This window comes from Staphylococcus sp. HMSC072E01, assembly GCF_001814125.1.
In the GTDB taxonomy this organism is placed as follows: domain Bacteria; phylum Bacillota; class Bacilli; order Staphylococcales; family Staphylococcaceae; genus Staphylococcus; species Staphylococcus hominis.
Genome location: NZ_KV814987.1, coordinates 47,122 through 104,792, shown reverse-complemented (window position 1 = coordinate 104,792; position 57,671 = coordinate 47,122). Strand labels below are relative to the sequence as shown.

The following is a 57,671-nucleotide window of genomic DNA, read 5'->3' as shown; positions in this document are numbered from 1 at the left end:
CCTAGTTTAATGAATCATACTCAGATAGTAGACTATTTAAATTCAGGAAAAATTGATATAGCTATTGTTGAGAATACACCTGAACTACAAGCAAACTCAACTTTTTCAATTACATCTTTATATGAAGAAACATATCACTTATATGTACCTAAAGACGATGCTATTGCCTTAACATTTAATCCACCCTTAACACAGCTTAAACAATTTGAAAAAAATCCTTTATATACACTTCACGTTTTGCCTGATTCTATTAAAAAACGATTAGAATCTGTAATTAAAGTACCTATATACACACTAGGTACAACGTCTCTTGGTCAGTATCTATTAAAACAACGTCGTGGCCATCTACTCTTACCTGATTATATATCGTTGGATCATTCATCTGAACAAGTAGAGGATATCTCTTTAGCACATACAGAATTAAAACGTTCATTTTGTGTGGTATTTAAAAAAGACAATAAAAAAGTAGATATCTTTAATCTATTTCATCTCATTCAAACATTGCTAAGTAAAGTTTCAACATATCACTAGGTCTTGTAACGAACACTAACCCATAACATATGAATTGAATATCATTTTGAACACGCGTATAATCATTTTATTGCGATAAAGGGTAAATTATATAATTAAAAAGAGGATTATATTTAATGAATATAAAGAGACTTCACATACCTAAAATTAAAAACACTCATCGTCTAATTATTATTGTTACTTTAATAATGATTGGATTATTTATTTTTACATTTTTTAATGCTTCATTTTATCAAATACCTATTGGTAAAATCACGAATGTCGAAACAAGTCATGGTCAAAAAGTCACAGACGAGCATCATAATACTGACACAACATATAATCAACGATTAACTATACGCATTCTAAACGGTAAATATAAAAACGATATCACAACTGTTAATAATCATTTTGTAACATCTCAAGCAGATTCAGAGCAATTTTTTAAAAATGAAAAAGTATTGTTACATATACAAAAAAGTCCATCTGATGCTACTATTCTAGAAAAAAAACGCGATGGCCTTACTGTGGCAATTGTAGGCGTATTTATCGTGACACTTTTAATTGTAGGCAAAAATGTAGGGTTACAATCAATTCTATCTCTACTATTTAACACCGCGTTTATTATTGTTTCAATAGTCATTCATAATACTTTTTCAGGTACAAATTTATTTTTATTAATGAGTATAGCCATTATTTTATCAACTATTATTACATTAGTATTAGTAACTGGCTGGCAAAAACGAACTTGGGTTACGATAATTGCTACTTTATCTGGAACATTTTTATGTGTAGGGATGACTGAATTATTAATTCAATTTACAGGTGGTAATGGAATCAAATATGAAACAATGAGTTTTTTAACGCTACCTCCAAAAGATGTCTTTATGTCTTCTGTTCTTATAGGAACATTAGGAGCGGTAATGGATGTAGCAATTACAATTTCTAGTGGAATGTACGAAATTCTCCAGCGTACGCCTAACATTTCAATGTCTCGTTGGGCTTTAGCTGGACGTCATATTGGCCAAGATATTATGGGCACCATGACCAATATTTTATTATTTTCATATTTATCAGGTAGTCTAGCCATGGTATTAATTTACTTAAAAAATGCGAATACATTTACTTACACTATATCTATGAACTGGTCTCTAGAAATCACCCGTGCACTGACTGGTGGTATCGGTATTGTATTGACCATTCCTATAACAATAGGACTTATGTTCACTATATTTAAGTGGAAAGGAGTAAGCCGATGACTACAATTTTTTTACTCGCACTATTACTTTTTATTTTAATGATTTTGCTTGGCGGTAAAAAAGGACTCATCTCCTATCTCACTTTATTTTTAAATTTTATTATTCTTATGATTAGTATTGTTTTCATTCTGTTTGGCATGCCAATCTATCTTGTAGCCTTTATCTTTTGTCTTGTAATTGCTGCTTGTAACCTCTTTATTTTAAATAGTTACAATATTAAAACACAAGCCGCATTTATCGGAACTATAGTAACAACCGTCCTTCTTATCATAGGTGTCTATTTATCTGTAAAATTTGGACATCTACAAGGTTTTGCTACAGAACAACAAGATGAAACCTATATATTTTCAATGAATATTGATATTAATATGCTACAATTTTCTGTTTTTACTATTATGTTGGCTGTCATCGCTGCTGTAATAGATTTAACGATTACAATAAGTTCACCAATGTATGAGTTGAATGAAACAAACCCTGATCTTTCTCGTAAAAAATTATTTCAATCTGGTATGCGTGTTGGCAGAGAAATTCTTGCTACTTCCGCTAATACAATTTATTTAGCTTATTTTGGTGGACAATTAACATTATTCTTTTGGTTTTTTCAACTTCATTATTCATTTGGGCATATTTTAAATTCTAAAATTTTTGCTCAAGAGTTTATCTCCATCTTACTAGGTGGCATTGCAGTCGCGTTAAGTATTCCTATCACGGCTTGGGTTAGTGCTCGGTTAATTAAATATCATCAACTTAAACAAACAGATGACCACACTACTACTTCATCCTTAAACGAAGAAATAGAATAGTAAAGACCAAACAGTGGCATTTAATGATTGAAAGCATCAAATGTCACTGTTTTATTTATTCAATATTTATATTGAAAATGTTTCGATCCACTTAATGACAGCTGGTGCGATATATTGTGTATCAGATTTATTGAACCAGCGAATATCAGTAACTTCATTATCAATTTGAACGTCATTCCAATTAATACTTTGATTAACTTTAAATCCATTTAATTCGGTCAAAGTATTTGGTTGAGGATAGGCTTCACCAATCACTTTTCCAATATATGTAAAATCTTCTTGAGAAAAATGAAGTTGTAGTTCTTCTTCAATTTCCCTTTGAATAGCTTCTAAAAGCGTCTCACCTTCATCAATTTTCCCACCAGGAAAATAATATTTTTCTCTGTGACGAACTTGTACCAGTAAAATCTGGTCCTCTGTTTCTTCCACTAAACATACACATTTAATCATTCTATTCATCCTTATTAAAACATTCTCACTTCAAAAAAATAATTTAATTTAGTATGATATTAACATACATTAAAACAAAGTTTAGAACAAATTCTTAATGAGTAATATAACATTCAGATTTGTTTTTATTTTTATGGAGGTCTTGTATGATGGCAAAACAATCAAAACTTTCACGCTTATCTAGTTTAGTAAGTACAGCAGGATTTATTGTGGATGGATATAATGGAATTAAATATAGTGCCAAAAATAAAAATCTAGTTTATCTATCACTAGCACTTAGCACAGCGGGTACTGTGTTCGATTTTATAGTTTCTATGAGATCCCCACGTAAATTCCGTAAATTCACATCATTTATCTCATTTATTGTTAATGTGACACGCTTAGCTTCAAGCTTTAGAAAAGTTAAAGAAGATTATCACTTCGAATAAAAAAACGAGCCTAAGACATAATGAATTGTCTTAGGCATTTTTAATATATTGACAGTCGATGACTGAAGTAAAAATACGCTAGTATCAAGCTTTTTTCAATTTTAGTTCCAGATTCCTAACATAAAGACTTTCAATAAGAAAGTCTATGTCCAACGCAAATTGGGTATGCGTTGCCAAGATAGGACGACGGATTCAAAATGAATGCTGTCCGACTTCCTTTGTTTTTTTACTAGTGAATAAATTTATATTGTCTAACTTGATAAGCTGGAATTGTACGATATGTTAAAACCCCTGGACCTGCACTAAAGTTCATTTCAGATACTAAAAGACTTCCATTACTATTGACGCGTTCTACAAATGCAACATGTCCATAGTAGCCAGCATCTGATTGGGCAATTGATCCTACAGTAGGATGATAATCAATTCTATAGCCATCTCTTGCAGCTGCATTGTCCCAGTTATTTGCATTCCACCAATATGTACTAATACCTTTACCGATTTGAGCACGACGATTAAAGACATGCCATGTACATTGACCCCAATCATATAAATTTCTATGATTAAAAATCGGTGTGTGATAATAATAATTTGATGATGAACTTGTACGATTTGTATTACTACTTGATGATGCTGTGCCGCTTACACGTAATTTTTGACCCGGGTAAATAAAGAAATTATTTAATCCATTTAAACGCATAATATTTTGATATGTCGTATTATATTTCCAAGCGATGCTCGATAATGAATCACCGTAACGAACAGTATAGTAGCTTGAAGAACTAGATGAATTTGAGCTATTTTGGGTGTGGCTACTTGAACGTGCTGTTCCTGAAACTGTTAATGTTTGACCTGGAAAAATTAAAAAGCTATGAAGTCCATTTAAATCCATAATATGGCGGTACGTTGTACCATATCGACTAGCAATTGATGATAAACTGTCTCCACTTTTTACTGTATATGTACTGCTTGAGTTATTACTATAAGAATGAGATGAACTAGAGCCTGAAACTGTTAATACTTGATTTGGAAAAATAAGATTTGATGTCAAACCATTTAATGATTTTAATTTAGCTATTGTAATACCATAGCGATTTGAAATAGACCATAATGATTCCCCACTTTTTACTGTGTGAGTTGTTGCTGCTTCTGCTTGATGTGCAAATATTGTACTAAATGCCCCAGTTCCAATAATTGCTGTTGCAAGAACTTTTTTATTCATAAATAAGCGCCTCCTTAATCTTATGCTTATCTTTGACATGTCCCCATGACAATTGTTGTATTAACGCTTAGTTTTATTACGTTAATTCTAGTGCTTTAACTTTAATTTTTTCTACTCAAGTAGTCTACTTATATAAATTAATATATTTCATTATAATATTCCATTTCAATTTGATTACATAATGATGAAATTTTAGTACGATACTTATAAAATTAAAACTTTATAAAAATCGATTTCTTTAGTCTAATTATTGCATAACGTAAGTAAGAATTTTTTTAAATGTGATTATATTTAATCAAAAATTTATTATACTATTGAAAATGATATAAAAAAAGAGCGGGACAGCATTCATTTTTGAATTAGTTGTCCCACTCCAAGAGTCGAAAAAAGCTTGATCTATGTGTATTTTTAATTCATTAATCTACGACATATGCTAAATGACTAAACAACGATTGATATTCTACAATGTTTAACTTACTATTTTAAGCTATCTTCAATGTCTTTAATTTCTTTTTGAGATAAATCGACTGCTTTTTCACCATCTTTAGTGTCTTTTTTCAATGCTTCTTGTGCTTCTTTACTATGATATAGATCTACAATTTTTTTGTATGTTTTATTATCTTTATCTTTTGAGTTAACGGCAATTAAATTAATGTATGGTTTAACTGCATCTGAAGTAGAACTTTCTAAATAAATTGGATCTTTCTTAGCATCTAAGCCTGCTTTCGTTGCTACACCATTATTGATAACTGAAATATCAACATCATCTAATGCACGTGCAGTTTGTTGAGCATCTACTTCTTTAATTTTTAAATGTTTAGGGTTATCTTTAATATCTTTTGTTGTACCACTTAAACCAAAGTTATCTTTTAATTTAATAAGTCCTGCTGATTCTAATAATTTTAAAGCACGCGCTTGGTTAGAAACATCATTGGGAATCATCACTTGCGCGCCATCTTTAACATCTTTAATATCTTTTACTTTTTTAGAATAGATGCCTAAAGGTGCTAATACGGTTGTACTAATTGCTTCAATTTTTGCATCTTTATGTGCTTTTTTATATTCATTTAAGAAAGCAAAGTGTTGGAATGCATTCATATCGATATCTCCATCACTTAATGCTTTATTAGGTACGTTATAATCTGAAAAGTGCTTAATTTCTAAATCAATATCATCTTTTTTTGCTAATTCTTTCACTTTTTCCCAAGCAGCAGTATCATTTGATGCTACGCCAACTGTTACTTTCTTACTATTTCCTCCGCCTGAACATGCCGCAAGGACAATAATAGATGCTAATAATAAACCGATTATTCTCTTCATTAAAAACTGCCTCCCAATATTAAAATAATTTATTTAAACAACTAATTTCTACGAATTATTCTAGAAATAAAGTTACCTAATGACTGAATAATTTGTACGATAATAACTAGAACTACAACTGTAATAATAATGACCAATGTATCAAAGCGTTGGTAACCATAAACAAGCGCTAAATCTCCAATACCACCGCCACCTACAGCACCGGCCATAGCTGTACTACCAATTAAACCGATAATCGCTGTAGTAATAGCTAGTACAAGTGAACCTAATGCTTCAGGCAATAAAAAATGACGAATAATTTGAAGTGGTGATGCTCCCATAGCTTTTGCTGCTTCAATAATGCCATCATCTACTTCTAAAAGTGAATTTTCTACTAAACGCGCAATATATGGTGCTACATATACTGTAAGTGGAACAATTGCAGCTGTTGTACCGATTGACGTACCTGCAACTAATTTAGTAAAAGGTACAATTGCAATTAATAAAATGATGAATGGAATAGATCTTAAAATATTAATAATTGGATTAAGAATTTGGTGAATAACGACATTAGGCCAGATTCCATGTTTTCGAGTGACTACAAGTAAAATACCTAATGGGATACCAATCAATGCACCAATAATTAATGATACTGTTACCATATAAAGTGTTTCATACAACGCTTGCATTAATTGAGATGAATCTATGCTTGAACCAAACATTTAACGCACCTCCTCATAATGAATATGTCGCTCATTAAAATATGATTCTACCGTGTCACGACTAAATTGTGCATCGTGTTCAAAGCGTAACCATAAATAACAAATCGTTTCATCTTGAATATCTGACATAGACGAGAATAGAATATTTACATTAAAACCATATTGGTTTATTAACTCGTTCATTAATGGATAATCAATTTGCTTTTTATCTAAGAAAAGTCTGTAATCTGTATAATGATTATCTGCTCTTTCAAATGAGGCACGTAATGCTTTAGAAGGCTCTGTACTAATAACTGTTGATACAAAATTTTGTGCTGTTTTCGTTTTCGGATGACTAAACACATCTTTTACTGTACCAATTTCTACAACTTCCCCGTGTTCCATTACAGCTACACGATTACAGATTTTTTGAATCACGCTCATTTCGTGAGTAATCATCATAATCGTAACCCCAAATGTTTCATTCACATTTTTAAGTAATTGAAGAATAGAACTTGTTGTCGCAGGGTCTAATGCACTTGTCGCTTCATCGCACAATAATATTTTAGGATTTGTTACAAGTGCTCTTGCAATTGCAACACGTTGTTTTTGTCCTCCGGAAAGCTCATCTGGAAATTGATTTTTCTTATCTGCAAGTCCCACAAACTCTAGCATTTCTTCAACTTTCTCTTTAATCTCAGAATTACTTTTGTGACTAAGTATCAATGGCATTGCTACATTTTTAAAAACTGTTTTAGAATTTAAAAGATTAAAATGTTGGAAAATCATTCCTATATCTTTTTTTACGTTGCGAAGTTCTTTTTCACTATATGTATTAATATCATGGCCATCTACAATAACATGGCCCTCTGTAGCTTGTTCTAATTGGTTAACTAAACGTACTAGTGTACTTTTACCAGCACCACTATAACCAATCACACCAAACACATCACGCGCATCAATTTTAAAAGAAACATCTTTTAAAGCGTGGATGGTTTCTCGTTTCTTTCGAAATACTTTATTTACACCCTGAAATTCAATCACTATGTTCACCCTTATCTAATCCTGATTAAATTCGTATGATATGAAGTATAGGCAAAAGTTAAGGATGCGTCAATATAGTTTTTTAAAAAATTGAAAATTTCAGATATTTTTAGTATTGAATTACTCTTTTAGTTCCAAATATCATAATAAAAATACAAGAGTACAATAAACATCGTTTCAATTTCTATTGCACTCTTGCATTAATACTTTCACTATATTCTATTTATTTAGCGTATCTATCGCTTGTTTTAAATCTTGTACTAAATCTTCAGTGTCTTCAATACCGATCGATAATCGAACTAAACCATCTGTAATTCCTTCTTTAGCACGAACATCTGCTGGAATAGATGCATGTGTCATCAAAGCAGGTACAGAAATCAAGCTTTCCACTGCACCTAAGCTTTCAGCAAGCGTGAAATATTGCGTTTCACGAATTAATTGTTTAGCTGCTTCTGTATCTTTGACTTCAAATGCAACAACGCCAGTATGACCACTTGCTTGAGCGATATGAATATCATGATTAAGGTGACTTTCAATACTAGGATGGAACACTTGTTGTACTGATGGATGCTCTTGTAACATCTTCACAATACCTTCTACGTTACGATTAATTTGTTCCATACGTAACCCTAGTGTTTTAATTCCTCGAATTAATAAATAACTATCTTGTGGTCCTAGTACACCACCTGTAGAGTTAGAAATAAATGCTAAGCGTTCACCTAATTCATCATTAGATGTAGCGACTAAACCTGCAACAACATCACTGTGTCCACCAATATATTTTGTTGCTGAATGTAATACAATATCGATTCCAAAATCTAACGGATTTTGATAGTACGGTGTCATAAATGTGTTATCGACTACAGAAATGAGATGATTTTCTGTCGCAATTTCAGCTGCACGTCGAATATCTGTCACACGTAATAAAGGATTAGACGGCGTTTCGATATATAACATTTTTGTTTCTGGTTTAATATAATCTTTTACGTTTTCAATATTTGTAGTATCAACGAAATCAACATCAATACCAAATCGTGTAAAGACTTTTGTTAAAGCACGATAAGTTCCACCATACACATCAGAATTTAAAATTAAATGATCACCTTTATCTAATAACATTATAACAGCACTAATCGCAGCCATACCTGAACCAAATGCAAATCCATGTTTACCATTTTCTAAATTCGCAATGACGCTTTCAATAGAAGTACGTGTTGGGTTTGCAGTACGTGAATATTCATAACCCTGTCTTAAATCACCAATATCATCTTGCAAATAAGTACTTGTTTGATAAATTGGTGTCGTTACTGCTCCAGTAAAATCATCCGTCGTATGTCCACCATGAATCATTTGTGTTTTTTTCTTCATTATTATTCTCCTTTGTATTCAAATATTTTTTTTGACATATAACGATCACTGCCATCTGGAAAAATTGTTACAATAATACCTTTATCAATACGATTTTTAATATCTAAAGCACCTTGTAATGCTGCACCAGATGAGCTACCAACAAGTAGTCCTTCTTGTTTAGCTAATCGTTTTACATTTTTAAATCCTTGATTATCACTGACTGTAATAATATCATCAACGATAGATTTTTCTAAAAATACTGGCCATTTTTCAGAGCCAATACCTTCAATATCATGAGTATGTGCTTTACCACCATTCAATACTGAGCCTTCAGGTTCAACAATAATATTTTTAACATTAAATTGTTGTAAATGTTTAGCTACACCAGTAAATGTTCCTCCAGATCCAGCACCAGCTACAAAATAATCAATGTGTGGTAATGCCTCTGTAATTTCTTTTCCAAGCGTATGCGTATAGGCTTCTGGATTATGTTCAGTTTCAAACTGGTTCATATATACTGCATCATATTTGTCAGCATAATGACGGGCTTCTTTTTGTGCACCCATCATTCCCTTGTTTTTAGGTGTTCGTTTTATTTCAGCACCCAATACTCGCATAATTGAAATTTTTTCTTCTGAAAATCCTTCTGGGGCAAAAATCACACATTTTAAATGATAACGATTAGCGGCCATTGCTAATCCAATTCCTGTATTACCAGCTGTAGCTTCAACGATGGTATCTCCTTTTACAACACGTTTTTCTTTTAGCGCAGTTTCTACAAGATATTTCCCTAGTCGATCTTTAATACTTCCACCAGGATTAAATTGTTCTAACTTCGCATAAATTTGTACATGTTCATCGCTAAAACTTTCTAATAATACTAGTGGCGTTTGTCCTATTAAATCATAAGTAATCATATCTTTCGTTCAATACACTCAAGTAATGTCTGAACATACCTACTTTCTATCATCATATTCATTTCCAATATTTAATTTTAATTCTTACTCAACCGCTATGAATTATACGCTAACTTATATCTTATTGCAAAAAGCTAGATTCTTTATGTAAAATGTAATTAGTTATTGCTTTTAAATACTCATGTTATGATAAAAGTGAACCACTGGAAATGAATTAAATTTTACGATGAATCAACGTACAAAGGAGACTCGATGATGACATCTAAAGCAGACTTATCTTTATCCGTCTTTACTAAGGATGACTATAAAAATTTAAATTATAAAAATAGTACTTTTAGAAACTCAATGTACGATGAAATTGAAGTAAATAAAAGTCACTTTAAACATTGTGATTTTAGTGAAGGTATTTTTAAGAATGTAAGCTCTATTTCAAATTCAAAAATTATCAATTGTAATTTTGATAAAAGTATCTTTGAAAATGTAAATTTTTTCAAGACGCTTATTAGTAAATCAAATTTAACCGTTACTTCATTTGATGAAAATCATTTTAATACATTAACGATTGAACATTCCATTTTTAAAAATAGCAATATACGTAATGTAAAATTTGATAACGTCACGTTTAAAAAAGTGATTTTTGAAAACGTCACTATGGATTTGTGTCATTTTGAAAATGTAAAAATAAAAGATTGTATATTTAAACATGTCACTATTAATAATTCTTCAATTCCTGAAAAATTATTAAAAGAATTACATAAACAAGATGTTACGTTTGAAAATATGTAATTCAATTATCATTATGCTAAACAGAGTCTAGAACAACAATTTGTATCCTAGACTCTGTTTATTCTTGTTAATATTAAAATAATTGAACAATAAAAACTAATATAATAATAACTGGCATAATATATTTAATTAAAATATACCATGGAACAAAAAGTTTAAATTTATCTTTTCCAAAGCTCTCTTTTAATGCTTGTTTATCTAGTAATTGACCTACAACTAATGTCGTTCCTAATACTCCTAATGGCATCAAGATATTCGATACGATAAAATCCATATTATCAAAAATTGTACCCGCTCCAAACTTAATTCCACTTAAACTGCTAAATGATAGTGTTGCTGGGATACTAATAACAAATACTAATATACTTGCAATAACTGATATAGCTTTTCGTTTAGTATTATCATTTTTAGTGAAATTTGAGACATTTAATTCCAATAAAGAAATAGAAGACGTTAATGCTGCAAATAAAAATAGAATTAAGAAAATTAAATAAAATACAATACCAAACCCCATTTGATTAAATACTAACGGTAACACTTTAAATAAGAGTCCTGGTCCTTCTTGAGGTGCATAACCAAATGTTTTTAAGGCTGGAAATATTGCAAGTCCTGCTAATACAGAAACTAAAATATTCATAATAACAATTGACATGGCGGAAGATTTAATCGTCATTTCTTTAGGCGCATAACTCGCATACGTAATCATCCCTGTCGTTCCTAATGATAGTGTAAAGAACGATTGACCTAACGCAAATAAGACACCTTTAACTGAAATATCTTCTATTCTCGGTTGTAATATATAGCGAACGCCCTCTAATGCTCCGTCTAATGTCAATGATTTAGCAACAACAATAATTAAAAAAACAAATAATAAGGGCATCATCATTTTAGAAGCTTTCTCTAAACCTTTTTCTACACCTAGCATAACGATGACCATGGTTAAAAGAATAAAAATGCCCTGTCCCAACACAGTTAACCACGGGTTACTAATTATTTTTTCAAATTTAATTTGAGTTAATGACGTATGTTCAACAGATAATAATTGTAAAAATACATTTCCAATATATATAACAATCCAGCCACCGATAACACTATAAAAGCCGAATAAAATAAAAACAGCTAAATTTCCATTCCACCCAATAATATTTAACCATTTTTTTCCTGTTAATTTACTATAGATTCGAGTCGTATAAGTGCGCCCCATTATTCCTACCGTAAACTCCATAATCAGTAACGGTAATCCTACAAAAATAGTAAAGATTAAAAATAAAAATAAAAATACGCCGCCACCATAAATGCCAGCCATATATGGAAACTTCCACATTGCGCCTAATCCTATAGCAGAACCAGCACTTGCTAGAATAAATCCAGTTGAGGTTTTCCATTGTGATTGATTACTCATTTTCTATCTCCCTTTAACGCGTTAAAGCATGTGTGCGATTAAGTTCTACTCTAACACGTCTGACCAAATAGTGCAATATACATATAAATGAGTATTAAAAAAGATAAGAATAGAGGTAAATGACATATCTCAACTATTCTTATCGTTTAAACTTACTGCTATATTTATTTTTCAAAATCATATATTATGGATTGACCTTCATTTACTTCTTGAATATTTAAACTTTCGATATGATCAACGTTAATGTAATGAACTTGTGAGTCATCTTTTAAAAATAAATAGACCAATTCATCAAACTCATCAATAATACGCTGTACGCATGTGTCATAGTCTGGACCATCTTGGAACGTTTTAAATTCTTTATAAGTAGTTCCAGAAACTGTTGTATATATAAGTAAGAATGTACGTTTCATCTTATTACTCCTTTATTTAGATTTAAAAAAAGTTACGACTTGAGTGATAACGTCTTCATGTCCATCTCCATAAGTCATTAAATGACGACTTAACGGATGACATGTTAAATCTTTGTTATTACTATCAATATGATTAAAAATATAATGTGCACTATTTTGATAAAAGGTATCATCATTACCGCCATACAAAATACGAGCGGGAACTTGTATACGTTCTAATTCATTAGAAATTATCTCAATAAATGCTTTAAATTCTGCGATATGTGGTTGATAATCTTGAATTGTCCCAAGTTGTTGTTTTGAAGTAGTTTCATCAAATTTCAATAATTGATTCATGCGCTGACCATAACGTTTCATACGCCACGCAATACTTTTTTCTTCTTTTTCACTTGGTGCAGACATCACTGCTATTTTAGAAACATCAAATAACTCTGCTAACTTTAATGTAAATAGTCCTCCTAGTGAGATACCCGTTACAAAAATAGTGTCAAACCCTTCATTTTTTAAAAATTGATACCCTTCTAATACATCATTCCACCAATCCTGAATCGTAAATTGAGTAAATTGGTCTAAAGGTAAGCCATGTCCTTGATAATTTGGTGCAAAGCATGTGAAGTTTTCTTCATTAAGCGCCTTAGCTAATGGTTTTACATCACGAACAGTTCCTGTAAATGAGTGAAGTAATAAGATTGCTTCTTTTCTTGAACCTTCTAAATAAATTGGATGTGGTGATTTGATTTTCATAGTATTCTCCTCTTCTTAAAATACTTATGTTATGAAACTTAAGCTTTACTTCTTTTTTAATTTAATATTAAAGAGTGGTAACGTCATTGAAAATAAAGCAATCCAAATCATTCCTAACGAAAAACCACCAATGACATCAGTTAGATAGTGGGCATGGAAATATAACCGACAACTTAATACACCTATCCAAAATATAACGACAACTATAGCAATACTATATCGTATCGCTTTATTTTTAATAAGTGGAATAACAACTAAGAGTATAGCTAAAGCAAATAATGTACTGGCATTTGAATGACCACTTGGAAATGAATATCCATGGTCTACTAAAAGATGGTTATACGGACGAGGACGAGCTATTATTTGTTTAATTAAGAAATTAATATAAGTTCCTGTGTAAATCGTAACTAATAACCACAATGAAAGTTTATAATTTTTAAAAATTAAGATAAGTGATAAAAATAACGTTATGTAGAGAATGGATTTTACTTCTCCAAAATTAGCACAAAACGTCATCATTTTATGCCAAATTGGACCGTCATAGTGTCTTCTAGGTTTACCAAAATAGTTGGTCAACGCATGTAATGAATTTAAATCTAATTTTTGCACTAGTGTGGTATGATAAATGACATTCATTGCCGTTATTATAAAAATAATTAATCCAACAACAAACATAGAAATAGTTTTGGTTGGCGATACTTCTAATTTATCTTTCATACTTGTTTTTCCTTTACTACATTTGATCCTAATATTTTATAAAAAGCTTTCAAATGATGTATCTGTTCTTCATATTTATTAAAGTTTGAAGAGGATAACCACTTATTCAACCTTTCTTTATTATCAATAAGTTGTTTCACATACGTCATAAAGCTTTCTTTATCATAAAAAGGTTCGTCATAAAGATACGTCCAGTTAGCCTCTGAAGATGTATCACACCGTTCATTATATCAATCATTAATATGTTGACTACTTAACTCATTGATTGTATTACCCTTTTATACCTCTAGGATCAGGATAGTCGGGCAAATGATAATGAGTAAGAGATTTTCCAATTAGCTGATTGAATTGATCGCATCTCTACCCCTCTTTTAATGTTAGTTAGATTTTACAATAAATGATGAAAATTTGCTTGTAAAAAAAAGATTAGGAAGTATTTTATATAAAGTTTCCTAATCTCTTCTCGTATTTATAACATTTTATTTTAAAGTGATTTTTCAAGGTTCTTATCTAACTTAAAAACAATAATACGTTCACCAGTAATTGTACTTAAATCACTATGAAAGCTTTTAACTTCAGTACCTGTGATTTTGAAAACAAGTTCCATTAAATCATCTTGTCCTGATTCCACCAATTCTGACCGTGTACGTTTAATGTTAAGTAATCCTTCTTGTGTTTCACATACGCGATACTCCGCAGGCGTCAAAATACCTTGTAAGTTGACGATAATCATATCTCGTAAAATATCTGTCTTTACTGACAACGAACCACGTCCAAGAAAATCTTTTTCCCATTGCGTAATTGCTTTACTAATTTCTGCTTCATACATGCCTTTCGATTTCGTCATTGTTATAACAAATCTCCTAATGTTTAATTAACACTAGTGTATCATTTTTTAAATTAAAATCGAATATCTTACCAATCTTTAAAACTACCGTTTTCATCAATACTTGCAAGACGTACCCATTGATGATCGACTTTTTGTTTAAACTTAATATTATCATTAAGTAAACGTTGTATATAACGATCTGGTGCTTGAATCACGACTAATAATCGAATTGGAGCGTGATAAATTTTATTGTCTCCTGCCATCACAGACTGCCATGGCAATCCAGCTAATAAATCACTTGAGTTCCCTTGCATAACGCCAACACCAGAAGTGACAGATTGTGTTGTTTTATTACCACTACCATAAAAATGCGGTGCCACTGTAGAGGCATAATACTGTAGGTTAATCCACTGTGCAACGAGTGCTGGACCAGAAATAATTGTATTTAGTAATTGACCATCAGGATCTTTCGCATAATCATAATTATGTAAAAATGCACGTCCTTCTAAATTACTACCTTCTGTAATACTTCGTTGCCCAATAATAAATTCTGCATTACGTGCTAAACCCCATTCTGGACGGATTTCGCTCCAATCATTTGCAAAGCGATGTGCTTCCGCAATTGGGTGTTTCAATTCCCTATCGCTTAAACGAGGTAATTGAGCAAGACGTTCTAAATTTGCATGATAACTTACACGTGGCATGGCTTCTTCTAAAATATCAAATGCTTTCTTTGCTTCTGATGTTAATGAGGGAACGTAAATCCATTGTAATTCATCAATTGATGTTTTATGTTCTGCAGCAACAAATACTGTCTCATCCGGAATTAGAATGCCTTCAGCGGCTAACCCTTGACGTACTAAAGGTAAATTGCACATCATGGCAAGTAATTTCGCATTAAATCCACTTGAAGCTCCTCCACAAGCACCACATTCTAATGATGCATGGTAGGGATTATTGTTTGTTTCGCTTCCATGCCCTCCAAGTACTACTAATGGTGCAAAATTTGTAGTTAAATCCATTAATTGTAACGCTTGTTTCGTAAAAGCAATTTGTTCTTCTTCAGTAAATCCAACAGGTAAATCACTATGTACATGATGATCTCTATCAATCGTTAGCTTAGCATTCGGTTTTTTTAACCAATTTTTAGTAAATTTACGAATAAATGCACCTGTTTTCTTTGGCATTAATGTACTTGCAAGTGTATTTAAACTTAAAAATGGCCCACTTAATTCTGGTAATAATAAACTAGGTAGCACATTATTCTTCATTAATTTAAACGTATAAAACATGGATGTAATAGAATGTTGCTGTTGATTATACGTATTTAATGCATGTCGCTCTGCATATTCTTTAATAGTATATGCAGGAGGTACCATCACTGGTAAAGAATCATGACTAAACTGTTCATCTAATGCTTTTTTTCGTATAGGTAAACCAAAGAAACCTGCAATTCCTATAGTTTCAAATGGCCCTTGATTTTCTAAATGACGACGAAATGGTTCAGAACGTACATCGATACAAAATGCAAGTTGCACTTTTGTAGGTTGTTTGTCACGCTTGACCGATTTATCGTAAATCTTCTCAACGAGTTTGCGTTCGTGAGTTTCTTCCCAAGCCTCTAACCATAATTTCTTGAAGTATAATGGATTAAAATCATGAGCAAATTTCAAGTGTTCAATTTGATCCTCAATGGACATCTCAGCCCATTCATCAATAGTCATTTCACCATAATATAACCATTTACTCACAAGTTCTTTTATTCTTTTTTCAACATTTAAGACTGCCGGACGGCTCATTTTTTCAGTATCTAATAGAATACATTCCATTGTAAGGCGTATTGCAAGGTATTGAGTTAATAAGTCTTTTTCATGTTCATGTTTTTCAGCACGATAATACATCATGCCTGCCCAACCTGGTAACGATAAAAGATGTCCAGTTAAATAAAATTCATATTCATCTTCAGCAATATCTAGATGATTGAGTGCCATGATTAATGCGTCTTCATAGTTGTGTGGTAACATCTTAATCATTTTACGTTGCGTTTTAGTCAACATTGGATCATATTTCGCTAAATGTAACCAGGCTACATAGAACCCTTCTTCGCGTTTAGGCATTGTCCAACTGGATTGGAAAGTATCTAAATATAATTTTGACCATTTAATAATATGAGTATTTAACTCATCCATTAAAGATTCGCCTTTAGCATTAAATGCATTTGCACTTTTTGACCGTGCATAAGCAAATGACTCATTTTCGAATACTTTTTTGAGTTTTGAGACTTCTAATTTCAGATAGGCTTCTTTTGTAATTAAATCTCTCGGAATATCTTTAATATTCATAGCATTTTTGCAGTACGTATCAACGTGAGTCTTAGGAATATCCGTCTTATAAGATTGAATAGCTTGTTGTACTTCTTCTTCAACGATATGTTTATCAATCTCACCATTTTCAAGCGCCGTCATTACAGAAGCATGGCTTGGATATAAATCAATATCACGCACATGTTTAAACCATTGCGCAACTTGATCAAAGGTTTGATACTCAAGTTCTTCCCATGGATTACGTGCTGCAAAGATTGAAATTGGTGAAAGTGGCGTAATCACACGACGTGCAGATTGAACAACGTCTTCTATATTAATTGTCATGTAAATGTTCACCTCTTATAAATATTTCTTTAAATAGTTTGGATGGCTTTCTACAGATTTAAATTTAGCTTCTCCAATTTTAATTAACCATAAGTAAACTTTAGCAAAGGCTGTAGATGTACGATGGCGAGCGACCCAAATACTAAAAATACTACCTAACACTAAAATCGCAATACTAATGATAATACTAATTAACGGTGGATGGGCAGGAGCCATATATACATGATGAAGTATATTAACAAATACTTGATGAGTCACAATATAAACCATTGCAACAACTACAATCATTGTAATACCTATAAAGCGTCCCATTACTCCTTTATTTAATGCCACAAGTTGATTCCATGATACAGAGATAGACCATGCTAAGATAAATGCACTAATCAAAATATATGGACTATGGTCACTTGTCATAAAAAACACAATTGCAATAATCAATGCAAGAGCCCTTCCAAGTATTATCCATCCATATGATTTCTTAATATTAGGTGGAGTTGGTATATTAAATCGTCTGACAACTGAGCCTGATTGTAAGAATAACGTGGCTTTAAATATACCATGCAATATTAAATGGATAATCGCAGCTGAATAAACACCCATCGCACATTGAACGAGCATAAAACCCATTTGACTCATCGTTGATCCAACAAGTTGTCGTTTATAATCAACATGTACTAAACTAATGCCCGAACCAATCAATACTGACATACTAGAAATAATTAATAATATTGTAAGAGCAATAGAATTATCAAATATCGGTGAAAAACGCGTTAAAATAATGCCCCCCGCATTAACTATACCGGCATGCATAATAGCTGATACAGGTGTAGGCGCAACAACTGATTCAATTAACCAACTCTGAAATGGATATTGCGCAGCTGGAATAATAACAGCAACAACAAGCAATAAGTCAATAACTAATTTTAGACCATGATTTAAAGCATAGTCATAATTTTGAGAAGGATCTATTGTCCATTCTCCTGTTCCTATGTATAGCAAAATAACCGCAATTAATAGCGCTAACCATCCAATAATAAAGGAACGTGCAGAAACTTTTGCTGCCTCTGCTGGCACTTTCCAAGTTTTATTCAATTTAATTAGTTGTGTTAAACAACATAACGTTAATCCCCAACATAAAGTCATTAAACGTAAGTCATTGCTTAACCAACCTAGTGAAGCAAAAACAGTTATAAATGTATATAAAGGAAAATACTTACGATAATTGTGATCTCCTAATAAATAACGCGTTGAAAACTTTTGAATAATAAAACCTAACGCTAAAACAAACGCACCTACTAACCAAGCAAATTTATCTAATGCAAATATGTCAATAACTTCTCTTTCGTTTATAGTTACTAACCCTACAATACCTACAATAACTGGTAATAGAAGTAAAGCTAAGTGAAATCTTATGTATTTAACTGGAACTGAGGGAATTAATACAATCAATCCACTTAACGCTGCTATAATAAGCGTTATAAAAAATAATATAAGTAAACTACTCATACTTAACATTATCATTCCTCCACTTTTAAACTGTAACCTATATATAACTATTGCTTATAATATAATAAAACACCTACAATAGTTTAGTTTTATCCCATTAAAAAAGGACGACTATCTATTGTAGGCTTCTTTTATGCTCATTCAATATATTTATTAATGCTCTTTAAGCAACCTATAATTTAGATTTAAGTACATCAGTTTTATCCTTCAATTAAACAATAAAGTGCATGATACTTTTTGTCTCATTGCTTGATATAAACCTATGTATAATTTGATGCATATTAAATACAATATATGAAAATATCAACTAAAAGTCAAATTTCTAATATAAAAGATAACAGTCATATCATTTCAACTTTCCTTTTTATATCAATTTTGTTTAAATAATACCCCCAAAAATATTATAAACTCAATCTTTAATTACTAATATATAAAAAGAGTTTGAGACGATAAAGTATGTCCCAAACCCTCATGGATAAAATGAATTTACTTCATTACTTATAAAATAACATACTTTGTTCAATATTCATGTAACAATTCTGTGAAAACGCTTAATTTTTTTGTAAAGTTTTTTTATATTTTATTTGCTTTTTTTGAATAATGAAGGATGACTATCATATTTTTGTGATTGCCTTAGCTATTTTTTCGTTTTTTACTAAGTCGTTATGGACACATATATTAGATTTACAATCATTCTATGGGTTCTTAAATACATTTGGCGAACCAAAAATGAATTTCAAAGATAATTGGTTCAATGATTTTATGACATTTCTAGCATCATACGGCGATATTGCGACCTTTATTACCCTTACCCTTATCATCGCAACTATCGTTTTAATTAAGCGACGCTTCTTATTAGCAATAGGGTTACCGACAACAGTAGCTTCAGCAGGTATCATAGGTATTGCGTTAAAAGACATCATTCATCGTTCAAGACCTTATGATCACTTAACAATTGATGCAGGATTTTCATTCCCAAGCGGACATGCTTTAACAAGTACGATTGTTATTTTTGCTCTTATTTTTGTACTTATCCCTAAATTAGGAAATATGTGGATAAAGTACATAATAAATACGGTGTTAATTGTAGTATGGTTAGGTATTTTATTTTCAAGATGATACTTCCATGCTCACTATCTCACTGACGTAGTTGGCGGTATCTTTTTTAGTCTTTCATGGTTATTTATGTCATTGATGGTGTATCAATATATTCTTCAAAAAGTACACCATAGAACGTCATTACAACAAAGACGACAATCATTTCAATCAAAAAGAAATTAGCATAAACGTCCAAATTATTGAATTTAATATAAAAAAAAACGAGCATTTCTCACGAAAATGCTCGTTTTTTAATGGGTTACTCCCATTCTATAGTGCTTGGTGGCTTAGAAGTAATGTCATAGACGACACGGTTTACATGGTCTACTTCATTAACTATGCGACTAGAAATTTTTTGTAACACTTCCCAATCGATACGTGCAAAATCACTTGTCATACCATCAATTGATGTTACAGCACGAATACCTACTGTATGATCATACGTACGATAATCACCCATAACACCTACAGATTGAATACCTGGTAGTACTGTGAAGTATTGCCAAATCTCTCTTTCAAGACCTTCTTCTCGAATCACTTCACGTAAAATCGCATCAGATTCACGAACGATTTCTAATTTATCTTCAGTAATTTCACCTAACACACGAATACCTAAACCAGGACCTGGGAATGGTTGTCTCCATACTAAATGTTCAGGGATACCTAATTCAATACCTAAGGCACGAACTTCATCTTTAAATAATGTATTAATAGGTTCAATCAATTCAAATTCCATGTCTTCAGGTAATCCGCCTACATTATGGTGAGATTTAATTGTTTGCGCTGTCTTTGTACCTGATTCAATCACATCTGTGTAAAGTGTACCTTGTGCTAAGAAATCAACATCTGTTAATTTAGCCGCTTCATCATCAAATACATATACAAATTCATTACCAATGATTTTACGTTTTTTTTCTGGATCAGAGACGCCTTTGAGTTTTTCCATAAAACGTTCTTTGGCATTTACACGAATAATATTCATATCAAAGCCTTCACCGAATTGTTCCATTACCATATCGCCTTCGCCTTTACGAAGTAAACCATGGTCTACAAAAATACATGTTAATTGATCACCAATGGCCTTATGCAATAATACTGCAACAACTGATGAATCTACACCACCGCTCATTGCACATAATACTTTACGATGACCTACACGTTCACGAATTTTTTCGATTTCAATTTCAATGAAGTTTTCCATTGTCCATTCACCTGTACAATTACATACACGACGGACAAAATTTCTTAGTAAATCATTACCGTATTCTGTGTGACGTACTTCTGGATGGAATTGTACACCATAAATACGACGTTTTTTATCTTCGATGGCAGCATAATTTGTACTTGGGCTATCAGCAATAACTTCAAAACCTTCAGGAATTTCAATGACTTTATCTGAATGACTCATCCACACTGTTTGTTCTTCTGGTAAACCAAAGAATAACTCATCAGATTTTGCTTTAATAATTGCTTTACCATATTCACGTTCATTTGCACGTTCAACTTTACCGCCTAATAGTTTGGTTGTAAGTTGCATACCGTAACAAATACCTAACACTGGAATACCTAAATTATAAATTTCAGGATCAATTGTAAATGAACCTTCTTCATAAACAGAGTTTGGACCTCCTGAAAGAATAATACCTTTAGGATTCATACGTTTAATTTCGTCTATAGAAATTTCATGATCGTGTAATTCACTGTAAACGCCCATTTCACGAATACGACGTGTAATTAACTGGTTATATTGACTACCGAAATCTAGGACAAGAATTAATTCTTGTTCTTTAGCCATTTCCATAATAGTAAATCTCCTTTAAATTTAATTTATGTAAACAATAGAAAGACGCTTTTCATATTTATAAAGACAATACATCGTTTCAACCTCTATAAATATTTTATAGAAAAGCGTACTTTCTTAATTTAATCGCTTCTTGCTCACCTTACATTAAAATGAATAGTTTGGTGATTCTTTAGTAATTTGTATGTTATGTGGATGACTTTCAGCTAAACCTGCAGGGCCCATACGTGTGAATTGTGCTTCTTCACGTAATGCTTTTAAGTTTGGTGAACCAGTATAACCCATACCAGCTCTTACTCCACCCATAAGTTGATAAATGGTATCTTGTAATGGTCCTTTATAAGCTGTGCGACCTTCAATACCTTCTGGAACAAATTTTCTAGGAGACTTATCTTCTTGGAAGTAACGATCATTTGACCCTTTTTCCATTGCTCCAAGAGAACCCATTCCACGATATACTTTATATTGTCTACCTTGGAAGACTTCAGTAGCGCCTGGGCTTTCTTCAGTACCAGCTAATAAGCTACCTAACATAACAGCATGACCACCAGCCGCTAATGCTTTAATAATATCACCAGAGAATTTAATACCACCGTCAGCAATAATCGCTTTACCATGTTTACGTGCTTCAGTAGCACAGTCATATACTGCAGTGATTTGTGGTACACCTACACCTGCAACGACACGTGTTGTACAGATTGATCCAGGTCCAATACCTACTTTAACCACGTCTGCACCTGCTTCAAATAAAGCGCGTGTGGCTTCAGCAGTTGCAACATTTCCTGCAATAATTGTAAGTTCAGGATATTTATCTTTCATTTTTTTGACTTGCTCAATCACACCTTTAGAATGTCCATGCGCTGTATCAATAATTAACGCATCTACTCCTGCTTCTACAAGTTTTTGTGCACGAATTTCGGTGTCTTTAGATGTACCGATAGCTGCTGCTGCAAGTAAACGACCATGTTCATCTTTCGCTGCATGAGGGAATTCAAGTACTTTCTCTATATCTTTAATTGTGATGAGACCTTCTAAACGACCCTTTTCTACTAATGGTAATTTTTCAATTTTATGCTTTTGAAGGATTGCTTCTGCTTCATCTAGTGTTGTACCAACTGGAGCTGTAATTAAATTTTCTTTAGTCATCACATCTGAAATTTTAATTGAGAAATCCTCAATAAAACGTAAGTCACGGTTTGTAATAATACCAACGAGTGTTCTTGATTCTTCATCTTTTACAATAGGCACACCTGAAATACGATATTTACCCATTAATGCTTCTGCTTCATAAACACTTTCATCTGGTGTTAAGAAGAATGGATTCGTGATAACACCATTTTCTGAACGTTTTACTTTTTGTACTTCATCAGCTTGCTCTTCAATGCCCATGTTTTTATGGATGACACCTAAACCACCTTGACGTGCCATAGCAATAGCCATTTTAGATTCAGTTACTGTATCCATACCAGCAGAGATAACTGGAATATTTAATTTAATTTTATCTGATAATTCTACGCTTAAATCAACATCACTTGGTAATACGTCTGATGCAGCTGGAATTAACAAAACATCGTCGAAAGTTAATGATTCTTTAGCAAACTTATTTTCCCACATTTATAACACAGCCTCCATTTTTTATATAGTTAGTCTTATTATTTCACATTTTCGTCGTTTTGTTTATACTTTATACCGTTAAAAAAGAAATTAAGAATAATAGCAGAGATTGCTCCTAAAACAATACCATTTTGAGTTAACCAAGCGAACTGTTCTCCTAAAGCTTTAAATGCTTGAGGTACAGCACTAATTCCTGTACCAAGTCCGACTGATACAGCAATAATTAATAAATTATTTTGATTTTTGAAGTCAATATTTCCTAAAATACTTACCCCATAAGCCATTACCATACCAAACATAGCAATCATTGCACCGCCTAATACAGGTAAAGGAATAATATTAGCCAGAGCACCTAATTTAGGTATAAAACCACATATTAAAAGTAAGACTACCATTCCATATATGATTTTATTTTTCTTAGCTCCAGAAAGTGAAACAAGTCCTACGTTTTGCGAATAAGCTGTATAAGGGAAAGCATTAAAGATTGATCCTAAAATGATGGCTAGACCTTCCGCAGTGTAACCTTTACGAAAATCTTTACGTTCAAGCTTACGACCAGTGATTTCACTTAATGCATGATATACACCTGTTGATTCGATCAGACTTACAATTGCTACAATTGTAAACACTAATGTTGCACCGAAATCAAAGCCAAATCCTGAGAAACGGAATGGTCGTGGAATACCGAGCCAATGTGCGTCACCAACTTGGCTAACATTAACTAATCCAAATATACTAGCCAATATCGTGCCTATAACTAAACCAATCAAAATTGCAATAGATTTTAAGAATCCCGTTGTAAATCGTTGTAATAGTAAGATAACAATAAGTGTCACTCCACCTAAAATTAGATTTTTAGGATTACCATAATCTTTAGCACCTTGACCACCAGCAAGATAATTCATAGCAACGGGCATTAAGTTAATTCCGATAATTGTAACGACACTACCTGTAACAACAGGTGGGAAAAATTTAACTAAATAAGAAAAGAATGGAGCAATGATTACAACTAAGATACCTGATAGGAACAATGATCCATATAACACGTCTAAACCTTTAGTCTGTCCAATTAAAATCATAGGTGCTACAGCAGTAAATGTACATCCTAAAACAATAGGTAGTCCTGTACCAGTAATCTTATTTGCTTGTAAAAATGTAGCTACTCCACACATAAAAATATCTACTGTAATTAAATAAGCAATCTCTTCAGGTGAAAATTTTAAACTTGTTCCTACAATGATAGGTACTAAAATAGCACCTGCATACATTGCTAATAAATGTTGTACACTTAAAATTAAATTTTTCATTCATCTTCACCTAGTAAAGTCACTTTATTCCCTGCTAAGGAAGCAACTTTACATAATGAAGAAACAGTTAAATCAGCCTCTTCCAATCTTTGTCGTCCATCTTGGAAACTTTTTTCTACAACAATTCCTATGCCTACTGTTTCTGCTTTAGCTTGTTGCGCAATGTCGTACAATCCAAGTGAAGCATCACCATTTGCTAAGAAATCATCAATAATTAATACTTTATCTTCAGGCCCTAAAAATTCTTCTGATACAATCACTGTACTTGTTTTATTTTTAGTAAATGAATGGATATCAGTACTGTAAAACCCATCTTTTAAAGTACTTGGCTTTGCTTTTTTTGCAAATAAGCATGGCACATCGAAATGTAATGCAGCCATGATTGCAGGAGCAATACCGGAAGCCTCAATAGTTAAAATTTTCGTAATCCCTTTATCCTTAAATTGTTTATAAAATGTTTGACCCACTTCATACATTAATTTGGCATCAATTTGATGATTTAAAAATCCATCAACTTTTAATATTTTTTCATCAATGACTACGCCATCTTCCTTGACTTTTTGTTCGAGCGCTTCCACTTCAAAACCTCCTAAACTTTATATAAAAAAACCCGAAACTTTTATCTAGTTTCAGGACCTATAAGTGAACAAGTACGATACACATTCATTTGTAACTTAGAAGTAAATAATTTAGATTTATAGATGATAAACAATACTTTACATTATACAAATGATAATATAGTACAAGACATCTTAGCCAATCCTCAAACTTCTCATTAACTTCCTTACCATTGTACTTGAACTCATAGTCGCGTTGTTTATGGCAACACGGTAGAAACTTCTAAAGCCATATTCTTCAGATTATATGAGCAATATAAATTATTTAATGATAATAGCAAATTTTAAGCTTATTTTCAATAACTGATGGAGAGTTTATCCTTGTAATCACGCTACTTATAAATGTAAGCGTTTAATATCTTATTAAAAAAACCGTATTTGTAAATTACATATTTTTAATTATATAATTATATCGAAACGTTTTATATCTATTCATTAGGGTATAAATATTTAAAAGTAGCATGAAATGATGGAGGACGATGAATATGCCAGATATTACAGTTCTAGATAATGAAAATCAAATTTACAATGTGATTGAAAAGAAAAAAGCAGAAGGATATTCAGAAAATGAGATATTTGTTATCAGTAAATCTAAATTACATTCAGATGATTTACATAATTCTCAAGTAACACTTATAGCAACAAGTGGTTCATTCAGTGATCGCATGTCACGCTTATTAACCGGTGAAGACGGTGAAGAAGCTGTATTAAATAATTTCAAACTATCTGATAACCAAGCAGAACAATATAAAAAAGATGTGCTTGATGGCAAATTTTTAGTAATCACTAGAAAAGACGCTTCTTCACATAATGAAGTTGAAAAAAATAACGCAGCTTATGAAGAAGTTGATATCACTCATTACGCTAATGAGTCTGATGGTCCAAAATCTTAAAAATAAGTTTAACCATTCATTGTATTTAACCATGTCGATTGTTAAATGAACATACGTTTTTACAAAGTAACAGTCAAAAATTAATATATGCTTCTTTCAAAGTAAAGTGTGAATCGTTTATAACTTTGAAAGAAGTTTTTTAATATATTTTGTATTATGATGTGCTACTTTACACATGTGCTATACTTAAAAAAATATAATGCGGGGAGATCGCTATGAAATTTCACACTATTTATTCTTTAGAAGACGCTTATTATCAAAAAGCTGTCGAGTTTTATAATAAACAATTAGATGTTGATTTTTTTGAAGACAGCACTATCACAAAACGATCCTTACAGAATAATAAAACAGAAAATGATTATGTTTTGATTGTTGGTATTGAGAAAGAAAATATAATCAGTTTGGCCACAGCACACTACGAAGCAACAACAAATTCAGCATTTCTAGTCCACTTATTAGCTGTAGTTGATTCAAATTATAATGAAATCATATCTCAAACTTTAAATGAAGTTGAAACACACCTAAATATATTATCTAATAAAGTACATTCTAGAGATATTAACTTTTTAATGATTGAAGTCTCGAAACATGATAATAGCATATTAGATAATCAATTAATTAAACGACGTCATCATATCTTATTAGAAAATGACTTTGAACAACAATATGACATTGACTACTTGCATCCTAATTATACGTTTGAAGAAACACCTATACATACTGACTTATTTATTAAATCTAACATTGAACTTACAAAAGACATCTATCCTGCTAGTGTGAAATCTAATTATATTCTCAAATATGTATTTGCGAATGGAATTTCTAGAGATATTATATATCCCCTTTTAGAAAAGATGAATTTACGTTCATCCTTATAGAATACTTGAAAAGAGCGATATAAAAGGTTAAACTAATATGCGAGGTTAGACTGACGTTTCACTAACCGAAGACAAACGTCAGCGTAAATGAATGAATATATTATTTAAATACGAAAGGACTTCATTATGTTAACTAAAGAATTTGCTCAACGTGTCGAGCTAAGTGAAAAACAAGTCCGTAAAATCGTCCAACATTTAGAAGAACGAGGATATCATCTTAGCAAGACTGAATATCGTGGTCGTGAGGCTACAGATTTTAAAGAAGAAGATATTGAACTTTTCCAAGATATTGCAGAAAAGGTAAAACAAACAAATAGCTATGATTTAGCTTTCGAAGAATTAGAAAAAGAAAAAGACTTTTTACAAGTTATCGTTAAAGAAGACCAACAACAGTTACCTGCTGATCAAGGCGTTACACAATTAGTAGAAGACTTACGTACCGAAATACAAAAAATGCGTGAAGAACGTCAAATGTTAGGTCAAATGATTACTCAAGTTCATCAACAACAAAATGAACTTAAGGAATTACAAAGTCAAATTACTGAAAAATTGGAGGCAAACAATGAATCATTAGTTGCCATTCAAACATCACAACAGGCCATTCAAACAGCTCAAAAAGAACAATCTGATTATACTAAAAATAATTTGGTTAAAGAAATTAATGATAACAATCAACAAGCGATTGATACTTTAAAAGAGCATCAAACTTATGTTTCATCTTCAAATGAGAAAAAAGGATTCTTAGCTAGACTATTTAATCTTTAATGTCACAACTGTATATAGTGCTATTTACTAAAACAGGATTGAAATTAAAAAATTTCGATCCTGCTTTTTTGTTTTAATACTCATTTTGTATCTATTTATCATTAGTTTGTAAAAACATTTAATAATTTATGTTATTTAAAGTATTGAATTATTATATATTTAATACTATTCTTATTAAATGTGTCGGATTTAACTAATAAAAGGAGAATCATTATATGGGAACATTATTTTCAATTATTAACATTGTCATCATGTTGATTTTTATTATCGGCTTATTCATTATGGCTAAAAAACATGTATCATTCCCAAAACGAGTCTTTACCGCTCTAGGATTAGGAATTGTATATGGAATTATTTTACACCTTATTTATGGTGTTAATTCTAAAGTGCTTGAAACCACAACTGATTGGTTTAGCATCGTTGGAGATGGCTATGTGACATTATTACAAATGATTGTTATGCCACTTATTTTTATTTCTATTGTTTCAGCATTTAGTAAGATACAAATTGGCGATAAATTTGCTAAGATAGGTTCTTATATTTTTATGTTTTTAATTGGTACTGTCGCTATTGCAGCCGTTGTAGGTATTTTTTATGCCATTGTATTTGGTCTTGATGCTTCAAGTATCGATTTAGGTAGTGCAGAACATGCACGAGGAAATGAAATTAGTAGTGAAGCGAAGCAGCTTACAGCGAATACACTACCACAACAAATTCTTGAATTATTACCAAGCAATCCTTTCTTAGATTTTACTGGTCAGAGAACAACTTCAACTATTGCAGTAGTAATATTTGCTATTTTTGTAGGATTTGCATACTTACGTGTTGCACGTAAACAACCTGATAATGGTAGCTTATTAAAACGTGGTATTGATGCTGTTTATGCTCTCATCATGTCAATTGTTACCTTTGTTTTAAGATTAACTCCTTATGGAATTATCGCAATTATGGCTTCTACAATTGCAACAAGTGATTTTTCAGCAATTTGGACATTAGGTAAATTCATGATTGCATCTTATGCAGCTTTACTTACAATGTATGTTATTCATTTAATTATTTTAGCGATTATGGGAATTAATCCTATTCGTTATGTTAAAAAAACACTTGAAGTACTGATTTTTGCATTTACATCACGTTCAAGTGCAGGAGCGCTTCCTTTAAATGTGCAAACCCAAACGCAACGTTTAGGAGTACCTGAAGGTATTGCAAACTTCTCAGCTTCATTCGGTTTGTCTATTGGTCAAAATGGATGTGCTGGTATTTATCCAGCAATGCTTGCTATTATGGTTGCTCCTGTTGCTCATGTTGACATCGATATACCCTTCATTCTTACACTAATTGGCGTTGTAGTGATTAGTTCATTTGGTGTAGCTGGCGTTGGTGGCGGTGCAACTTTCGCTTCAATTCTTGTATTATCAACTTTAAACTTACCAGTTGCATTAGCTGGTGTATTAATTTCTATCGAACCAATTATTGATATGGGTCGTACCGCTCTAAATGTCAATGATTCCATGTTAGCAGGTACTGGTACAGCACGTTTAACAGGTAACTTAGATAAAGAAAAATTTAATTCTAACCATTATGGAGAATTATCCACAGAATCATAAAATAACAAGAGAGACAGAATTTCAAACAAATTCTGCCTCTCTTTTTTCGGTTTTATTTTATCTTTTCATTAGTCCAGCTTTATTTAATTGCTCTAACATATCTAATCGTGCTTTCCCACTTAAAAATCCAGCAACTTGTTGAGACCAGGTTTCATTTCTTACACCATTTGTACGGTCTTGATAGTATTTACTAACCATTTGATCATAAGCGTTTAATGTTTCTTTTTGGTGTGCTTTATTGCTATTATAGACATTTTTATGGAAGATATGTTCAAAAGGTAAACGTGGTTTTGATGATCCATTTTCATCCTCAGCTGGCTCTCCTACAGCCATACCAAATAAAGGGAAGGCATATTCAGGTAAGTCTAAAATCTCACGTACACGCCCGACATCATTGCGAAGCGAACCTAAGTATACAATGCCATAGCCCATATCTTCAGCTGCTAAAGCAATATTTTCTGATACTAATGCAACATCGATGGCACCAACTAATAAGCCCTCAGCCGACTCAAATGACGTCTCCATATGTTGTTCTACATCTTCATTAATAAGATTGTGACGATAATAATCTAAAACAAATACAAATAAATAGCCATTGTCTACCACATATTGTTGCCCTGATACTTCTTTGAGTTGTGCTTTAATTTCTGGATCTTCTACTCCAATAATAGAATACGTTTGTAAATAACTAGATGTTGAAGCACTTTGTCCAGCTTCAACTAACTTTCTAACAACACCTTCACTTAAAGGTTGATCTTTAAATCTTCGAACTGAATGATGTTTTTTAGCTAATTCGTAAACATAATCTGACATTAAGTCCACTCCTTTTTAATTACTGAATATATATTAACAATTTATATTTTATTTTTCTTCAAAATTGCCCTTTATTTTAAATTAAGATTTGCATGCTAAACCAATTAAAGTTATCATAATAATGACAATTTTCAGATATCAAAGGAGAGATACTATGACTCACGCTAACAAAGAAATTTCAACAGCCTTATATCAAGCTTTTACATCAAAAAAACCGATTAATTTTATCAGTTCCTCTTTTGAATTAAATGAGTTAGAAGCCTATCACACACAAGATGATCTCATTAATCAATTAAAAAATAAGCAAAAATCTGAAATTAAAGGTTACAAAGTAAGTATGACAAGTGCCGCCACTCAAGCCATTGCCAATACAAATGAGCCTGCGTACGGTACCATTTTATCTACTCAAGTCGTCGAGGGGGATAACTCTATCTCATTATCAACATTATTTGATCCATTACTTGAACCTGAACTTATTTTTGAATTAACTGCAGACTTACCAGAGAATGCCGATGTTCAAACCATCTTAGAAAGTGTAAAAGTAGCTCCAGGTATTGAAATTCCTGACGCACGTTATAAAGATTGGTTCCCTAACTTTGCTTTATCAGATTTAATTTCAGATAATACTGCAACAGGTTTAATTGTGGTTGGAAAAAGAGTAACACCTCTTGATTACAAATCATTTGCTGATATTAACTTAAAGTTATTTAAAAATGATCAAGAAATTGAAACAGGACACTCTAGTGACGTACTAGGAAATCCTATTGAATCTATAAAATGGTTAAATAAAAAATTACATTCACATGGAAAACGTTTAGAAAAAGGTCAATTTATTTCTTCAGGTACATTTATTTCACCACTACAGTTAGAAAAAGGTATTTATATTGCTGAATACGAGAAAGTAGGAAGCGTAAAAGTAGAAGTCAAAGACTGATTTTAATAAAATAATATTAAAAATACTTGATGCTCTCTTCAGATTTATATGTTTCAAAGCGTAACTTGAAGAGAGTTTTAATCTATTATGTTTGATTTCCATTATCAAATACTTTCCTTTAGTTGAGAATAGATTTAAGCGAAAAGATGTATTTGTATTTACAATTTACATTTTTTAATTAGAAAAAATAAACCTCATAATATCTTAAAAAAGTTAAAATATTTTATATAAACCTTGTTATATCAGTATTTTATATTGTTTTTCTTACTTTTAAGTGTATTATGTTGACGAAATAAAATCTACATGTAATAATATAAACCAAGAGATTAGAATTATTATAAATAAGCAATAATTATTATGTAGTTCTAATTAATATTCGATAAATCAGGAGGAATTTAAGTTATGTCTTTAATCAATAAAGAAATCTTACCTTTCACAGCACAAGCATATGATCCTAAAAATGATGAATTCAAAGAAGTAAGCCAAGATGATTTAAAAGGTTCTTGGAGTGTTGTTTGCTTCTATCCAGCTGACTTCTCTTTCGTATGTCCAACTGAATTAGAAGATTTACAAAATCAATATAGCCAATTACAAGATTTAGGTGTTAATGTATTTTCAGTTTCAACTGATACTCATTTCGTACACAAAGCTTGGCACGATCATTCAGACGCAATCAGCAAAATCCAATACACTATGATTGGTGACCCTTCTCAAATCATCACTCGTAACTTCGATGTATTAGATGAAGAAGCAGGTTTGGCACAACGTGGTACATTTATCGTTGACCCTGATGGTGTAGTTCAAGCAGCAGAAATTAATGCAGATGGTATTGGCCGTGATGCAAGTACATTAGTAAATAAAATCAAAGCCGCACAATACGTACGTCAACATCCAGGTGAAGTTTGCCCAGCAAAATGGGAAGAAGGTTCTGAATCATTACAACCAGGATTAGACTTAGTAGGTAAAATTTAAGGAGGCATTTAAGTATGCTGAATGCTGATTTAAAACAACAATTACAACAATTATTACAACTTATGGAAGGCGATGTAGAATTTAGAGCAAGTATTGGCTCTGATGATAAATCTAAAGAATTAAAAGATTTATTAGATGAAATCGCTGAGATGACAGATCATATTACAATCGTTGAAAAAGAATTAAAACGCACACCAAGTTTCCAAGTAAGTAAACCTAAAGAAGATACTGGTATCACATTTGCTGGTATTCCCTTAGGTCATGAATTTAATTCACTTGTACTTGCCATTTTACAAGTAAGTGGACGTGCGCCTAAAGAAAAACAATCCATCATTGATCAAATTAAAGGTCTTGAAGGTAACTACAATTTTGAAACTTATGTAAGTTTAACTTGTCAAAAATGTCCAGATGTAGTTCAAGCATTAAACTTAATGAGTGTGATTAATCCAAATATCACTCATACAATGATTGATGGTGCTGTATTCCGTGAAGAATCTAAGGATATCATGGCAGTCCCTGCTGTATTTTTAGATGGTGAAGAATTCGGTAATGGTCGTATGACAATTTCTGATATTTTATCTAAACTTGGCAGTACACAAGATGCTTCAGAATATGAAAATAAAGATCCATACGATGTATTAATCATCGGTGGTGGACCAGCAAGTGGTAGTGCTGCAATTTATACTGCGCGTAAAGGTTTACGCACTGGTATTGTTGCAGATAGAATCGGTGGTCAAGTTAACGATACAGCTGGCATTGAAAACTTTATTACTGTTAAACAAACCACTGGATCAGAATTCTCTTCTAATTTAGCTGCACATATCGAAGAATATGATATTGATGCTATGACTGGTATTCGTGCAACTAAAATTGAAAAAACTGATAAAGCTATCCGAGTAACTTTAGAAAATGATGCAGTTCTTGAAAGTAAAACTGCTATTATTTCAACGGGTGCAAGCTGGCGTAAATTAAATATTCCTGGTGAAGATCGCTTAATCAATAAAGGTGTTGCTTTCTGTCCTCACTGTGACGGACCTTTATTTGAAAATAAAAACGTTGCAGTTATCGGCGGTGGTAACTCTGGTGTTGAAGCAGCTATCGATTTAGCAGGAATAGTTAAACACGTGACACTATTTGAATTCGCTCCAGAACTAAAAGCGGATACGGTGTTACAAGAACGTTTACGTTCTTTCCCTAATGTTGATATTCACACAAATGCTAGAACTGCTGAAGTTCTAGGTGAAGATCATGTTACTGGTTTAAGCTATGAAGATATGTCATCTGGTGAAATGAAAGAATTAAGCTTAGATGGTATCTTTGTACAAATTGGCCTTGTGCCAAATACAAAATGGATTGGTGACGCAGTAGAGTTAAATAACCGTGGAGAAGTCGTTGTGGATCGTGAAAATAACACAAACGTCCCTGGTATTTTTGCTGCTGGTGACGTTACTGACCAAAAATATAAACAAATCATTATATCAATGGGTTCAGGTGCTAACGCAGCATTGAGTGCATTTGATTATATTATTAGAAATTAATTTACAGTTTAACTTTCTATATGAAAGTAAGACTTAGAACTTAACCTATCAAATATCTTCATTTTAAGCAGAGTCATTTTATTAACGACTCTGCTTTTTTAATTTACTTTTTTAATGATATTGCCACAATTTGTTCATAGATTCATATTAATTTTATGTCTTAAACATTCAATTCTGTTTCTATAAATGATACTCTATTATTATTCTTAAATAGAAATGTTTACTAATAAAGGAGATTATTGAAGTCTATGAAAAAGAGTATGATTATTAGTAGTTTTTTAGCTTTGTTATTAATGTTAAGTGCGTGTGCACCTAATAATGATAATAATGAAGACAATCATAATCAAAGTAACGGTGTTAATGCACCGAAACATGCTAAAAACTTAACTGAAAATGATATTTTTACATCGAATAAATCTCATCAAAAGCTTACTGAAGATGAAATGAACAAAGCAATCAAAAAATATCTAGATGTTAATAGTGATATTTTAGACAATAAATATATAATGCAAAGTAAAATCGATCGTCAAAGTTCAGGACAAACAAAAATCACTGATAAACAAGCTAAAAAACTTAGTCATTTATCTAATATTGCTGTTAAAAATGACTTACACTTTAAAAAATATGTTGAAAATAACACATTGCCAGACGGCTATAAAGATAATGTAAATCGTATTATTAAGTACTTTCATGCTTTGAATAGTACAATTGCAAATGTTGATGAAAGTATCGAACAACTGAATTATCAACCTCAAAATACAATTAACATTGTAGATGTTCCTACTCATTATGCTGGAGATGTAAATGGCAACCAACAAAATAAAATCAAGTCTTTCTTAAATAAGAAAGATATCAAAACAAACGTTTTTGATAAATAGAATAGGGAGTATCCATTTGAATATGTTATTCCAGTCCATTAATGGTGATGTCCCATATATAAAAAATCTGAGACGATAAATGATGTCTCAGATTTTTTTATAATTCAATGAGATATGGCTTACAATTTTCAATTACTTTAATTAATGCTTCTTCTTTATTTATATAGCCAAAGTAAACCATAATACAACGAATCACAACTTGATGTGCAATAATGACTATCGTGTAATCGTCTTGAATATGAATCGTTTCGAAAAACTGTTTCACTCTATAATAAACATCATTATAACTTTCCCCTTCAGGTGCTTTTTGAATAAAGCTATGTCGAAAATCTTTATAATTTGGATCATGAAAATAACGATAATACATATTGTTTTTCATAAGTTTATCCTTAAATTGACCTTCAAATAGACCCAATGAACGTTCACGTAATAATGATGTGACTGTAGTTGGGATATCGTAAGGGAAGATATATTGATATGTTTCTTTCGTTCTTGTTAAATCAGATACATACACATCATTGATTTTTATATTATAAAAATATAGCTTTAATTGTTTTGCGCTTTCAACGCCCTTTTCAGTTAAAGGAACGTCTAACTGACCACAATAATATGCTCGATTGTACTTATTATCGTAATTAGACTGTGATTCACCATGTCGAATAAGATATAAATTCATGTTTTACCTCCTATTTCAATTTATTATATTAAATAATAAATGAATGAAGTCTACTAATCATATAAATGATATATTTTTAAATAATATACATTTTTATGATTGTTATTATTTATATTGCATGATACTATTAATATGTAGTTATTTAATAACTACAAGTCTTTTATATTCATGAACATAATACTCCTGGATGACGCCTTAACCCGACGTCATCCTCTTTTTTTAGTTTAATAAATAAAAAAAGAGCACTACATAACGTAGTCCCCTTTAAAATGCTATACCTATTTTTTGATTGCTTTTAAAATTAAAGAAACAATAAAAATAAGAATAATTGCACCGATTAATGCTGGGAAGATTGGTACTCCGCCCCAAACAGGCCCCCAAGTACCTAACAATTTACTTCCGATGAATGAACCGATTAAACCAGCAATGATATTACCTAAGATACCACCAGGGATATCTTTACCCATGATCATGCCAGCAATCCAACCGATTAATCCACCAACGATTATCATAATAATAAAGCCCATAGTTAGATTACTCCTTATAGTTTTATTTTGTTTACTTCTTATTCATACCACCTATTTAAATTTTATAAACATCATTATTAAAATAATTTATTTTTTATAACAAAAACAACTAAATAATAACTCCCACATATTTTATTAGTATTTATTCAATTAATGATTAAAAATATAAGACTACTAAAAAATAGCAACTATTTTTATATAAAATACTTGCTAAACATTATGAACAACTTTAAAGGAACAAAACATATTCATGTTGAATATAATGTCTTGTTCCTTTGTTTTTATTCTTCGTTATTTGTACTTTGATAATTTGGTTGTGCTTGTTCATTACGATCTATTTGAGAAGTTGTGGGTTCTTCTTTAGTTTGTGTAGAAGCGTCTGTTGAAGTTGAATCATTGTTCTCGGATTGATTCGATGTCTGGACATCATTTTGAGTTTCAGATTGCGCACTATTTTGATTTTCTTCATTAGACGATGTATGTTGTGTTTCATTATTTTGTACATCATTGTTTCGTTGTCGGTTACTTTGTTCTAATTTACTTTCATTCATTTGTTTTCTTTTAGCTTTTTCTTCATCTGTCATATTATTATAATTATCAACAATACTACCTGTATGTTTATCTACAATGGCTACATAAGGTGTTCCAGTACCATATGCGTCACTTGCTGCATAATCTATATAATACATCTCGTCAGTACTTTTACTAGGATTGTAATTAAATTCATTTCTTAAACGATTTCCAAATCCTTGATTTTTATACCAATCATAGACAACATCCTCTGCTTGCTTCGGTGTAAGTTCTTTATTCGAAGAATCATTTGATTGATTGTCACTAGTTGAATGACTTTCATTCGTAGACGTTTCATTATTTTCATTGCTTCCGTTTTCAGATTGGTTTTGAGTATTCTGTTCGGATGACTGAAGACTCTTATTATCATTGGATTGAATATCTTTAGTTTGATTATAATTAGTATTTTCATCAATATTATTTTGCTGTGTGTCTGATGAATCTATAGTCTTATCATTATTAGTATTATTATTTTTATTTGAATTATTAGGCGTTTTATTTTTATGATCATTCTTCTCAGTTTTTTGCTTATCCTCTGAACTATCATTATTTCCGCCTGGTAAATGAATATTTAAATCACAAGCACCCAAAAATAAAGTAGATGCAACAATACCTGCTAATACATATTTTCCTCTCATTATCATCATAACTCCTTATGTATGTCTCTTTTAATGATAACATTTTATATTGCATCCATTAAAGATATTACGCAATACATTTTAAAATCAACTTAAGGTGTATAATCTATCCATTTTTTATTACTACGACATCAAAATAACCCCGCAAGCCTTGAGCTTACGGGGTTTACACTAATTATATATTAGTTTTCATCTTTAACATATGGTAATAAAGCCATATGACGAGCACGTTTAATAGCTGTAGTCAACATACGTTGATATTTAGCTGAAGTACCAGTTACACGACGTGGTAAAATTTTACCGCGTTCTGAGATAAAACGTTTTAATAATTCAGTGTCTTTATAGTCAATATGTGTAATACCATTTGCTGTGAAATAGCATACTTTTTTACGACGACGTCCGCCTCTTCTTGGTCCACCTGCCATGGTTAATTACCTCCTTTTATATTTTTAATCTCATTCTTTCGTTAGAATGGTAAGTCATCATCACTAATATCAATTGGGCCATTTGCATTTGCAAATGGGTTATCTGATTGATTATTGTTTGATGCACGATTGTTATTATTATTATAAGATGTATTTTGTCCTGATTGTGAACCACCAAATCCTTGGCCATAATCTTGGAAATCATTATTTCCTTGATGACGTTGTCCACCTTGTGCATTTTTAGGTTCAAGGAATTGAACACTATCCGCTACAACTTCAGTGACAAATATACGACGACCTTCTTGATTTTCATAACTGCGTGATTGTATGCGACCATCAACGCCAGCTAAACTACCTTTTGAAAGATAGTTATTTACGTTTTCTGCTTGTCTTCTAAATACAACAACGTTAATAAAGTCAGCTTCGCGTTCCCCTTGAGCATTCGTGAAAGTACGATTAACTGCTAGAGTAAATGTCGCTACACTTACGCCTGAGGGAGTACTTCTGTATTCTGGATCCTTAGTTAAACGACCTACTAATACAACTCGATTTATCATTTCAACGCCCCCATTTAATTATTACTTATCTTGGTCTTCACGGATAACGATATAACGGATAATATCGTCATTGATTTTAGCTAAACGTTGGAATTCGTCTGTAGCTCTGTTATTATCTGTTTTAATGCGTACGATGAAGTAGAAGCCTTCTTTGAAATCTTCAATTTCGTAAGCAAGACGGCGTTTACCCCAGTCTTTCTCTTCTAAAACTTCTGATCCTTCTGAAGCTAAGATACCGTTAAAGCGTTCAACAACTGCTTTTTTAGCATCTTCTTCAATGTTAGGACGTACGACATACATAATTTCATATGTTCTCATTTTATAATTGCACCTCCTTGTGGTCTATGCGGCCTATCGAATCCTATCCATAGGCAAGGAATAATTTTCATTACTCACAATCAAGAATTATAGCATAGGTGATTACTTTTTACAATAAATATTATTTGAAATATTTTGTCTGAAAGTGGATAAGATCTATCGTATTGGCCCTATAAATTTATATTCAAACTTTAAACATATCTTTTCAAAAAAGAACTGATATTCTATAATATCCTTGAGGTGTAACTATGCAATTAGATTTAGATTGGAATAAAGATTTTCAAGAGTTTCAAGAAATCTTAAATTGCGGTATCAATCCAGAGTGGCTATACTGTGCAAAAGCCAATATGATTCTTGAGCCAGCTTATACTGGAGAAGGTAAACAGTTTTTTAGCACCAAAGATATTGTTAAAGCAAGTAAAGTTATACCGTTTTTTTAAGATATAACCATAATGATATAACTAAAGCGCGACGTCTATAATAAATAGATGTCGCGCTTTTTTATATTCCTATACATTAAATCGGAAGTGAACAATATCTCCGTCTTGCATAATATAATCTTTACCTTCTAAACGTTGTTTACCTGCTTCTTTCGCACCTTGCTCACCACCATGCTCAACATAGTCGTCATAACTTGTTACTTCGGCACGAATGAAACCACGTTCGAAGTCTGTATGAATGATACCTGCACATTGTGGTGCCGTCATCCCTTGTCTAAATGTCCAAGCACGTACTTCTTGAACACCTGCTGTAAAGTAAGTAGATAATCCCAACAAATCATATGTTGTTCTGATAAGACGATCGAGGCCCGGTTCTTCAATACCTAAGTCTTCTAAAAACATTTCTTTATCTTCATCATCAAGTGTGGCAATTTCTTCCTCAATTTTTGCACTAATGACGATAACTTCAGAATCTTCTTTAGCTGCGTACTCACGAATGGTTTTCACTTTATCATTTTCATCGTCACCAATTTCATCTTCGCCAACGTTTGCAATATATAACATTTTTTTAGATGTTAATAATTGAGCTTGATTTACATATTTTTGATCTTCTTCATTAAAATCTAAACTACGAACTGGATTTCCTTCTTCTAACGCTTCTTTTATTCTAGATAAAATGCGGAACTCCATTTCTGCTGTTTTATCTTTTTGACGTGCCATTTTTTCAATTCGAGGCAAACGTTTCTCTACTGATTCTAAATCAGCTAAAACAAGTTCCATATTAATGACTTCAATATCATCTAATGGATTTACACGACCAGCGACGTGTGTCACATTTTCGTCATCGAAAGCACGTACTACCTGACAAATAGCGTCTACTTCACGAATATGTGATAAGAATTTGTTTCCTAAACCTTCACCTTTTGAAGCACCTTTAACAATACCTGCAATATCTGTGAATTCGAAAGTGGTAGGAATTGTTTTCTTAGGTTCTACCATTTCTGTTAATTTATTTAAACGTGTATCTGGTACTTCTACAATCCCAACATTCGGATCGATTGTAGCGAAAGGATAGTTCGCAGCGAGCGCACCTGCTTTTGTAATTGCATTAAATAGAGTAGATTTACCAACATTAGGCAAACCTACGATACCTGCTGTTAAAGCCATGAATCATTCTCCTAACTTTCTGTATCTTGATGAGATACTAATATTTTTTTTATTTTTTTATCAAACACTTGTCGTGGAATCATAATACTTCTTTGACAATTTTCACATTTAATTCGTATATCCGCACCCATGCGAATAATTTTAAATCGATTTGTTCCACAAGCATGTTGTTTTTTCATTTCTACTATATCATTTATACCATATTTTGGTGTCACAACATTACCCCCAACATTTATTAAGCGTTTTGTTTATCAGTATTTCTTAAGTACATGGGTTGTGGCAATTTAATACCTTCTTGTACAAACATTTTTTGGATTTCTTTGCGTAAAATTCTAGAACCTGAAGCACCTTCTCCAGGAATAGTTTCTGCTGATATTCTTATAATCACTTTTGTTTCATCTAACCCATCAATTCCTAAAACGACTGGATCAGTAATGAATAAGTAGTATTTACTGCGCATTGCTGCAAATAATTTATTTAATTTCTTTTCAACTTTATCTATATTTTCATCAACTGAGACTGGAATTTCTACAATTGACGTACCATTAGTAATAGAATAGTTAGTAATCTCACCCATACTACCATTTGGTAAAATAGTTAACTCCCCAGTGATGGTATTAATACGCGTTGATCTCAATCCTATAGATTTTACTGTTCCTTCAGCAACTGTAGTACCACCGCTATTAATTTTAACATAATCACCTACATCAAACTGATTTTCAAAAATAATGAAAAATCCAGTAATAATATCTTTGACTATAGTCTGGGCTCCAAAACCAACAGCGATACCTACAACACCGGCACTGGCGATAATCCCGTTTACGCTAATTCCGAATTTACTTAATACTGTTGTGAGTACGATAAACCACACAATGTATCTTACAACATTTTTGATAAGGGACACGAGCGTTTTAGAGCGTTTTTTATTTCCTCTATTACTTTTATTTTGAAATTTAAATGCTTCTTCTATCGCTTTATTAATAATTCCAATTACAATTAAGCCTACTAAAATATAAATAATAACCATTGCTAATTTAGTTGCTAAATTTGTATATACTTCGGGTTCTGTTAATGGTTGAAATAGCGATGTTAACACGTTCTTCAATTGATTCATAATAGCCCCCTCCTTTTCTATTTAGTCCACTTTAAATTTATATTCCAATTTATTTATTATACAAAATTTCTTCTAAAATTGTATCAGTCTTTTGATTTATCATTTTCTTTTTTATTTTATTAATAGGATACTATTCATTAAATTTATCTATAATACGTCTAAACTCAGCCTCGGATTTAAACTCAAACACAATTTTCCCAACATTTTTAGATACAGATATATCTATATGAGTTCCAAATTTTTCCTTAAGCGCACGTTCTTGTTTCTGTATGAATTTGGGTTTACTTGGAGTATTTAATTTTTCTTTTTTAGACTGCCCACCGTCTTGGATTTCAGAAACAACTTTTTCTAAATAACGGACACTCCACCCCTCTTTGATTGCTTGTTTACCTATACGTTTCATCGTATTTACATCTTTTAATGCAAGTAAAGTACGTCCATGGGCCCCTGACATGCGATTCTCTCTTACAAGCTTAGCAATATCAGAGGGTAAATTTAGTAATCTTAGCATATTAGCAATGTAAGGCCGTGATTTTCCTAACCTTTCAGCAACTTTTTGTTGTGTCAGACCAAGATCATTCATTAATCGTTGATAACTTTCAGCTTCTTCAATTGCATTTAAATCTTCTCTTTGTAAATTTTCTATAATGGCTAATTCCATCATGTCAGAATCAGAAAGGGATTTTACAATTGCAGGAACTTCCTCTAACCCAGCTAATTTAGAAGCTCGAAAACGTCGTTCTCCTACAACGATATAATATCCATTGATCGTTTTTCTTAAAACAATAGGTTGAAGTATACCATGAGTTGTTATAGACTCTGCTAAATCTTGAAGTTTCTCCTCATCAAATGTTTTTCTAGGTTGATAGGGATTAACTTTAATACTTGAAATTTTAATATATTGTACGTGTTCATCATTATTTAATTGAATACGTTGATCTTCAATGTTGTCCACTCATAGTCCTCCCTTATCTTTAAAGTCATTACTTAATTTTAAAAAAAGCATGTTATATCTACAAGTCTTATAAACTTTTTTAAGAAAAAATTTTACTAAGTAGAAAGTATATATATCAATCATTCAGACGCTTTCTGAATTTATTATTTAATCATAATTTTCAGAAAAGTTATTGACAAATGTAATTTATGTCTGTAAGCTATGAATTAACTTAAAAAAACACAAATTACACACGGTAATAAGGAAAGTAAAACTTACACTGCAGATACAGAGAGTCTTGTAAGCTGAGAAGAGACATTGAAAGAAAGTTTGAAAATGGCCTTTGAGTGTTGATACCAATATGAGGTATCAACGGGTTCGCCCGTTATAGCGATACAGTATTAACATTTATTGTTTAATGGCGTACTGGAATCACTGACGTCACTAAATTATCGTTAATACTCATTTATCTTCAAAAGTTAAATGAGTTTTTTATTACAGATATATCTGATCATTTACGATAATGTGTGCCACTTTTTCAAGTACTCCTAAAACATAATGGCGTACTGTTTGAGGTTACTTTAGCAATAAAGTAGTAAACAAAGGTGGTACCACGAAACGAGCTTTCGTCCTTTACATCCGATACATATCGGGTTTAAAGGACGGAAGCTTTTTTTATTTAGAAAATGATAGGAGGATTTGAAATGAAAGATACTCAATTAGCACAAATTTCATTAACAAAGGATTTGACTGGCGCAATTGCTAATCCCATTTACTTATCGACGGCATATCAACATCCTCACCTAGGTCAGTCTACAGGATATGATTACACACGAACGAAAAACCCAACCCGCTCTTCATTTGAAGAAGCATTTGCCAAATTAGAAGGGGGTACAGCTTCATTTGCAACTTCAAGTGGTATGGCAGCAGTTCAACTTATTTGTAACTTATTTAAACCTGGTGATGAAATTTTAGTAGCGTTTGATTTATATGGAGGAACATTTAGATTATTTGATTATTATGAACAACAATACGGTATTCATTTTAAATACGTTGATTTTTTAAATTATGAAGAAGTCGAAAACAGTATAAATAAACATACAAAAGCACTCTTTATCGAACCAATTTCGAATCCTCAAATGATTCAAATTGATGTAGAACCCTATTATGTTCTAAGTAAAAAACATCATCTATTAACAATCATTGATAACACGTTTTTAACTCCATACTTATCAACACCTTTAGAACAAGGTGCTGACATTGTTTTACACTCAGCTACAAAATATATAGGTGGTCATAATGATGTACTTGCAGGCGTAGTGACAGTTAAAGATGACACGCTTGCTGAACAATTAGGTCAATTTCACAATATGATTGGCGCCACATTGTCTCCACTTGATTGTTACTTGCTCCAAAGAGGTTTGAAAACACTACATCTCAGAATAGAACGATCTCAAGACAATGCACGTCGTCTCGCAAGACGTTGTGAAACATCCGATTCTATTGATGAAGTACTCTATAGTGGAAAAACAGGTATGTTAAGTTTACGTCTTAATAAGGCTTATAGCGTAGCTAAATTTTTAGAAAATTTAGAAATTTGTATTTTTGCAGAAAGTTTAGGAGGAACTGAAACCTTTATTACTTTCCCATATACACAAACACACGTCGACATGCCAGATGATGAAAAAGACAAACGAGGTATTGATGAACATTTAATTCGCTTATCCATTGGTATTGAAGATTATAAGGATATTGAAGCAGATATTATTCAAGCATTAGAAAATTCTAAAGTAGGAGTGATTTCATGAGCTTATCTAAAGAAACAGAAGTGATATTTGATGAACATAGAGGTGTAGATTACGATTCAGCAAACCCACCATTATATGATTCTTCAACTTTCCATCAAAAAGTACTTGGTGGTAACGCAAAATTTGATTATGCCAGAAGTGGTAATCCTAATCGTCAATTATTAGAAGAAAAATTAGCTAAACTTGAAGGCGGTCAATATGGATTTGCTTATGCTTCAGGTATTGCAGCAATATCAGCTGTTTTACTCACATTACAAGCTGAAGATCATGTCATTTTACCAGATGATGTGTATGGTGGAACATTTAGACTAACTGAACGTATTTTAAATCGTTTTAATATTAAATTTACGACGGTAAATGCGACTCATCCTGAAGAAATTGAACAGGCCATTCAACCTAATACAAAATTAATTTATATAGAAACACCATCAAATCCATGCTTTAAAATCACTGATATTAAAGCAGTTGCTCATATCGCTAAAAAACATGATTTACTTTTAGCAGTAGATAATACATTTATGACTCCATTAGGTCAATCTCCACTTGCACTTGGTGCTGATATAGTGGTTCATTCTGCAACAAAATTCTTAGGTGGACATAGTGATATTATTGCTGGCGCTGCTATTACAAATCGCAAAGACGTCGCTGAAGCACTTTACCTACTCCAAAATGGAACAGGAACTGCCTTATCTGCACATGATAGTTGGACTTTAGCCAAACATTTAAAAACATTACCTGTTCGTTTTAGACAATCTACATCGAATGCTGAAAAACTTGTAGACTTTTTAAGTCAAAGAGATGAAGTTGCTGAAGTATATTATCCGGGAAATAGTGATTTACATTTATCACAAGCTAAAAGTGGCGGTGCAGTCATTGGATTTCGTCTAAAAGATGAAACAAAAGCTCAAGCATTTGTAGATGCGCTAACTTTACCACTTGTATCGGTAAGTTTAGGAGGAGTAGAAACGATTCTCTCACATCCAGCCACAATGTCTCATGCAGCTGTTCCAGAAGAAGTGAGAAACGAACGTGACATTACATTTGGTCTATTCCGTCTAAGCGTAGGTCTTGAACAACCTGAAGAACTCATAGCTGATATTGACTACGCATTGAAGGAGGCATTTAATGAGTCGATTATTGAACCATTTGAAGAACAACGTTTTAGTAGCTGATGGCGCAATGGGAACAATCCTCTATTCCGAGGGCCTAGATACTTGTCCTGAAGCATACAATCTTACACATCCCAATAAAGTTGAACGTATTCATCGTTCATATATAGAAGCAGGAGCTGATGTCATTCAGACAAATACGTATGGCGCTAACTTTGAAAAATTAAAAGTATTTGGCTTAGAGCATAAAGTAAAAGAAATTCATAAAGCTGCTGTACAAATTGCAAAACGCGCAGCCAATAAAGAGACATTTATCTTAGGAACGGTGGGTGGCTTCAGAGGAATAAAACAAGAAGACTTATCGCTTTCTACTATTCAATATCATACAGACAATCAAATTGATACTTTAATTGAAGAAGGTGTAGATGGTTTACTATTTGAAACCTACTACGATTTAGATGAATTAACGAGTGTGATAACAGCAACACGTCAAAAGTACGATATTCCAATTATCGCACAACTGACCGCTTCCAATACGAATTATCTCGTTGACGGTACAGAAATTAACGAGGCGTTAAAACATCTCATTGAATGTGGCGCAAATGTGGTGGGCTTAAATTGTCACCATGGCCCACATCACATGCAACGCTCATTTTCACATATCGAACTACCAGAACATGCCTATCTCTCATGTTATCCTAATGCGAGTCTACTCGATATTGAAAATAGTGAATTTAAATATAGTAACAATGCTAAATATTTTGGTGATGTTGCACAAGAATTAATTAACGAAGGCGTTCGTTTAATTGGTGGTTGTTGTGGTACTACACCGGAACATATCTCTTACATTAAAGAATCTGTAAAACATTTAAAACCAATTAAAACTAAAAAAGTTATTCCAATTCATCGAACAATTAATACAAATGCAAAACGTACATTAAAACAAAATTTAACATCAAAAGTAAAACAAAGACCTACTGTGATTGTTGAATTAGACACTCCAAAACATCTCGATACAGAATTGTTCTTTGAGAATATAGGTAAGCTAGATGAAGCAAATATTGATGCAGTAACACTCGCAGATAACTCTCTCGCTACTGTAAGAGTCAGCAACATTGCTGCTGCAAGTTTAATCAAACAACGATATGAGATTGAACCTCTTGTTCATATCACATGTCGAGATCGTAATCTAATTGGTTTACAATCTCATCTACTTGGCCTTTCACTCATCGGTGTGAGTGAAATTTTAGCTATTACAGGAGACCCTTCAAAAGTAGGTCATCTACCAGGCGCAACAAATGTGTATGATGTTAACTCAAAAGGCCTAACAGAACTTGCACTACGATTTAATCAAGGTATTAATGTTGATGGTGATGCGCTGAAGAAACATACCAACTTTAACATCGCCGGAGCGTTCGATCCAAACGTTCGTAAATTAGACGGAGCAGTTAAACGTCTTGAGAAAAAAGTAGCGGCAGGTATGAGTTACTTTATTACCCAACCTGTATATAGTAAAGAAAAAATCAAAGAGGTATATGAAGCAACTAAACATCTTGATACCCCACTTTTTATCGGTATCATGCCTATTGCAAGCTACAATAACGCACTTTTCTTACATAACGAAGTGCCTGGAATTAAAATGTCTGAAAATGTATTAAATCAATTTAAAGCAGTAAAAGATGATAAAGAAAAAACAAAAGAATTAAGTTTGAGACTGTCTAAAGAATTAATCGATACGGTACATGAATACTTTAATGGTTTATATCTCATTACACCTTTCCAACGTATTGATTATTCATTAGAGCTCGCAGCATATTCTAAAGCAATTACCCAAAACAAGGAGGCAATATCATGACAACAATTAAAACTTCAAACTTAGGATTCCCAAGATTAGGTAGAAAAAGAGAATGGAAAAAAGCAATCGAAAGCTATTGGGCTAAAAAAATCGATAAAACTGAATTAGATCAAACATTAACAGACTTACATAAAGAAAATTTATTACTTCAAAAGAATTATAATTTAGACAGTGTACCTGTTGGTGATTTCTCATTATATGACCATATTCTTGATACATCATTACTTTTCAACATTATTCCTGAACGTTTCCAAGGACGTACAGTAGATGATGATTTATTGTTTGATATTGCACGTGGTAATAAAGAACATGTTGCAAGTGCATTAATCAAATGGTTTAACACAAACTATCACTATATTGTTCCTGAATGGGATAATGTTGAACCTAAGGTGAATCGCAATATATTATTAGACCGTTTTAACTATGCTAAATCAATTAATGTAAATGCACATCCTGTCATTGTTGGCCCAATCACTTTTGTGAAACTTTCTAAAGGCGGTAGTCAGTCTTTTGAAGAGAAAGTTCAAACATTACTTCCATTATATAAAGAAGTATTACAATCTTTAGTAGATGCAGGTGCTGAATACATTCAAGTCGATGAACCTGTTCTTGTAACAGATGAAAGTGAAAATTATGAAAATATTACTAAAGAGGCTTATGACTACTTTGCTGATGCTGGTCTAGGAGAAAAATTAGTCATACAAACCTATTTTGAACGCGTGAATGTCAAATTCTTAAGCCGTTTACCAGTGGCTGGTCTTGGTTTAGATTTTGTTCATGATCATGGTTATAACTTAGAACAAATTAAAGCAGGAGATTTCGATAAATCTAAAACATTATATGCTGGTATTATTGACGGACGTAATGTTTGGGCTGCAGATATTGAAGCGAAAAAAGAATTAATCGAAACTTTACAACCTTATGCTAAAGCAATTGTAATTCAACCATCATCTTCATTATTACACGTTCCGGTATCATTAGATGATGAAACATTAGATACATCAATTGAAGAAGGCTTAAGCTTTGCTACTGAAAAATTAGATGAGTTAGATGCATTACGTCGATTATTTAATAATAATGATAGTAAAAAATATGATGAGTTAAAAGCACGCTATGAACGATTCCAAAGTCAATCATTCAAAAACCTTGAATATGATTTTGATAGCGTACCAACCAGTCGTAAATCTGCTTTTAAAGACCGTAAAAAAGCACAAGACGCTCGTTTACATTTACCAGATTTACCAACAACAACGATCGGCTCATTCCCTCAAACAAGAGAAGTACGTAAATACCGTGCAGACTGGAAAAATAATCGAATTTCAGACGAAGAATATAACAACTTCTTAGAAAATGAAATCGCACGTTGGATTAAAATCCAAGAAGAGATTGGCTTAGATGTACTTGTACACGGTGAATTCGAACGTAATGACATGGTTGAATTCTTCGGTGAAAAACTTCAAGGTTTCTTAGTCACAAAATTTGGATGGGTTCAATCTTATGGTTCACGTGCTGTAAAACCACCAGTTATTTATGGAGATGTAAAATGGACTGCACCTTTAACAGTTAAAGAAACTGTTTATGCACAAAGCTTAACTGATAAACCTGTGAAAGGTATGTTAACTGGTCCAGTCACTATCTTAAACTGGTCATTCGAACGTGTAGACGTTCCTCGTAAAGTCGTTCAAGATCAAATTGCCTTAGCTATTGACGAAGAAGTATTAGCACTTGAAGAAGCAGGTATTAGAGTCATTCAAGTAGATGAACCAGCATTACGTGAAGGCTTACCATTACGTTCTGAATACCATGAACAATACCTTGCTGATGCGGTAAATTCATTTAAACTTGCAACCTCTTCAGTCCAAGATGAAACACAAATTCATACGCATATGTGTTATTCTCAATTTGGTCAAATTATCCATGCAATTCATGACTTAGATGCAGATGTTATTTCAATTGAAACATCACGTAGCCATGGTGATTTAATCAAAGACTTTGAAGATATTAACTATGATTTAGGTATTGGATTAGGTGTATATGATATTCATAGTCCACGTATTCCTACTGAAGAAGAAATTGCAACAGCAATTGATCGTTCTTTACAACAAATCGACCGTTCTTTATTCTGGGTTAACCCTGACTGTGGTCTAAAAACACGTAAAGAAGACGAAGTGAAAGATGCCTTAACAGTACTTGTAAATACTGTTCGTAAAAAACGTGAAGAAAAAAATAAACCTGTCGCATAAGATACAGATAAACATGTGAGGGAGAAATTGAGTTTTCTCCCTATTTTATTCTTATATTAAACTTTCGAGGTGAAATATATGACAAATTATCCATTGTGGGACCAATTACAACAATTAAAAACAGCAGAGTGGGTAGATTTAACCCATACTTTCGATCCAGACATTCCACGATTTAGTGAATTTGAAAAAGGCCAAGTATCCACATTATTTACAGTCAAAGAACATGGCTTTTATGTACAACGTTGGAATATCGTTACACAATACGGCACACACATTGACGCACCGATACATTTTGTAGAGAATAAACGTTATCTTGAGGATCTTGATTTAAAAGAATTAGTCTTACCACTTATCGTGTTAGATTATTCAAAAGAAGTAAAAAATAATGATGACTTTATCGTGACACGCCAACATTTAGAACAGTGGGAAGCGGAGAATGGGCGCATTGAAGAAGGTACCTTTGTTGCTTTACGTACAGATTGGTCAAAACGTTGGCCAGATATTGAACAATTCGAAAATCGAGATACTGATGGTAACCAACATTTACCAGGTTGGGGACTAGATGCTTTAAAATTCTTAATTGAAGAACGCGGTGTAAAATCGATTGGTCATGAAACATTCGATACAGATGCGTCAGTAGATACAGCTAAAAATGGCGATATTGTTGGAGAACGTTATATACTTGGACAAGATACCTTCCAACTTGAACTCTTAACAAACCTAGACCAATTGCCTACGCGCGGCGCAGTCATTTATGCAATTAGTCCCAAACCAAAAGATGCACCAGGTTTCCCAGTCCGTGCATTTGCTATCAAACCATCTTAAATATAAGTGATATGTTGATAATGAGCGATCAAATTTATCACTTTCCTATATAATATATATCATCCTGATACTAAAGTACTTGAGCAAGACAAAGTATCAGGATGTGTTGTTATTTATATTCATTTTCATATTCTTCTCTCAACAAACTATACACATAACTATCTGAGAATTTCCCTTGTACACGTTCATCACTTCTCAATATACCTTCTTGTGTGAATCCACGAATACCATACATAATTATCATCATTGCTTAATTTTGTTGAGTTAAATCTAAAGTTAAAAATCCAACATGAAAAATAATCCATATTATAAATGCTAAAGTCATCAGTCGACGTGGACTAAATACTTCTGCTAGTACTCCAGACATCCATGAAGCCAGTGCTACTATTAATCCATATATAGCTATAACTCTACCTGCTTGTGAATCACTATATCCAAGCCCGACAATATACTTAGACAAAAATGCTTGTTCAAATCTATCCCCTGTTATAAATATAGCTACCGCTACATAACCCCAAATTAATACCATAGGTAAGCCTAAAAATTGTCGATTTTGTTTAATTAAATCGTTAGTCACAATAATTCACTTTCTCCCTTTGCTTATTTGTGATTTCTTTAAAGTTGTTCGTTAGCAAGACGTTCTATAGGAAGACCTTTTTTAAAACGTTCAATATAACGATTAAAGCTTTCTATTTCTTTTTCATTTGGTTCAATTTTGATGGACTCAGTATCTTTAAAAGCAATTTCATTAAGATAACTAGATAAATTTACATCGTTTTCTGCTACAAGATACCTAGCTAAAACAGCAATCCCCCATGCTCCACCTTCACCAGCTGTTTGCATAACACTAACAGGACTTTGCATTGCTGCTGCTAAAAATGTTTGAGCAACTTTTTTGGTTTTGAATATACCTCCGTGCCCATATATTGAATGAATTTCAATATCTTCATTTTCTTTTAATAAATCAATACCAATTTTTAATGTACTAAATGCACTATATATATGAGTCTTCATTACATTAGCTAAATTGAATGAACTATCTATCGATCGTACTAACATAGGGTAACCCTGTTGAACCTCTGTAATAAATTCTCCAGATATATATCCATATGAAAGTAATTTCCCAAGTTTATCATCACCATTTAAAGCGTTTTCGAATAATTTTGTAAAAAGCTCACTTTTTTCATATTTGACACCCATTACTTCTAATACTTCTCCAAATAAATCAACCCATGCATTAATATCAGATGTGCAATTATTCGCATGTATCATGGCTACTTCATAGCCATCTGGTGTTGTGACAATATCCACTTCTGGATAAATATTTTTCAAAGATTTGTCTAATACAATCATTGAAAAGATACTTGTTCCTGCAGATATATTACCAGTCTTTGGTGCTACGCTATTTGTAGCTACCATCCCAGTTGCAGCATCAGCTTCTGGAGCACACATAGGACAGCCTGCTTCTAATTGACCATTTGGATCAATAAGTTTTGCTCCTGTTTCTGTTAAATAACCTGCATTTTCACCTGCTACCACAACTTTTGGTAATACTTCTAAAATATCTTGATGATATCCCATTTCAGAAAAAAGCTGATTAAATTTTTTAGCAATATCTTTTCGATACTCTTTAGTTTCTACATCAACGGGAAACATGCCTGAGGCATCGCCTATACCTAATACTTTTTCATCTGTTAAGTACCAATGAATATAACCAGCAAGTGTTGTCATGTAATCTACTTTAGCAACATGAGACTCATTATTTATAGCTGATTGATATAATTGAGCTATGCTCCATCTTTCTGGAATATTTACTTGAAATGATTCTCTTAAAATCTTAGCCGCCTGATTAGCATTGTTATTACGCCAAGTTCGAAATGGAACAAGCAAATCTTCTTGTTGATCAAATACTAAATAACCATGCATCATCCCACTAATGCCTAATGATTTAATTTTTTTAACTGTAGCCCCATATTGTTCCTTTATGACTTTAGTCATTTCACTATAGCTTTTTTGTAGACCTGTCCATGCATCATTCATAGAATATGTCCAGTATCCATCTTGATATGTATTTTCCCATTCAAATGTTCCTGTAGCTAACGTATTACAGTTATCATCAACTGCTACTGTTTTAATTCTAGTTGAGCCAAACTCAATACCAATAGTTAAATTACCTTCTTCAATAAATTTTTTTATTGTGGAATTATTCATTTTATACAACTCCTATAAAAATCATTGAAAGCGCTTACTTTTTAATGTTATCAAAACTTTATATAGCAAACAAGCAATTTTTAAATATAATATTTTATTAATTTTAATATTTATAAATACATAGTAGAAAAAACTAATAAAATAAATTAATATTATATTACATAATAAAAATTTAAAAGAATGGGGTTAGTTAATTGAAAAAATTTTTAATAAGATTTGTCGTTGTTTTATTTGTTGCCGCATTGGGTTTTGCAGGTGGATTTAGTTACAATCATTTTAAAGATTTAAAATCTAAAGAAGCGGATGTTAAAAAAGAAGTTAAGCATGAAAATAAAAACACAAATAAAATTAATAAAGACAAAGCTTCAAATAATGAAAATCAGAAACAAGTTGATAATCATTCAGCTAAAACTACACAACAAGATAATAATCAAACTGAAATAAATAATAATGATTATGCAAATCAACTTAAAAAAGCTTTTAATGTTGATGATAATGAAGCTCAACGTTTAGCAAATGAAATTAATAAAGCTGACATAGATAAAGATGGCGTGGTTACAACGAAAGAAATGACCCCTGCTTTACAAAAATTTGCAGAAGAAGGTAAATTTCAACCTGCTGGTGGTGGTGCATCGAGTGAAGACGTAAATACTTCAGAGTATAATGAAGAAGATGAGCAACCTAAATATACAGCAGAAGATGCTAAACACATGACTGATGAGGAATTCTTAGAAGCTTATAAAGAAGGTATGTCAGAAGACGAGGCAGCTGCTATTGATGAAAAAGCTGCGGGTTCTGATGATTATATTGGATTTTTAAGAGGACAAGTAGAGGCTGATGCAAATGGGTATGGTGGCACATATTAAATCAAATATTAACAAAAGATCATCTTTACTTATTGAAAGTTAAATATGACCCTTTTATTTGGTACAATCAAATGAAAATTTCTATTTTATTGCTTCGAATAAAGAAGCCAATAATAGTTATTTATTACTTATTCTAATTTAATCTAAGTTGCTAAACCAATAATTTCATTTATAGTCTAAAATACTTATTTTAACATTTCTAATCACATCTCGCGAAGTCACAAAATTATTATTAATATATCTTTGCTTATTAACCGATAGAATAATTGACTGGCCTGCATAATAGTCATTTTTACTCACTCTAAGGACGCGTGTAAATGCTTCACCGTTTTGTATTTTCTTAATCAAAGTTGCTCTGTTCACAAAAATGGATTGGCTAATATTTATAGCTTTTTGTCTTTTATATTAAATTCATATAATCTTTATCCATGTATTTTAAGATCATCTTATTTTTCTTAATAACATATTTAATCGCATTATACGTTCTAGCCATCTTTTTTTATCTTTTCTATCACCATATTATAGTAGAATTTTTTTACATATTATATGTTATCTATAAATACTAATACAATTACTATAGTCACTTAAATTCTATTATGTATTTTTAATGCATAAAAAGAGGATAAAGATCTCTATATGTCTTTATCCTCTAACCTTTATTTAATCGTTTTTTAATTGTTCTTTGACTTCTGCGATAGTTTCATCCATCGTCATATTCGATTTAAGTGCCACACTCGCGATAAAACTACCTTCTACGACGGGCGCCTCCATTTTTTCAATACGATGAGAGCCTTCATACATTTCGATTGCCATATCAAGGTTCATCCCAGCAGACCCTATATCATAAAAACATATTGCATCATCATCTAATTCATTTATGACTGAAAGAATACGATCGAAAGATGTGCCAATCCCTTTATCATCTAAGCCACCAACATCAATAATATTGACGTCATTATCTGTCATTTGTAAATTTAAATCTTTGACACCTTCAGCAATTTTATAACTGTGACTCACAATTACTATTGAAGTCATTCTACCTCTCCTCCTATCATCGCATTTAAAATGTAAACACTACTTTGAGCACCTGGATCGATATAACCTTTTGAATCTTCTTTAAAATATGATGCTCGTCCTTTCGTAGCTATCATGTTTTTAGTTTCATCAGCATATGATTGTAATGTGTTAAAATCAATGTTTTCATCATTATCTAATGCTTCTCTTGTACGTTCAATTACGTCATACATCGTTTTTTCATTTAATTCTACTTTTCCACGTTGTTTAACGGCTTCTGAAAAAGCAGCAATCATCTCTTTTAAATTTTCTTTGTCAATATCATCTTTAACGACATTTGCCATTTTAACAAAGCTAAAACCGTATAAAGGACCTGAGGCACCGCCCACTTTAGACATTAATGTCATTCCTGTTGATTTAAATAATGACTTCATATCTGTGTCATCTAGACTTTGTTCTAACGCTTCAAATCCTCTGACCATATTTACTCCATGGTCGCCATCACCAATGGCACGATCTAAATCAGTTAATTCACTTTCTTTTTCTTTAAAAGTTTCAACTAAACTAAGTAGTCTTGTTTTCATGTCTTGTACATTCATTGAAAAGTCACCTCATTATCTCTATTTTATTTAAAAATAACGACTTGTTGTTGGAGCTAGAAGACCTTTTTCTATGTCTTCACTATAAGGAACCACTGTAATGGAGAAACCTTGCATATCAAGTGATGTCATATAATCACCAACAAACCATTGTTTAGCAACTATGTCATGTTCTTGGAATTGTTGATTTAAATACTTCGCCACAATACTTAATTCAGATAAAGGCGTGCCTCCCATACCATTTACCATAACAATTAATGATTGATCTTTCACTTCTTTTAACAACTCATCTAGTAAACGCTCAATAATAACATCAACCGATTGAATCGCTTCACGGTGTAACCCTTTTTCACCATGAATGCCGATACCTATTTCCATTTCATTATCATCAATATCGAAACTATATTTCCCAGTTGTTGGCACCATTGGTGAAGTAAGCGCCATCCCAATACTTTTAATTTTAGGAATAAACGCTTCAATTTTGTTTTTAATATCTTTTAAAGATAGGCCTTGGTCCGCTAAATAACCTGCATATTTATGAACGAATACCGTACCAGCCACGCCACGACGTTTTTCTACATCTGAAACAGCAATATCATCATTCACAATGACACGTTCAACTTTAATATCTTCCATTTGTGCCATTTCTTGAGCCATCTCAAAGTTCATAACGTCTCCAGCATAATTTTTAACGATTAATAATACACCGTCGCCTGTATCGACTGCTTTAATAGCATCTAAAATTTTATCTGGAGTCGGAGATGTAAAAACTTCACCACATACTGCCGCATCAAGCATACCATTAGCTACATAACCCGCATGTGCTGGTTCATGACCACTACCACCGCCTGATACCAAGGCAACTCCTGAATTTTTTTTATTTTTTTTAACAACAACTGTTTCTGAAATAATTTCAATATTATCATTCGTTAAAGCGATACCCTCTAACATGTCTGTTAAAATATTATTTTTTTCTTTAATTAATTTTTTCATCAAAAAGCGACTCCTTTTGGCATATTCAAAGTAAGTTTATCTAAGATTAAATATCAACATCATTTTCTTTATTTAAACTTGGAATTTCCATATTAGTAAATATAAAAATACTCTTTCAAAAAAGGATAAAGACATAAGTTTTATCTTTATCCTTCTAATTACTTATCTATTCTTAGTTATCTTCTTTACGAAAATTAACCTTTGGAATTCAACGTACTTTTAGATAATTCACTTACTGTTAAAATAGCGTCTGCAATGTCATCTGCATTTAACTTATCACTTAAATTTGCAAAAGTATCATTTGGTTCTAAAGCACGCTCACCTACGCGAACCAAATCTTCATAACTTTTATCGGCAATGTGGAGTTCTTCTAAAGTCGTTGGCATATGAATACTACTTAAAAATTGTTGGTATTTTACAAATTTTTCTGTTGGCGCATTTTCCAATACTAATTGGACTAAAATACCATAGGCCACTTTTTCACCATGCGTTAAATGATGAATATCGCCTTCAAGTGCTGTAAAACCATTATGAATTGCATGAGCAGCTGCAAGTCCTCCATTTTCAAATCCTAAACCTGAAAGTAATGTATTCGCTTCAATCACTGCTTCAACTTGCGGAGATACAATATGATTTTTAATTGCTTCATATGCACTATGTCCATATTCAAAAATTACTTCTTCACATTTCTGCGCAATCGCTAAGCTAGCTAATGATGGTTTTCCACTAAACATATTTTTTCCTTGTCTACGTAACGTAGATTCTACCTCAACTAAAGTAGCTAATCCATCACTCATCCCTGAAGCAAATAAACGTACAGGCGCTTGCGCAACAATTTGTGAATCCACCATTACTGTATCAGGATTCTTAGGGTAAAATTCATAACCACTAAATACACCATTATCATCATAAATAACAGATACGGCTGCCGTAGGTGCATCCATTGATGCAGTAGAAGCGAAATCGATAACACTTGCATTTAAAGCATTGGCTACTGCTTTACCTGTATCAAGTGCCTTTCCACCACCTAAACCAATGACTACATCTATGCCTTTTGTCTTAGCTTCATCAACGATACGATTAATTTCATTTTCTGAAGATTCGCCTTTAAATGTTTCGTAATCATAATTAACTTCTGAATTATTTGAAAAACTTTGATCAATTTGATCTTTAGTTATATTCCAAACAACTTCATCTGAGATTATTAATGCATGTGAACCTAAACGTTGTGTTTCATCTGCGATAGATTCGATAACTCCTTTTCCTTGTACATATCTTCCTGGAGATTGATAAATAATTTTTGCCATAGAGCTTTCCCTCCATAATAAATATTTATACTACATCATTTAATAACTCTTCAGTAAATTACGCTCACAAATATATGATATAGAAAATACATATTAGCGTATTTACCATTACAATACGAAAAATAAGAATCAAGAGAAAGATTAAGTTGCTTAAAAAATTGATTTCTCTCTACACTTCCATTATTAATCTATTAAATATAATTGTCCACATATTAGCTAAAACTTCATTAAATTATCACTTTAAAACTTAAATATTGTAATATTATAATTTATAACCTATAATTGACTCTATCTTTACAATAGGTTTTATTGTGTTATCCTATGCTTGTATTATTCTTAATCTAACATAAAAATTTTAACCACTTTCAATTTATTCTGGAGCGTAAATTGAAAGTGGTTTTTTTAATTTATTATATATAGGTTTACTAAACAATAAGCTTAAAATAGAAAGAGATGATTCTATTCTCTATTATATTCGGAATGAATCTATAAGTGGATATCATACGTTTATTGATTACTTAAAAAATAATTATAAAATCGTCTTGAAGATAAATTTGAATGTGTATTTACAATAGAATTAATCATCATATTCTTCCCGGAGCAAACTATACACATAACTATCTGAGAATTCCCCTTGTAAACGTTCATCACTTCTCAATATACCTTCTTGTGTGAATCCAAGTCTTATTGGTATAGCTCGACTTTTCTTATTTTTAGTAGACATTCGTATTTCGA

General features: G+C 32.0%; 55 protein-coding genes, 3 pseudogenes, 1 riboswitch and 1 other annotated feature (1 of these 60 running past the window's edge). Of the genes and pseudogenes, 21 read left to right on the top strand and 37 right to left on the bottom strand.

What is annotated here, in order from left to right; all coding sequences use genetic code 11:
* From gltC to HMPREF2953_RS08465, 3 genes are all read left to right on the top strand, one after another.
* Nucleotides 1-531, top strand: partial view of a glutamate biosynthesis transcriptional regulator GltC gene (gene gltC / locus HMPREF2953_RS08475; RefSeq protein ID WP_002454511.1) — the 3' portion only. 366 nt of this gene lie to the left of the window's left edge; the window shows 531 of its 897 coding nt (coding positions 367-897); its start codon lies beyond the left edge, outside the window; it ends in the stop codon at nt 529-531.
* 116 nt (nt 532-647) lie between these two features.
* Entirely contained in the window at nt 648-1,769 is a 1,122-nt protein-coding gene (locus tag HMPREF2953_RS08470; protein ID WP_070672843.1) for a YibE/F family protein, read from the top strand.
* Nucleotides 1,766-2,572 (top strand): YibE/F family protein, encoded by an 807-nt coding sequence (locus HMPREF2953_RS08465; protein WP_049335888.1) that lies wholly within the window; start codon nt 1,766-1,768, stop codon nt 2,570-2,572. Before HMPREF2953_RS08470 ends, HMPREF2953_RS08465 begins: the two co-directional genes overlap by 4 nt.
* Nucleotides 2,573-2,638: 66 nt before the next feature.
* Here the strand turns inward: HMPREF2953_RS08465 and HMPREF2953_RS08460 are convergent, their stop codons facing one another.
* A complete protein-coding gene (locus tag HMPREF2953_RS08460; protein ID WP_049335887.1) occupies nt 2,639-3,022 on the bottom strand; it encodes an NUDIX hydrolase in 384 nt (127 codons plus the stop codon).
* A 149-nt stretch (nt 3,023-3,171) separates the two neighbouring features.
* Between HMPREF2953_RS08460 and HMPREF2953_RS08455 the strand changes: the two genes are divergently transcribed.
* The gene (locus HMPREF2953_RS08455; protein ID WP_002454515.1) at nt 3,172-3,450 is read left to right on the top strand and encodes a hypothetical protein; all 279 of its coding nucleotides are present in this window, start codon (nt 3,172-3,174) and stop codon (nt 3,448-3,450) included.
* 229 nt (nt 3,451-3,679) lie between these two features.
* Here the strand turns inward: HMPREF2953_RS08455 and HMPREF2953_RS08450 are convergent, their stop codons facing one another.
* The 6 genes from HMPREF2953_RS08450 to HMPREF2953_RS08425 form a co-directional block, all read right to left on the bottom strand.
* Nucleotides 3,680-4,669, bottom strand: coding sequence for a LysM peptidoglycan-binding domain-containing protein (locus HMPREF2953_RS08450; protein ID WP_049335886.1), 990 nt, complete (start codon nt 4,667-4,669; stop codon nt 3,680-3,682).
* 477 nt (nt 4,670-5,146) lie between these two features.
* Nucleotides 5,147-5,989 carry a dipeptide ABC transporter glycylmethionine-binding lipoprotein gene (gene gmpC, locus HMPREF2953_RS08445; RefSeq protein ID WP_002448016.1) on the bottom strand — a complete coding sequence of 281 codons (843 nt, stop codon included), beginning with the start codon at nt 5,987-5,989 and terminating at the stop codon, nt 5,147-5,149.
* Between the two features lie 41 nt (nt 5,990-6,030).
* Nucleotides 6,031-6,690: a methionine ABC transporter permease gene (locus HMPREF2953_RS08440; protein ID WP_002448001.1), complete on the bottom strand. Its 660-nt coding sequence runs from the start codon at nt 6,688-6,690 to the stop codon at nt 6,031-6,033.
* A complete protein-coding gene (locus tag HMPREF2953_RS08435) occupies nt 6,691-7,713 on the bottom strand; it encodes a methionine ABC transporter ATP-binding protein (RefSeq protein WP_002447973.1) in 1,023 nt (340 codons plus the stop codon).
* Between the two features lie 219 nt (nt 7,714-7,932).
* Entirely contained in the window at nt 7,933-9,081 is a 1,149-nt protein-coding gene (locus HMPREF2953_RS08430; protein ID WP_002454517.1) for a bifunctional cystathionine gamma-lyase/homocysteine desulfhydrase, read from the bottom strand.
* 2 nt (nt 9,082-9,083) lie between these two features.
* Complete coding sequence (locus tag HMPREF2953_RS08425) at nt 9,084-9,980, bottom strand: PLP-dependent cysteine synthase family protein (RefSeq protein ID WP_070672841.1); 897 nt, start codon at nt 9,978-9,980, stop codon at nt 9,084-9,086.
* Nucleotides 9,981-10,235: 255 nt separating this feature from the next.
* On the opposite strand from HMPREF2953_RS08425, the gene HMPREF2953_RS08420 reads away from it, so the two are divergent.
* Complete coding sequence (locus HMPREF2953_RS08420) at nt 10,236-10,766, top strand: pentapeptide repeat-containing protein (RefSeq protein ID WP_049335883.1); 531 nt, start codon at nt 10,236-10,238, stop codon at nt 10,764-10,766.
* A 73-nt stretch (nt 10,767-10,839) separates the two neighbouring features.
* Here HMPREF2953_RS08420 and HMPREF2953_RS08415 read toward each other — a convergent pair whose 3' ends face one another.
* From HMPREF2953_RS08415 to HMPREF2953_RS08385, 7 genes are all read right to left on the bottom strand, one after another.
* The gene (locus HMPREF2953_RS08415; protein ID WP_070672839.1) at nt 10,840-12,168 is read right to left on the bottom strand and encodes a sodium-dependent transporter; all 1,329 of its coding nucleotides are present in this window, start codon (nt 12,166-12,168) and stop codon (nt 10,840-10,842) included.
* A gap of 164 nt (nt 12,169-12,332) precedes the next feature.
* Nucleotides 12,333-12,581: a hypothetical protein gene (locus HMPREF2953_RS08410; RefSeq protein WP_002447988.1), complete on the bottom strand. Its 249-nt coding sequence runs from the start codon at nt 12,579-12,581 to the stop codon at nt 12,333-12,335.
* Nucleotides 12,582-12,593: 12 nt separating this feature from the next.
* On the bottom strand, nt 12,594-13,325 hold the full coding sequence (locus HMPREF2953_RS08405) for an alpha/beta hydrolase (protein ID WP_070672837.1): 732 nt from the start codon (nt 13,323-13,325) through the stop codon (nt 12,594-12,596).
* Nucleotides 13,326-13,370: 45 nt separating this feature from the next.
* A complete protein-coding gene (locus tag HMPREF2953_RS08400; protein WP_049335879.1) occupies nt 13,371-14,042 on the bottom strand; it encodes a phosphatase PAP2 family protein in 672 nt (223 codons plus the stop codon).
* A 484-nt stretch (nt 14,043-14,526) separates the two neighbouring features.
* Nucleotides 14,527-14,889, bottom strand: a complete 363-nt coding sequence (locus HMPREF2953_RS08395) for a Na-translocating system protein MpsC family protein (RefSeq protein WP_070672835.1) — start codon at nt 14,887-14,889, stop codon at nt 14,527-14,529.
* A 68-nt stretch (nt 14,890-14,957) separates the two neighbouring features.
* Nucleotides 14,958-17,519: a DUF2309 domain-containing protein gene (locus HMPREF2953_RS08390; RefSeq protein ID WP_070672833.1), complete on the bottom strand. Its 2,562-nt coding sequence runs from the start codon at nt 17,517-17,519 to the stop codon at nt 14,958-14,960.
* A gap of 15 nt (nt 17,520-17,534) precedes the next feature.
* Nucleotides 17,535-19,034 carry an NADH dehydrogenase subunit 5 gene (locus HMPREF2953_RS08385; protein ID WP_070672831.1) on the bottom strand — a complete coding sequence of 500 codons (1,500 nt, stop codon included), beginning with the start codon at nt 19,032-19,034 and terminating at the stop codon, nt 17,535-17,537.
* A gap of 720 nt (nt 19,035-19,754) precedes the next feature.
* Here HMPREF2953_RS08385 and HMPREF2953_RS11690 point away from each other — a divergent pair.
* Nucleotides 19,755-20,144, top strand: coding sequence for a phosphatase PAP2 family protein (locus HMPREF2953_RS11690; protein ID WP_256263328.1), 390 nt, complete (start codon nt 19,755-19,757; stop codon nt 20,142-20,144).
* 238 nt (nt 20,145-20,382) lie between these two features.
* Here HMPREF2953_RS11690 and guaA read toward each other — a convergent pair whose 3' ends face one another.
* The 4 genes from guaA to xpt all read right to left on the bottom strand — a co-directional run bounded on the left by guaA (nt 20,383) and on the right by xpt (nt 25,423).
* Nucleotides 20,383-21,924, bottom strand: a complete 1,542-nt coding sequence (gene guaA / locus HMPREF2953_RS08375) for a glutamine-hydrolyzing GMP synthase (protein WP_002447954.1) — start codon at nt 21,922-21,924, stop codon at nt 20,383-20,385.
* 147 nt (nt 21,925-22,071) lie between these two features.
* Complete coding sequence (gene guaB / locus HMPREF2953_RS08370) at nt 22,072-23,538, bottom strand: IMP dehydrogenase (RefSeq protein WP_049335871.1); 1,467 nt, start codon at nt 23,536-23,538, stop codon at nt 22,072-22,074.
* A gap of 38 nt (nt 23,539-23,576) precedes the next feature.
* Nucleotides 23,577-24,845, bottom strand: coding sequence for a xanthine permease PbuX (pbuX, locus tag HMPREF2953_RS08365; protein WP_049335868.1), 1,269 nt, complete (start codon nt 24,843-24,845; stop codon nt 23,577-23,579).
* Nucleotides 24,842-25,423 (bottom strand): xanthine phosphoribosyltransferase, encoded by a 582-nt coding sequence (xpt, locus tag HMPREF2953_RS08360; RefSeq protein WP_049335866.1) that lies wholly within the window; start codon nt 25,421-25,423, stop codon nt 24,842-24,844. Before xpt ends, pbuX begins: the two co-directional genes overlap by 4 nt.
* 207 nt (nt 25,424-25,630) lie before the next feature.
* Nucleotides 25,631-25,733: riboswitch (purine riboswitch) on the bottom strand.
* A gap of 214 nt (nt 25,734-25,947) precedes the next feature.
* Here xpt and HMPREF2953_RS08355 point away from each other — a divergent pair.
* The 4 genes and pseudogenes from HMPREF2953_RS08355 (at nt 25,948) to HMPREF2953_RS08340 (ending at nt 29,605) form a co-directional block, all read left to right on the top strand.
* Nucleotides 25,948-26,355 carry a YflT domain-containing protein gene (locus tag HMPREF2953_RS08355; protein ID WP_070672829.1) on the top strand — a complete coding sequence of 136 codons (408 nt, stop codon included), beginning with the start codon at nt 25,948-25,950 and terminating at the stop codon, nt 26,353-26,355.
* A 215-nt stretch (nt 26,356-26,570) separates the two neighbouring features.
* The gene (locus HMPREF2953_RS08350) at nt 26,571-27,233 is read left to right on the top strand and encodes a hypothetical protein (RefSeq protein WP_070672827.1); all 663 of its coding nucleotides are present in this window, start codon (nt 26,571-26,573) and stop codon (nt 27,231-27,233) included.
* Between the two features lie 126 nt (nt 27,234-27,359).
* Nucleotides 27,360-27,858 (top strand): annotated as a pseudogene (locus tag HMPREF2953_RS08345) (DNA-binding protein); the annotation flags it as partial.
* Between the two features lie 355 nt (nt 27,859-28,213).
* The gene (locus HMPREF2953_RS08340; RefSeq protein ID WP_049335862.1) at nt 28,214-29,605 is read left to right on the top strand and encodes an L-cystine transporter; all 1,392 of its coding nucleotides are present in this window, start codon (nt 28,214-28,216) and stop codon (nt 29,603-29,605) included.
* Between the two features lie 57 nt (nt 29,606-29,662).
* On the opposite strand, the gene HMPREF2953_RS08335 is transcribed toward HMPREF2953_RS08340, so the two are convergent.
* On the bottom strand, nt 29,663-30,418 hold the full coding sequence (locus tag HMPREF2953_RS08335; RefSeq protein WP_049335860.1) for an NADPH-dependent oxidoreductase: 756 nt from the start codon (nt 30,416-30,418) through the stop codon (nt 29,663-29,665).
* A gap of 154 nt (nt 30,419-30,572) precedes the next feature.
* On the opposite strand from HMPREF2953_RS08335, the gene HMPREF2953_RS08330 reads away from it, so the two are divergent.
* From HMPREF2953_RS08330 to HMPREF2953_RS08315, 4 genes are all read left to right on the top strand, one after another.
* Complete coding sequence (locus HMPREF2953_RS08330; RefSeq protein ID WP_070672825.1) at nt 30,573-31,352, top strand: 2-keto-4-pentenoate hydratase; 780 nt, start codon at nt 30,573-30,575, stop codon at nt 31,350-31,352.
* Nucleotides 31,353-31,754: 402 nt separating this feature from the next.
* Nucleotides 31,755-32,324 carry an alkyl hydroperoxide reductase subunit C gene (ahpC, locus tag HMPREF2953_RS08325; RefSeq protein ID WP_002447989.1) on the top strand — a complete coding sequence of 190 codons (570 nt, stop codon included), beginning with the start codon at nt 31,755-31,757 and terminating at the stop codon, nt 32,322-32,324.
* A gap of 14 nt (nt 32,325-32,338) precedes the next feature.
* Entirely contained in the window at nt 32,339-33,862 is a 1,524-nt protein-coding gene (ahpF, locus tag HMPREF2953_RS08320) for an alkyl hydroperoxide reductase subunit F (protein ID WP_070672821.1), read from the top strand.
* A gap of 248 nt (nt 33,863-34,110) precedes the next feature.
* Nucleotides 34,111-34,740, top strand: a complete 630-nt coding sequence (locus HMPREF2953_RS08315) for an NDxxF motif lipoprotein (RefSeq protein WP_049335856.1) — start codon at nt 34,111-34,113, stop codon at nt 34,738-34,740.
* Between the two features lie 97 nt (nt 34,741-34,837).
* Here the strand turns inward: HMPREF2953_RS08315 and HMPREF2953_RS08310 are convergent, their stop codons facing one another.
* From HMPREF2953_RS08310 to rpsF, 6 genes are all read right to left on the bottom strand, one after another.
* Nucleotides 34,838-35,416, bottom strand: a complete 579-nt coding sequence (locus tag HMPREF2953_RS08310; RefSeq protein WP_070672819.1) for a histidine phosphatase family protein — start codon at nt 35,414-35,416, stop codon at nt 34,838-34,840.
* 278 nt (nt 35,417-35,694) lie between these two features.
* Nucleotides 35,695-35,943, bottom strand: a complete 249-nt coding sequence (locus HMPREF2953_RS08305; RefSeq protein ID WP_002447983.1) for a GlsB/YeaQ/YmgE family stress response membrane protein — start codon at nt 35,941-35,943, stop codon at nt 35,695-35,697.
* 281 nt (nt 35,944-36,224) lie between these two features.
* Nucleotides 36,225-37,151 (bottom strand): hypothetical protein, encoded by a 927-nt coding sequence (locus HMPREF2953_RS08300; RefSeq protein WP_070672815.1) that lies wholly within the window; start codon nt 37,149-37,151, stop codon nt 36,225-36,227.
* 182 nt (nt 37,152-37,333) lie between these two features.
* A complete protein-coding gene (gene rpsR / locus HMPREF2953_RS08295) occupies nt 37,334-37,576 on the bottom strand; it encodes a 30S ribosomal protein S18 (protein WP_002447994.1) in 243 nt (80 codons plus the stop codon).
* Between the two features lie 41 nt (nt 37,577-37,617).
* The gene (gene ssb / locus HMPREF2953_RS08290; protein ID WP_002447969.1) at nt 37,618-38,133 is read right to left on the bottom strand and encodes a single-stranded DNA-binding protein; all 516 of its coding nucleotides are present in this window, start codon (nt 38,131-38,133) and stop codon (nt 37,618-37,620) included.
* Between the two features lie 21 nt (nt 38,134-38,154).
* Nucleotides 38,155-38,451, bottom strand: a complete 297-nt coding sequence (gene rpsF / locus HMPREF2953_RS08285) for a 30S ribosomal protein S6 (RefSeq protein WP_002447961.1) — start codon at nt 38,449-38,451, stop codon at nt 38,155-38,157.
* Between the two features lie 248 nt (nt 38,452-38,699).
* On the opposite strand from rpsF, the gene HMPREF2953_RS08280 reads away from it, so the two are divergent.
* Nucleotides 38,700-38,891, top strand: a complete 192-nt coding sequence (locus HMPREF2953_RS08280; RefSeq protein ID WP_049335850.1) for a hypothetical protein — start codon at nt 38,700-38,702, stop codon at nt 38,889-38,891.
* A gap of 69 nt (nt 38,892-38,960) precedes the next feature.
* Here HMPREF2953_RS08280 and ychF read toward each other — a convergent pair whose 3' ends face one another.
* From ychF to HMPREF2953_RS08260, 4 genes are all read right to left on the bottom strand, one after another.
* A complete protein-coding gene (gene ychF / locus HMPREF2953_RS08275; RefSeq protein WP_019834710.1) occupies nt 38,961-40,058 on the bottom strand; it encodes a redox-regulated ATPase YchF in 1,098 nt (365 codons plus the stop codon).
* A gap of 11 nt (nt 40,059-40,069) precedes the next feature.
* Nucleotides 40,070-40,273: a DUF951 domain-containing protein gene (locus HMPREF2953_RS08270; protein WP_002448008.1), complete on the bottom strand. Its 204-nt coding sequence runs from the start codon at nt 40,271-40,273 to the stop codon at nt 40,070-40,072.
* Between the two features lie 20 nt (nt 40,274-40,293).
* Nucleotides 40,294-41,172: a mechanosensitive ion channel family protein gene (locus HMPREF2953_RS08265; protein WP_002454534.1), complete on the bottom strand. Its 879-nt coding sequence runs from the start codon at nt 41,170-41,172 to the stop codon at nt 40,294-40,296.
* A 130-nt stretch (nt 41,173-41,302) separates the two neighbouring features.
* Nucleotides 41,303-42,127: a ParB/RepB/Spo0J family partition protein gene (locus tag HMPREF2953_RS08260; protein WP_070672812.1), complete on the bottom strand. Its 825-nt coding sequence runs from the start codon at nt 42,125-42,127 to the stop codon at nt 41,303-41,305.
* A gap of 226 nt (nt 42,128-42,353) precedes the next feature.
* Nucleotides 42,354-42,743 (top strand) — a binding site (T-box leader).
* Between the two features lie 67 nt (nt 42,744-42,810).
* Between HMPREF2953_RS08260 and HMPREF2953_RS08255 the strand changes: the two genes are divergently transcribed.
* The 5 genes from HMPREF2953_RS08255 (at nt 42,811) to HMPREF2953_RS08235 (ending at nt 49,946) form a co-directional block, all read left to right on the top strand.
* The gene (locus HMPREF2953_RS08255; protein WP_049335843.1) at nt 42,811-43,914 is read left to right on the top strand and encodes a PLP-dependent transferase; all 1,104 of its coding nucleotides are present in this window, start codon (nt 42,811-42,813) and stop codon (nt 43,912-43,914) included.
* Nucleotides 43,911-45,086 (top strand): cystathionine beta-lyase MetC, encoded by a 1,176-nt coding sequence (gene metC, locus HMPREF2953_RS08250; protein WP_070672808.1) that lies wholly within the window; start codon nt 43,911-43,913, stop codon nt 45,084-45,086. Before HMPREF2953_RS08255 ends, metC begins: the two co-directional genes overlap by 4 nt.
* Nucleotides 45,040-46,878 (top strand): bifunctional homocysteine S-methyltransferase/methylenetetrahydrofolate reductase, encoded by a 1,839-nt coding sequence (locus HMPREF2953_RS08245; protein WP_070672805.1) that lies wholly within the window; start codon nt 45,040-45,042, stop codon nt 46,876-46,878. Before metC ends, HMPREF2953_RS08245 begins: the two co-directional genes overlap by 47 nt.
* Complete coding sequence (metE, locus tag HMPREF2953_RS08240) at nt 46,875-49,121, top strand: 5-methyltetrahydropteroyltriglutamate--homocysteine S-methyltransferase (protein ID WP_002454539.1); 2,247 nt, start codon at nt 46,875-46,877, stop codon at nt 49,119-49,121. The genes HMPREF2953_RS08245 and metE overlap by 4 nt, the downstream gene beginning before the upstream one ends.
* Before the next feature lie 78 nt (nt 49,122-49,199).
* Nucleotides 49,200-49,946 carry a cyclase family protein gene (locus tag HMPREF2953_RS08235; protein WP_002488092.1) on the top strand — a complete coding sequence of 249 codons (747 nt, stop codon included), beginning with the start codon at nt 49,200-49,202 and terminating at the stop codon, nt 49,944-49,946.
* Nucleotides 49,947-50,055: 109 nt separating this feature from the next.
* On the opposite strand, the pseudogene HMPREF2953_RS11345 reads toward HMPREF2953_RS08235, so the two are convergent.
* From HMPREF2953_RS11345 to HMPREF2953_RS08225, 3 genes and pseudogenes are all read right to left on the bottom strand, one after another.
* Nucleotides 50,056-50,166, bottom strand: a pseudogene (locus tag HMPREF2953_RS11345) (GNAT family N-acetyltransferase); the annotation flags it as partial.
* A gap of 33 nt (nt 50,167-50,199) precedes the next feature.
* Nucleotides 50,200-50,475 (bottom strand): annotated as a pseudogene (locus HMPREF2953_RS08230) (MFS transporter); the annotation flags it as partial.
* Nucleotides 50,476-50,561: 86 nt separating this feature from the next.
* Nucleotides 50,562-52,157: a xylulokinase gene (locus HMPREF2953_RS08225; protein ID WP_049335837.1), complete on the bottom strand. Its 1,596-nt coding sequence runs from the start codon at nt 52,155-52,157 to the stop codon at nt 50,562-50,564.
* A 194-nt stretch (nt 52,158-52,351) separates the two neighbouring features.
* Between HMPREF2953_RS08225 and HMPREF2953_RS08220 the strand changes: the two genes are divergently transcribed.
* Complete coding sequence (locus HMPREF2953_RS08220) at nt 52,352-53,023, top strand: hypothetical protein (RefSeq protein WP_070672802.1); 672 nt, start codon at nt 52,352-52,354, stop codon at nt 53,021-53,023.
* Nucleotides 53,024-53,683: 660 nt separating this feature from the next.
* Here HMPREF2953_RS08220 and dhaM read toward each other — a convergent pair.
* From dhaM to HMPREF2953_RS11685, 5 genes are all read right to left on the bottom strand, one after another.
* Entirely contained in the window at nt 53,684-54,058 is a 375-nt protein-coding gene (dhaM, locus tag HMPREF2953_RS08215) for a dihydroxyacetone kinase phosphoryl donor subunit DhaM (RefSeq protein ID WP_017175659.1), read from the bottom strand.
* Nucleotides 54,055-54,636: a dihydroxyacetone kinase subunit DhaL gene (gene dhaL / locus HMPREF2953_RS08210; RefSeq protein ID WP_070672798.1), complete on the bottom strand. Its 582-nt coding sequence runs from the start codon at nt 54,634-54,636 to the stop codon at nt 54,055-54,057. Before dhaL ends, dhaM begins: the two co-directional genes overlap by 4 nt.
* A gap of 30 nt (nt 54,637-54,666) precedes the next feature.
* Entirely contained in the window at nt 54,667-55,629 is a 963-nt protein-coding gene (dhaK, locus tag HMPREF2953_RS08205; protein ID WP_070672795.1) for a dihydroxyacetone kinase subunit DhaK, read from the bottom strand.
* Between the two features lie 194 nt (nt 55,630-55,823).
* The gene (locus HMPREF2953_RS08200) at nt 55,824-56,936 is read right to left on the bottom strand and encodes a glycerol dehydrogenase (protein ID WP_017175656.1); all 1,113 of its coding nucleotides are present in this window, start codon (nt 56,934-56,936) and stop codon (nt 55,824-55,826) included.
* Between the two features lie 577 nt (nt 56,937-57,513).
* The coding region (locus HMPREF2953_RS11685) for a GNAT family N-acetyltransferase (protein WP_256263329.1) at nt 57,514-57,671 on the bottom strand (158 nt) is incomplete at its 5' end.

Bases quoted from the DNA above. Each gene is read 5' to 3' on its own strand.
- HMPREF2953_RS08470 (WP_070672843.1), top strand. From the start codon at position 648: ATGAATATAAAGAGACTTCACATACCTAAAATTAAAAACACTCATCGT.
- HMPREF2953_RS08465 (WP_049335888.1), top strand. From the start codon at position 1,766: ATGACTACAATTTTTTTACTCGCACTATTACTTTTTATTTTAATGATT.
- HMPREF2953_RS08460 (WP_049335887.1), bottom strand. From the start codon at position 3,022: ATGATTAAATGTGTATGTTTAGTGGAAGAAACAGAGGACCAGATTTTA.
- HMPREF2953_RS08455 (WP_002454515.1), top strand. From the start codon at position 3,172: ATGGCAAAACAATCAAAACTTTCACGCTTATCTAGTTTAGTAAGTACA.
- HMPREF2953_RS08450 (WP_049335886.1), bottom strand. From the start codon at position 4,669: ATGAATAAAAAAGTTCTTGCAACAGCAATTATTGGAACTGGGGCATTT.
- gmpC (WP_002448016.1), bottom strand. From the start codon at position 5,989: ATGAAGAGAATAATCGGTTTATTATTAGCATCTATTATTGTCCTTGCG.
- HMPREF2953_RS08440 (WP_002448001.1), bottom strand. From the start codon at position 6,690: ATGTTTGGTTCAAGCATAGATTCATCTCAATTAATGCAAGCGTTGTAT.
- HMPREF2953_RS08430 (WP_002454517.1), bottom strand. From the start codon at position 9,081: ATGAAGAAAAAAACACAAATGATTCATGGTGGACATACGACGGATGAT.
- HMPREF2953_RS08425 (WP_070672841.1), bottom strand. From the start codon at position 9,980: ATGATTACTTATGATTTAATAGGACAAACGCCACTAGTATTATTAGAA.
- HMPREF2953_RS08420 (WP_049335883.1), top strand. From the start codon at position 10,236: ATGACATCTAAAGCAGACTTATCTTTATCCGTCTTTACTAAGGATGAC.
- HMPREF2953_RS08415 (WP_070672839.1), bottom strand. From the start codon at position 12,168: ATGAGTAATCAATCACAATGGAAAACCTCAACTGGATTTATTCTAGCA.
- HMPREF2953_RS08410 (WP_002447988.1), bottom strand. From the start codon at position 12,581: ATGAAACGTACATTCTTACTTATATATACAACAGTTTCTGGAACTACT.
- HMPREF2953_RS08405 (WP_070672837.1), bottom strand. From the start codon at position 13,325: ATGAAAATCAAATCACCACATCCAATTTATTTAGAAGGTTCAAGAAAA.
- HMPREF2953_RS08400 (WP_049335879.1), bottom strand. From the start codon at position 14,042: ATGAAAGATAAATTAGAAGTATCGCCAACCAAAACTATTTCTATGTTT.
- HMPREF2953_RS08395 (WP_070672835.1), bottom strand. From the start codon at position 14,889: ATGACGAAATCGAAAGGCATGTATGAAGCAGAAATTAGTAAAGCAATT.
- HMPREF2953_RS08390 (WP_070672833.1), bottom strand. From the start codon at position 17,519: ATGACAATTAATATAGAAGACGTTGTTCAATCTGCACGTCGTGTGATT.
- HMPREF2953_RS08385 (WP_070672831.1), bottom strand. From the start codon at position 19,034: ATGTTAAGTATGAGTAGTTTACTTATATTATTTTTTATAACGCTTATT.
- HMPREF2953_RS11690 (WP_256263328.1), top strand. From the start codon at position 19,755: ATGAATTTCAAAGATAATTGGTTCAATGATTTTATGACATTTCTAGCA.
- guaA (WP_002447954.1), bottom strand. From the start codon at position 21,924: ATGGAAATGGCTAAAGAACAAGAATTAATTCTTGTCCTAGATTTCGGT.
- guaB (WP_049335871.1), bottom strand. From the start codon at position 23,538: ATGTGGGAAAATAAGTTTGCTAAAGAATCATTAACTTTCGACGATGTT.
- pbuX (WP_049335868.1), bottom strand. From the start codon at position 24,845: ATGAAAAATTTAATTTTAAGTGTACAACATTTATTAGCAATGTATGCA.
- HMPREF2953_RS08355 (WP_070672829.1), top strand. From the start codon at position 25,948: ATGCCAGATATTACAGTTCTAGATAATGAAAATCAAATTTACAATGTG.
- HMPREF2953_RS08350 (WP_070672827.1), top strand. From the start codon at position 26,571: ATGAAATTTCACACTATTTATTCTTTAGAAGACGCTTATTATCAAAAA.
- HMPREF2953_RS08340 (WP_049335862.1), top strand. From the start codon at position 28,214: ATGGGAACATTATTTTCAATTATTAACATTGTCATCATGTTGATTTTT.
- HMPREF2953_RS08335 (WP_049335860.1), bottom strand. From the start codon at position 30,418: ATGTCAGATTATGTTTACGAATTAGCTAAAAAACATCATTCAGTTCGA.
- HMPREF2953_RS08330 (WP_070672825.1), top strand. From the start codon at position 30,573: ATGACTCACGCTAACAAAGAAATTTCAACAGCCTTATATCAAGCTTTT.
- ahpC (WP_002447989.1), top strand. From the start codon at position 31,755: ATGTCTTTAATCAATAAAGAAATCTTACCTTTCACAGCACAAGCATAT.
- ahpF (WP_070672821.1), top strand. From the start codon at position 32,339: ATGCTGAATGCTGATTTAAAACAACAATTACAACAATTATTACAACTT.
- HMPREF2953_RS08315 (WP_049335856.1), top strand. From the start codon at position 34,111: ATGAAAAAGAGTATGATTATTAGTAGTTTTTTAGCTTTGTTATTAATG.
- HMPREF2953_RS08310 (WP_070672819.1), bottom strand. From the start codon at position 35,416: ATGAATTTATATCTTATTCGACATGGTGAATCACAGTCTAATTACGAT.
- HMPREF2953_RS08305 (WP_002447983.1), bottom strand. From the start codon at position 35,943: ATGGGCTTTATTATTATGATAATCGTTGGTGGATTAATCGGTTGGATT.
- HMPREF2953_RS08300 (WP_070672815.1), bottom strand. From the start codon at position 37,151: ATGAGAGGAAAATATGTATTAGCAGGTATTGTTGCATCTACTTTATTT.
- rpsR (WP_002447994.1), bottom strand. From the start codon at position 37,576: ATGGCAGGTGGACCAAGAAGAGGCGGACGTCGTCGTAAAAAAGTATGC.
- ssb (WP_002447969.1), bottom strand. From the start codon at position 38,133: ATGATAAATCGAGTTGTATTAGTAGGTCGTTTAACTAAGGATCCAGAA.
- rpsF (WP_002447961.1), bottom strand. From the start codon at position 38,451: ATGAGAACATATGAAATTATGTATGTCGTACGTCCTAACATTGAAGAA.
- HMPREF2953_RS08280 (WP_049335850.1), top strand. From the start codon at position 38,700: ATGCAATTAGATTTAGATTGGAATAAAGATTTTCAAGAGTTTCAAGAA.
- ychF (WP_019834710.1), bottom strand. From the start codon at position 40,058: ATGGCTTTAACAGCAGGTATCGTAGGTTTGCCTAATGTTGGTAAATCT.
- HMPREF2953_RS08265 (WP_002454534.1), bottom strand. From the start codon at position 41,172: ATGAATCAATTGAAGAACGTGTTAACATCGCTATTTCAACCATTAACA.
- HMPREF2953_RS08255 (WP_049335843.1), top strand. From the start codon at position 42,811: ATGAAAGATACTCAATTAGCACAAATTTCATTAACAAAGGATTTGACT.
- metC (WP_070672808.1), top strand. From the start codon at position 43,911: ATGAGCTTATCTAAAGAAACAGAAGTGATATTTGATGAACATAGAGGT.
- HMPREF2953_RS08245 (WP_070672805.1), top strand. From the start codon at position 45,040: ATGAGTCGATTATTGAACCATTTGAAGAACAACGTTTTAGTAGCTGAT.
- metE (WP_002454539.1), top strand. From the start codon at position 46,875: ATGACAACAATTAAAACTTCAAACTTAGGATTCCCAAGATTAGGTAGA.
- HMPREF2953_RS08235 (WP_002488092.1), top strand. From the start codon at position 49,200: ATGACAAATTATCCATTGTGGGACCAATTACAACAATTAAAAACAGCA.
- HMPREF2953_RS08225 (WP_049335837.1), bottom strand. From the start codon at position 52,157: ATGAATAATTCCACAATAAAAAAATTTATTGAAGAAGGTAATTTAACT.
- dhaM (WP_017175659.1), bottom strand. From the start codon at position 54,058: ATGACTTCAATAGTAATTGTGAGTCACAGTTATAAAATTGCTGAAGGT.
- dhaL (WP_070672798.1), bottom strand. From the start codon at position 54,636: ATGAATGTACAAGACATGAAAACAAGACTACTTAGTTTAGTTGAAACT.
- dhaK (WP_070672795.1), bottom strand. From the start codon at position 55,629: ATGAAAAAATTAATTAAAGAAAAAAATAATATTTTAACAGACATGTTA.
- HMPREF2953_RS08200 (WP_017175656.1), bottom strand. From the start codon at position 56,936: ATGGCAAAAATTATTTATCAATCTCCAGGAAGATATGTACAAGGAAAA.